The following is a 57,671-nucleotide window of genomic DNA, read 5'->3' as shown; positions in this document are numbered from 1 at the left end:
TTTGAATACCGAGGCTGTTATATTCCATAAGGATAAAGATGCGGTAGAAGATCATGTTAGAAATTTTTGGAAGGTATGTTATGGTTTTAGAAATAGAATGCTTTGGATCCAAAGTAGCTTGAAGGGATTTTCTCTAATAGCAAGCCTCCTAAAAATGACGATGGTCTATTTGAAAATGGTTGCTAAAATTTATCTTCAGAGCAGATGGAAGAATAATCGTTTTTTTGTGTTGAGTTATCTAAACAAAGCTTTTAAGGATGGAATTAGTAACCGTAGTGGAAAATTTATTGATCCCATACACTACCTTAAAAATGTGAAGCAATAGCGTTCATAGGGGTGAAAAATGAAGATTTTAATTATTACTGGTTCATTCCCACCGATAAAGTGCGGGGTTGGGGATTATACAAATTTATTAGCTACGCACCTTGCAGAAAACACGAGTATTGAAGTAACGGTATTAACTTCAAGTAGTTGTAAAACTGACCTAAAGAATGTCAGGGTTTTCCCAATTATCAATACATGGGATATGAGTAGTCTTAGTGAAATTAAACGAGTTGTTGAAGAAATAAGGCCTGATTTGATACATATCCAATATCCTACAACAGGCTATGAGAGATATATGACTCCTTCAATTATCCCACTAGTTTTGAGATTATCGGGAGGCTATCCAATTGTACAGACTTGGCATGAGCCATTAAGTAAAAAGGGCTGGATTAGATATTTGCCGAATGCTCTTGTAAGAAGCACATTAATATTTGTGGAAAATGGCTTTATGGAAAAACTGCCAAGATTTTATCATTGGTTATTAAGAAAAAACGAAAAATTCCATGTCTCAATCTCTTCAAATATCCCAAAAGCAATTCTTTCTGAGAAAGAAGTTAAAGAGATACGAGAAAAATTAGTTGGAATAGACAATGTTAATAAAAATACAATTGCATACTTTGGATTTATAACGCCTAAAAAAGGGATTGAGCAATTAATAGAGGCATCTGATCCAACAAAGGATAACCTTATCTTATTGTGTGAATTTAATGTTGATAATCCGTACCACGTAGAACTAAAGAGATATATAGAAAAATCAAAATGGAAAGAAAATATTATTGTCACAGGTTATTTATCGGACGAGAAGGTAGCTAATTACCTATCAGTTTCAGACTTGGCTGTATTCCCTTTTACAGAAGGATCGACAGAAAGAAATGGATCCATTCTTGCAGCTAGAATGCAAGGCACGTTCGTTATTACTACAAGTAATAATGGAGAAGGATTAACGCATGAAGGTGGAGTTTACCTTGTGCCTCCAAATGATGAGGGGAAATTAAGTGATGCAATCTCTGTTCATAGAAGGAATAGTAATAAAAGTGACAAATCACAAGTGCTCTCTTGGTCTGAGGTAGCGAACAAGCATATTGAAATTTATAAAAAAACAATTCAAAAGCTTACTGGTGGTGCTAATGTTAAAAATGTTTAAAACAATGATTGATCGAAATGTACAGCTGTCTAAAAGCTTTTTCTATTTAGCTATGCTCTTTATTTCTTTTGATATTTTTTTAATAATTGATATCAAAGGCTTCACCGTCCGCTTAGCGCTACTTTTATTACTAGTACCTATGGGCGTTGTTGTATTAAGACAGCTAAAAGAAAAGATCTTTGTACTTCCAGCTGCATTTATACCTCTATTGATATGGACATTCTTTATTGTTTTATTTATACCTAATACAAACTTTATCTTAAGAAATATTGGGTATGCAATTTGGCTAATATTCTATGTATTAGTTGTTGTTACAACTGTAAATTTATTTAAGACCAAGGAAGATTTAAAGAAGCTTTTAAGTATCTATCTTTTCTCCTTTTTATTTGTTAGCTTTTATGGTCTTCTTCAGTTTTTCCTATCATTAGTTGGATTGGAACCCCCTTTTATCACACAGTGGTGGCCTAATGGATTACCACGGATTAATGGATTCTCTTACGAACCTTCCTATTATGCAACTTACTTAATTACAGGTTGGGTGCTTTCCCTATATCTTTTGGAGAAGAAAATTGCGATTCTTGATAGAAGATTTCTAATATTAACAGTTGCATTTACTACCTTAGCATTAATATTATCTTCTTCTCGTATGGGATACATTGTGATGATGCTTTGGATCTTAAGATATCCTTTTTTATATATTAGAAGCAAAAAAGCTGATAAGAAAACTATGCTTAAACTATTCATTGTTAGTATTGGACTATTGTTATTAGGTAGTGTGCTTTTCTTCCTTTTATTCGATTTTAAGGATTTTAAATTTCTATTTGAGGGTTTAGGTTTATTTGGAACTGCTTCACACTCATCAAGTACTAGAATTACCTTTATGATTTATACTTTGCAGACCTTCGTAGAAAGTCCGATATTTGGTTATAGCCTAGGTGGCATACCATCTGCTATCGGTGATCTCCATAATATTGTTGTTACAGATCAAACGGTAGCTGGTCAATTTGAGGGAATGAATGTAACTTCAGAGGTGTTAGCTGCAAGTGGTGCAATTGGTTATATTTTCTTTGGACTGTTTATGGCGTTATTAATCATAAAGCCTCTATTACTAAGTGATCGTCTGTCAAATGAGATCAAAGGAATTCTTAAAGGTTTGGTTTATTCTTTTGTATTCCTTTTAATAATTTTGCAGTTTAACCAAAATATTTTACGTCCGTATCTTTGGTTACATATCTCTTTAATTGTCACTTTTTATTCGGTTTTAAGGAAAGAAGCAGTCATAACAAAGAGAAGATTTGTTATTGATATAAGGATGTGGGAACACTCCGGAATAGGAACTTATATAAAAAATACTGTCCCTAAAATTGTAAAGAAATTTAACAATGTTGATTTCTATCTTATTACTGATCCAAAGAATGATGTTTCTACTGCCTTTAATAAAATGAAGAATGTTTCCTTTATTAAAAGTAATAGCTCGATATATTCGATTAAAGAGCAAATAGATTTTATCTTGAAGATTTATGGTAGATACGACTATTTTTGGTCACCGCATTATAATATTCCATTATTTTTTGATGGAAAACTTATAGTTACAGTTCATGATGTGTTCCATTTGGCAATGCCAGAGTATAATAAGGGCGTAAAACAGCTTTATGCCAAGCTTTTATTTACTTCCTTAAAATATAGGGCACACAAAGTATTTACAGTATCTAGATTTACCAAGAATGAATTAGTTAAATTCATTGGGATTAATGAAAGTAAGGTCATACCCATACTAAACGGTGTTGATAAGGAGTTATATAACTCAAATAATAACCAAAAGGTATCTCAATTACCTTATATACTTTATGTAGGTAATGTTAAACCACATAAGAATTTAGTAACCTTAGTAAAAGCATTCGAATTAATTAAAGATACTATTGACCATAACTTAGTCATTGTGGGGAAAAAGGAAGGTTTTATTACCGGTGATACTGAAGTATCCAAAATGGCAGAAGCTTTAGGTGAAAGAGTTGTTTTTACTGGATTTATTCCGGATGACGTTTTAATTAGCTATTATAAACAAGCTGACTTATTAGTATTTCCTTCGTTATATGAAGGGTTTGGTCTACCACCTTTAGAGGCAATGGCAGTAGGATGCCCTACAGCTGTCTCAAATAAAGCCTCTATTCCAGAGGCTTGTGAGAATGCAACTGTCTATTTTGATCCTCTTGACGAAAGAGATATGTCAGAGAAGATTTTAATGGTATTAACCGATGAGGGATTAAAGGCTAGTCTGATTCAAAAGGGAAGAACTCATGTTAATAAATTTAGCTGGGAGAATACAGCTAGTGAGATCATAAGAGTTCTTAAAGAGGTGTTAAAATGAGAGTAGCAATTGTACATGACTGGCTAGTTACTTATGCAGGCGCTGAAAAAGTACTTGAAGAAATTTTAAACATATATCCGGAAGCTGATTTATTCAGTTTGGTGGAATTCCTGGATGAAAATAAAAAAGGATTTATTAAAAATAAAAATGTTACAACATCTTTTATTCAAAAAATGCCATTTGCAAAGAAGAAATACCGAGGATACCTTCCGCTTATGCCCTTAGCAATTGAGCAACTAGATGTTTCTGAGTTTGATGTGATAATTTCGAGTTCTCATGCTGTGGCAAAGGGGATTATTACTGGTCCGGACCAAGTTCATATCTCTTATGTTCATTCACCCATCCGATATGCATGGGATTTACAGCATCAATATTTAAAAGAGTCTGGCTTGGAGAAGGGGATAAAAGCGTACCTTGCTAGAACCATTTTGCATTTTATTCGTAACTGGGATTATCGGACAGCGAATAACGTAGATTACTTTATCGCCAATTCTAAATTTATTGGAAGACGTATATGGAGAGTTTATAGAAGGGAAGCTTCAGTGGTCTATCCGCCGGTAGATGTTTCTTCTTTTGTTTTAAAAGAAGAGAAGGAAGATTTTTACTTGACAGCCTCTCGGATGGTTCCTTATAAGAAGGTAGATTTAATTGTTAGAGCTTTTGCGAAGATGCCATCTAAAAAGCTTATAGTTATAGGAGAAGGGCCCGACTTTGAAAAGGTTAAGAAACAGGCTACTTCAAATGTGACATTACTAGGATATCAAGAATTCTCTGTGTTAAAAGATCATATGCAAAGAGCAAAGGCATTTGTTTTTGCTGCTGAAGAAGACTTTGGTATTACTCCAGTAGAAGCTCAAGCATGTGGAACCCCCGTTATTGCTTTCGGAAAAGGTGGAGCACTAGAAACTGTAAAGGGTTTGGAACATGAACAACCTACTGGTGTATTTTTTAAAGAACAGACAGAGGACAGTATTATTAAGGCAATTGATACCTTTGAAGAAGTACAACATAAATATAATCCATCTGATATAAGAGAACATGCGGTAAAATTCTCTCCAGAAAGATTTAGGGAAGAGTTTGAAAAGTTTGTAGTTGATGCTTATTCCGCGAAAAAGAAGGAAATGGAGTTGGTATAAATTGAAGTTAGTTTTACTTTCTGGTGGTTCGGGTAAGCGACTTTGGCCACTATCAAATGATGCACGTTCAAAACAATTCTTAAAAATTTTGGAAGGTGCAAATGGTGAATATGAATCAATGGTGCAACGTGTTTATAACCAGCTTAGTACTGTTAAGCTAGAAGATTCTGCTGTAATTGCAACAAGCAAATCACAGGTAGAGATGATTCATTCACAATTAGGAGAAAATGTTCCAATAGTAATTGAACCAGAGAGAAGAGATACTTTTCCTGCCATTGCTTTATCTGCGGTTTATCTACATTCTGAATTGAAAGTTGGGTTGGACGAAGTAATTGCTGTTCTCCCTGTAGATCCGTATGTGGAGAATAGATTTTTTGAGGTAGTATCAAAATTAGAAGAAGTAGTCAAGGAATCTCAGACCGAATTAGCTTTAATGGGAGTGACTCCTACATATCCTTCTTCTAAATATGGATATATTGTTCCGAAACAGAGTGATTTCTCTCAATCGTTCTTTACAGTTAGTCACTTTACTGAAAAGCCATCAGAGGAAGATGCGACAAAACTAATCGAACAGAATGCACTGTGGAACTGTGGTGTGTTTGCTTTTAAACTAGAATACCTAATAAATTTGGTCAAAGAACTTGGATTACCACTAGACTATCAGGAACTTTTAGTTAGGTATAAGGAATTACCTAAGAATAGCTTTGACTATGAAGTAGTTGAAAAGGCAAATAAAATCGTAGCAGTACCATATGATGGGTATTGGAAAGACCTTGGTACTTGGAATACGTTAACTGAGGAAATGGGTTCAACTATTATCGGAAAAGGCAAGATTAGTGATGATAGCTCAAATTCACATCTTATTAATGAATTAGATATTCCTGTAGCTTTATTAGGAGTTTCTGATTTATTAGTGGCTGCTTCACCAGATGGTATTTTAGTTACTGAAAAATCAGCAAGCCCAAAATTAAAAGAGTTAATAACAGAATTTGAACAACGTCCAATGTCGGAAGAGAGAAGATGGGGAGCATATAAAGTTCTTGACCACACTCATTTTGAAGATGGGGCTGAAGTACTAACTAAAAAAATTCAAATTCAGGCTGGGAAAAACCTGAGCTATCAATTTCATGATAAACGCAAAGAAATGTGGACAATACTGAATGGTACAGGGGAAGTAATCCTAGATGACCAAATAAGGAAAATTTCTGCAGGCGATGTAATTGAAATTCCAGTGGGAATGAAACATGCCATAAAAGCTAATACAAATCTTGAGATTATCGAAGTTCAAAGTGGGTCGGAATTGCTTAAAGAGGATATTTACCGCTTGGAATTAGAGTGGGAAAAGATACTTGAAATTACTAAGAATTCAAGTGTGATGAACTAATACAAATATTTACTCCATCTCCTATTTGGGGATGGATATGTTTATTTAGGTAAGAGAATATCGTTTGGTCATTAATATTGTATGAGAGGAAACAGATATGAAAGAAAGAAACATTAGCAATGATTTATTGCGAATTTTAGCAACGTTTATGGTAATCATACTTCATGTCAATGACAGAATTCCTCAAAAAGATTCCTTGGAAACTATTATGTTTTATTTTAGTGAAGTACTATCTTTGATAGCGGTTCCGATTTTTTTTATGCTGAGTGGAAATTTATTGTTAAGTCCTGTGAATTCTAGATATGAAACACCATTTATATTTTATAAAAAAAGATTAACCAAGGTATTTATACCATTTATGTTATGGAGCCTTTTTTATATATACAATACAACTGGAGTAACTGGAGTATTACAAGGTTTAAAATCAATTACTTTATTTCCAGCAGCGGGTCATCTTTGGTATATTTATCCCTTATTAGGCTATTACTTAATTACTCCATGGTTAAGGGATTGTTTTAACAGAGTTGATGAGAAACAAAATAGGATAGTAATTTATCTTTGGGGATTATTTGTTGTGTTAGGAAGCACATTTGATATGATTATTCCGGGATATAATATTAATCATTACAGTGGAGAAAGTACAGTCGTTATTCGGAGTCATATTTTCGGTCCACTGAGCACTGTATTCCCGTTATTTGGGAATATCGGCTTTTTTATGTATGGTGCATACATAGAGAAGGATTCGAAAAAGATTCCGTTTAGTATAATAAGTATTGTTTATTTAATAGGTGCATGTCTGACTTTCCTGTTAGGCTACTATTCGCAAACAATAGATAGTGTATTAGCGTGGTGGAATTATACTACGTTAGGGATAGTATTACAGTCCATAGCTGTGTATATGTTTTTTGCTAAGTCTATGATTACAGTAAAAGGAAAGCTTCAAAAATTGATAGTGAAAATATCCAACTTAACCCTACATGCGTATTTCGTTCACTATTATTTGATAGAACAATTGACAAAATACTTCCCTAATCTTTTTTTGAAAAACTTTTTAACAAGTTTAGTCTTTACTAGTATATTGGTCTTTATATTGTTAATGGCGTTTTATTATGTCCCGAAATTGACGTTACTAATTGTCCCAACACTGACGGATTCACTGTCCAAAATGAAGGGGAAGCACCTTTATGCTTCCCCTAGAATCTTACAAATCAACGTGATACGTTTCATTATTCTTAAGGTAGAACCTAATCTCATTTCTGCCAGTAATGATGTACCAGTCTCTACCCAGTTCCAAACGGCAAGATAGAATCTTTCCATTTCCTAGATGGAGATCAAACCATTCACCGCAACGCATTTTATAACCTGTATTATCTCCCCAAAACACAACCCAACAATCCAACTCAGCGTTGTAGTTCATTTCTTTCCAGCGGCTTTTCATGAAAGTTCCCCCTGGATAACTTGCTTAATCATATGATCATCAATGATTCTTCGACCATTTTGTGAGCCATATAAAAGACTATGTGTACAAAGTTTATTAATGAGCCTTGCGGCACCACCAGAGAACTGATGAATTTCATCAAGCGCCCCATCAGAAAAGATAGGTTGATCAACTCCGGCATAACGAAGATGCCTAGATACATATTCTTCAACTTGAGCACGATCGAGATGGCCTAGCTGGAATTGGATATCGATTCTTTGGCGTATGGCTGCATATGATTGCAGTCGAAGTCGATCCCATAGCTCGCTTTGACCGACGAGAATAAGCGCCATCGGACTTTGCGAATCCATTTTGAAGTTTAATAGAAAACGAACTTCTTCAAGCATTTCCCGGTCCAGAAGGTGAGCTTCATCCACTACTACAACTGGCTGGAGTCCTCGTATACCTTTCATCAATTCTATCTCTCGGTGAAGCTGCCGTTTCGCATCTCCTCGATAAAACTTCGCTTCAGAGCCTAGTTGTTCCAATAGCCCTTTATAAAAATGGCGCGGGGTTAATTTTGAATCTGATAGATAAAGGACATGAAATTTTCCTTTATCTAATCTATTCACAAACTTACGGATTGTCGTAGTCTTTCCTGTACCACTATCTCCACTTAGGACCGCAAAAAGCTGTCTATCGGCTGCATATTTTAGCCTTCCAAGGATTTCTTGCATCATGGAAGAATCATAAAGTTGGTCTGTTGGTAGATCTCTGGTAAAAGGTGTATTGTCCATTTCATAAAAGGTTTCAAACACGAGAATCATCCTCCTTCCAGACAGCACGGAAGGTTACGGCAGGTTTTTGTTCGATTTGACGTTCCTGATTCTTTCGTTCAGCTGCCTTTAATAGTCTTGAAGAGTCAACACTCTGCACCTTCAGGTGCTCAGGTAATTCAGGCCGTTTTCCAGCTCTTTCCCCAATGACAAGCTTTCTAGCTTTCCAAGGAGTATAACCCTCGAACTCAATGGTAAGTTCCTCGATATTCGCAGGATCATAGACAACATCAACCTGTCGTCCAATAAATGTTAAACCCACCTCATATTTGTGATCCATGAAACTGATGCATCCTGACTTATCAACTTTTCTTGTTTCGCAATGAAGAAAGGCATTGCTTAAAGTATCAGGATCGATAAAGCGAATTGCTTTCCTGTCCGAACGAAAAGCTGTTTCCGGACTAATTTTCTCCCCAAGTGCAGAGTGAGGCTTATTCTGATAACACTCTGTCAACCACACCTGAAAAAGTTCATTCAGTCGATCTAGAGTATTGGGCTTTTCGATGACAGCTTCACTAATAAATGAATCTATAACTCTATTAAATCTTTCAATTTTTCCTTTTGATTCGGCAGAATAAGGCCTTGTGTAAGTAAGACGAGTGCCAATTTTGGAACATGTGCGTGACATCCACTTGGTTCTATATTGCTTTCCATTATCAAAATACACTGCTTCCGGAACACCATATTTTTGGATTGCTTGTCGGAATGCATCTTCAATGATTCTTGAATCTAGAGTAGGATAAAAGGCTGCATGAACCACTAACCTTGTGGCATCGTCGATAAAAGCGACAAGATATACTTGTTTCTTGATTCCATTTGGACCAATAGGTAAATATGGGCCATATTTGATATCTGATTGCCAAAGTTGGTTCCGATGCCGTTTCTGAAATCGTCGGGCGGCAACTCCAGTTTGAGAATATAGGCGCATATGTCGCGAACTATATCCTTTTTCAGTCAGCTTTTCCTGCAGTGTGGATCTTTTAATTTGTCCTGGTTCAGCTAATTCTTCCCATTCAAGAATCTGGATAATCTGTGCCACACTACGGCTTGGCACTTCTTTTCGAAGAAGAATAGCCTGTTCCAATATATGAGGAGGGATAGCTTCTGACTTTTGAGAACCTTTTCTTCCTTGTGGCTTCAATCCCCCAAATCCATCCTCACGAAATTGAGCTAAATATCGCCTAATAGTTCTTTCTGAAAGGCCATTGGCTTTCGCAATCTGTTCTTTTAACTCTTTTAATTTTCCAGCATCAAGTCCTTCTGCCAATAAAGGGGATATCAGCTGAAAACGCTGCACTGCCAATTCTTCTGATTTCTTATGATTCCTCATGATACACTCTCCTCTCTGTGTCTATCATGAGTGTAAATCAGGGGTTATTGGACAATGAATGCAGAACGGGTATGTATCCAAAAATTAATATTTACAATGGGCCGGACAATTCTTGTCAGCCATCCATTGGCATCTCCTGCCAAGCGCCCTATCCTTTGAAGTGCAGTCCCTGAACTTTCGGACGAGAAATCCAGAGGGATGTTTCCTTGATTGGTTCTGATCATGATGGATGTTAAACACCCCAACCAATAATCCACAAATTCATGAATCCAGCCATGCCATCTCGAAAGAGTAGAATCATCGGCTGGAACAGTATGGTCGGATGGATTCGAGAGAACGCTTTCAATACATTCAGCTTCATAGCGCTTATAAGGGATTAATATATCCGGCAGTTCATGATGTATCGTACAGCAACAAGTGCACCTTAGTCTTCGGATGTTATAGGTCTTACTCTGCCCTGAATGATCAATAGATTTACGATTCTTAGATCCTATTACCAACATGTCTTTCCCACAACATGGAGAAGGAATCCTCCCCGCACCTCTAACGAAAAACTCCAGTTAGATTGTTTTCAATCAGCTTATAATCTGATACAATAACCATATACTTTTTGGTGGGACGTCTCCCGTATAACTGTTGGCGCAGTTATACATTATGGGAGTCGTCTTTTCCTTTCTCCGGAATATATTCATGGACATTATACTCGACCACTTCCGGACAGGCAATACCGTCAACTTTCGGTAATTTAAGAGTGTCAAAAACATTTATATTTTCAATAATTTTTTCATATATACTAACTCAAATATCACTTTTGTTTAAAACATCATTCGTGCGTTCAAAGAGCAGTCCAAAGAAATACACAAATAAATAGGGCAGAGATATATCTCTGCCCTATTCTTAGGCTCCATTAGTTAATTTCTAAGTGTTGTTTTAAAATGCCTTGTAATCTATCCTTTTCTTCAGTAGGAACATTTAAATAATACACACCATCAATCTTGCCGCCTTGGCCAGCAATGGTCAATTGTTCCATTTCGTTGGCTGCTGAACGGTATTTACTTTGGATGGTAACCATTTCGTCAAACGTTAGATCGGTTTTTACATTTGTTCCGAGAGCTTGGAAAATATTCCCGAAGTTTGTTAAGGTGCTCAAGCTAGCTCCCTCATCAATAATGGCTTTAATAACTTGTCGCTGTCTTAATTGTCTTCCGAAGTCTCCACGAGGATCCTCATAACGCATTCTAGAGTATTTAAGTGCTTTTTCCCCATTAAGTGTTAACTGTCCTTTTGGAAAAGATGTACCTTCATAACTGAAATCTAAGTCGTTATCTACCGTCACTCCACCAACTGCATCTACAATGTCTTTAAAGCCTTCCATATTAATCTGAACGTAATAATCAATCGGAATATCTAAGAAATTTTCAACTGTTGCAATAGACATTTCTACTCCGCCAAATGCAAATGCGTGGTTAATCTTGTCTTGTGTACCTCTTCCAACGATTTCAGTTCTTGTATCACGAGGGATACTTAGCATCTTTACAGAGTTGGTATTTGTATTCACTGTCAATACGATAATAGAGTCTGAACGCCCTCTATCTCCTTCTCTTTCATCAACCCCGAGAAGTAAAACGGAAAATGGTTGTGCTTTTTCGAGTTCAACCTCTTCCACACGCTTCTCTGATTTTTCTCGATCAATAGGTGCATGCATCGTTTCCACTGCATTGGTTAGAGAATTGTATACTGTGAAGGCATAGGCACCAACGGCAATAAATAATAAAAGAAAAGCACCAATTAGTACCTTTACCCAAGTTTTTTTCTTTGTCTTTGTCTTTTTATCTAAACGTGAGCTCATTTTTTTCTCCTCCTAAATAAAATCAGCAATAATAGAATACCACAAAAAATGATAAAATTAGACTAGATTTTACAATTTCTAATAAATGGACGTTGCTCGGACTAAAAAGTTACAATAAAATGAAAAAAAGTGCGAAGTAGGGATGTTGATGAAAGAGATTATCATATTGATCGCTGAAATTGTAAATGGAATACATGATTTATTAATGGATATCACTGACAGTTTTGGTTGGGATTTAACAGATAAGGACCTACATCTTTGGGTCTTTGGAATTATAGGTATTTTATGTTTTTTATTTGTACATGCGGTTTTTAAGGTGATTTCTAAGTATAGTATTACAGCTTTGTCGTTTTTCTACACATTTACGGTTCTCCTTGTTATTGTGTTTGCTATCGAAATCCAGCAAAAGGTAACTGGAAGAGGAGAAATGAGTTTTGATGATGCAATAATTAGTATTTGGGGATTTCTTTTATTCTTTTTTGTTTATCTAATTTTGAAAGGAATAGTTTTATACACTAATAAGTTAGTTAAAAAGAATAATAGTTAGATAGGAGGAATTTAGGTGTATAAAAGTTGGCGAAAAGTTTTTATTATTCCTTCTTTATTTATTGCGGTATTTGCCTTATTAATAAACATACAGACATCTGAAGTGTATGCTAATAGTGAGCATCTTGAGAAATTTTTCATAAAAGATAGAAAAGCAACAAAAACATTAACCAGTGAGCAAGAGATTCATAATCGACAGCTTATTGTAAAAATTAAATCAGACGATATGCTAACTACAGATGAAGGACTTATCTCACAAACTACAACTAAAAGGTTAGAGGGTAGAGGATATATTCTTGTTCAAGTACCTTCAGCTGAGGACCTTGAAAAGAAGATCAAGGAAATTGAACAAGATCCAAATGTTGAATATGTAGTTCCTAACTATTTAGTAGAACAACAAGCGACACCAAATGATACTCTTTTTCCCCAGCAGTCGTATCTTTTATCTACAAATATAGTAAACTCTTGGTCGCTTCTTAAGGGAAACCAACAGGTGAAGGTTGCGGTTATAGATTCGGGAGTAGAAACAACTCATCCCGATTTAGCTAATCAACTTTTAACCGGGTATAACTTTGTGTCTAAAACTAACAATTCGAATGATACGCTTGGACATGGATCTGCAGTGGCTGGAATTATTGCAGGTCAATCGAACAACCAGGCAGGGATTGCCGGGATAAATCAAAATGTAAAAATTCTTCCTTTAAAAGTAAGTGATGGGGCAGAAATTCAATTAATAAATATATTAAATGCTATATATTATGCCATTGATAATGGTGCAAATATTATTAATATGAGCTATGGATCCGTTGAACCGAATGAAGCTGAATATGAGGCACTTTTGTCCGCCTATTCAAAAGGAATTACTCTTGTTGCTGCTTCGGGAAATGAGAATAGATCCGTTAGCTACCCGGCCGCCTACCCGTTTGTTATTAGCGTAGGGAGTATTAATGCACAAGGGAGAAAATCGAGTTTCTCTAACTATGGTGGGGCATTAGATATCGTAGCCCCGGGTGAAGGTATACTAACTACATCAGTTAATCAAACATATAAATCTGTCTCTGGCACTTCATTTTCAGCTCCAATCATAAGTGGTGCTGCGTCTTTACTACTTGGTGAAAGGCCAGGAGTTAGTCCATCGCAAATACAATATTTACTAGAGAAATCAGCAGGATTAGATTGGAATCAGTCAACCGGTTTTGGAAATATTAATATGGTCAATAGTCTCTCAACGAATCTACCAGATTTAAGTGGAGATAGCAGCAATGAATCTAGTACAGGAAAACTAATTAACTTTAACGAAAATTACAGTGAGTCCCTTCAAATAACAGATGATGTAGATTGGTATCAGTTTGATGTTACTGGTAATAATACTCTTCAGTTAAAAGTTCAAGGTCATAGTAGTCATGATTTCGTTATGTGGATTCGTAGAGAATCCAATGGACAAATTCAGTGGGAAGAATTGGTTGATAATAATGATATCGGTTCAGGAGAGAGTTACAAATTTTCTACAACCCCGGGGCATTATTCGGTTGCTATCTTTGATTACCATTTACGTTGGTCAAATGAGCCTTACCAGTTTGTTGTGAATACTTCTACAGCCAAAAGGATATATGGAGAAACTAGAATTCATACTGCCGTAGAAATTTCTAAAGAGGGGTGGCCTAATGGGTTATCTCATTCAGAGCGTGCTGTAATTATAGCGCGTGCGGATAATCCTGCAGATGCACTCTCTGCTGGAGGTCTAGTGGGAGTGAAAGAGGCACCTATACTTTTAACGTATCCAAATCGATTAGATTCTAGTACTTTAAATGAAATCAAAAGATTGAATGCGGCAAAGATCTATGTTTTAGGTGGACCTGCTGCAATATCTACAGCTGTTGAAGAACAGCTGAAAGGGCTGGGTATAACAGTAGAGAGAATCAACGGGAAGGATAGGTTTGAAACAGCTTATAACATTAACCAAAAAGCAGGTTTGCTAAATAGTAATGAAGCTCTAGTGGTTAATGGTCTCACTGTAGCAGATGCACTTTCTGCATCAAGCATTTCGGCCACAAAGAAGTTACCTATCTTTCTTGTACGTACGGATAGTATCCCAATAAGACTTCCTTCATCTGTCAAAAAAGTCACGATACTAGGTGGGGAAAAAGCAGTTAATAACCAAGTTGAGAAATCCATCAAAAGTCTTGGAGTGGCAACAACGAGAATATATGGTGCTACAAGATATGAAACAAATATAAATGCAATAAAAGCTGTGCAACCTAATCAATCAGCTTATCTACTAGTTAGGGGTACTTCGATTTCGCAAACAGCAGAGGATTATCCAGATGCAGTCGCAGCAGCTGGACTAGCACTCAAAAATAATGCACCAATCATCTTAGTAAATCCGAATAAGAAAGAAGAGTCTGTAGCAAACTATCTATCTAGTAGGTCAGTTATATCTCCTACAATTCTTGGAGGGGATGCGGCTATCCCTTCAGATAGGCTCAAAGAACTAGGCGTTTCGATCAACTAAAAGACTTGAAGATAGTATCAGAATGGATACTATCTATTTTTTTTGAAATTTAATAACATTATATGGTTTTACTATGATAAAATAGTAAATTGTTAGTATTATTGGGGGGAAAATAGAAATTGTTAAACAGCATGAATAGTAAAATAAGACTACTAATCTTTATAAGCTTTATATTTGGTATATTACTTACCATTCCAGTACAAGCAGACACATATCGCCTCTCGGGTGAGACAAGATATGAGACAGCAGTAAAGATATCTCAACAGGGCTGGAATACTTCTAACACCGTTTTATTGGCTCAGGGCTTAGATTTTCCAGACGCTTTAGCAAGTGTCCCTTTAGCACATAAATTAAATGCACCAATTCTATTAACAACACCTACAAAGTTACCGATAGAAACTATAAATGAAATAAAACGTCTTCGTGCAACACAGGTAATTATACTTGGTGGACCCAATGCTGTTTCAAGTGAGCTTGAAGTTTATTTAAAACAGAACTTAGGGGTGAGTACTCAAAGAATTGCTGGAGCCACTCGATTTGAAACGTCGGAAGCAATAGCTAGTAGACTAGGTACCTTTGAAAAAGCGTTTATTGTAAATGGTTATAATTACCCAGATGCACTTTCGATTGGGTCTTATGCAGCAGTATCAAATGCACCGATTATACTAACAAGGCAAGAAGGGCTCACACCAAACTCAAAACAAACTGCCATTAGAGCTAAAGAAAGGTATGTAATAGGTGGAGAGGTAGTTGTTAGTCCATCAGTTCAGGGAGAATTGCAAGCCACAAGAATAAGTGGTGCAGACAGATACGAAACTTCTGCAAAGATATTAGAGACCTTCTACAAAGAGATTCCAAACCTATACGTTGCAACTGGGGCGAATTTTGCTGATGCACTTTCAGGTGCTGTATTAGGAGCAAAAACGAACAGCCCTGTTGTGCTTGCACGAACAAATATGGTACCTGAATATACCCTGAAATCATTAAAAAATTATCTCCTCATTGATTCATATATCCTCGGTGGTGAAGTTGCGCTTACAAATGAGGTACAAGCAACTATTAATCAAAAGTTAGCTTATGAAGTAAAAGATACATCAAAGAGTGTGGTTTTTTATATTCCTCATCCAGATGATGAAGTTCTAGCGACAGGAGCTGGAATTCAATCCTATCTAGCAAAGGGATTTAATGTACAAGTTGTCTTACTATCACATGGTCGATCATCTGCGGTACTCCAAAGCTTAATGAATATTTACCCAGAATTAACACCAGAAGAATTCGGAAATGCTAGAGTAAGAGAATTCGAGGACTCTATGACTAGGCTTGGAGTTAATCCAGCAAATATTCATGTATATGATTTGCCTGATGGAGGATTAACTGTTGACTCTGTTGCTTCTGTTATTAGTGAGTTTGAAAGTAAATTCCCTTCAGCAGAGCATAGAACTCTATCTTTTTATGAAACACATAACGATCACAAAAACTCTGGCTTAGCACTTAAAAAGCTACTTGAGGAAGGGAAGATAAGAAGCGGTAGATTTTATATTTCTCCTTATCTTCATAATCAGGTAAATGGATTTATTGTTAGAGCTGCTGACCCAGGTAAGGTAGTAGATGCCTTGTATGCATATAAAGTAAACATTCCAGAGCAAGGCCGTTATTCAATCGGTTATCTCTCCGTTCCTGATTTAATATCAATGGTTGAAAATAACCCGATAAGTAAAGCTCATTTAGTAGATTAATTGAAGGGATATACGGTTTTTTAAAACCTTAATATAACAAAGTAAAAAAGGAGTTCTGTGCATGAATGGAAAGATGGTTAGACTTCTAGGGTTATTGCTCCTAGCAGTTCTATTGTTCCCGGCTTCTACATTTGCCGAGAAGGTGTTAGTTATTGACCCAGGACATGGGGGGAAGTTTACAGGTACCTGTGGAATTACAAAGGAATCTCCAAAGGATCTTTGTGAACGAGATGTCAATTTAGCAGTAAGCTTAAAAATTAGGGACTACTTACGAAACACTGGCATCACTGTGCGTATGACGCGTGAGGCTGATGTTGATTTTGCACCATACCTTAGTGGTGCAGGGGGCGATTTCGAACGTCGTATGCAAATAGCTAATGGTTATGCTAAAAATAATAATGATAATTCGGTTTTTGTTTCTGTACATCATAATGCATCACCAACTAGCCCATTTGTTAAGGGCTATGAGACATATTATTATGATGGAGTTAATCACTTTCAGCCGGATTGGCCGCATGATCCATTACAAATCAAATACTTAAAAGACAATCAACGTTTGGCTCAATCTATTCATAGTCCATTTGTAAGTAATTTAGGTATGATTGATAGAAAGATACACAATGATCAAAGCTTTTATGTGATTCGTAACGCACAAATGCCAGCGGTTTTATTAGAACTTGGCTACATGACAAACAGTTCTGAAGAAGCTAGGATTAAAACAGCAGATTTCCAGAACAGAGCTGCGCAATCCATTGCTAATTCAATTATTGAGTACTTTAAAGCATTTGATGTATATAAAGATGGTCAAAAGGTAGAAACTTTTAAAGTTAAAAATGACGCACTTGCTTATGCATCTAAGCTATCAGGATCTGTTCAGGTATTTGATAAGAATTCACAAACAGTAATATGGGAAAATAGCAAATTTGAAGTTTACCATAAAACAAATGGTCTTCTAAAAAGTTATGCTTCTTACGATCAAGCTGTTGCTTTTGCAAATGGAGCTGGAGAAACTAGGATTGTTGAGAAGGCTACAGGATATACCGTTTGGTCGAACTTCTTTGCCGCAAATTATGTAGTTCAACAATTAGATACTGGATCTCAGAATGAATTCTTTGACTATAATAGTGCCCTAGCTTTTGCTAGCAATAAGTCAAATACAAAAATTGTAAAGAAGAATACAGGTGAGGTATTATGGTCGAATGTTCCTAACGATGGTCCTACCAAAACTGTTATGCAAACACAGGTAAGCGGTGAAACAAGATATACTACTGCTGTTGCTATTTCAAAAGAGTTATATCCAAATGGATTCCCAGCGGATAAGCAACAAAAAATCGTGCTTTTAGCAACTGGGTTAGATGCAGCTGATGCTCTTTCAGCTGGACCATTAACCGCTAAGTATGACAACGCACCAATACTTTTAAATAATGCTCAGTCTCTGCTCCCAGAGGTTGAAAATGAACTTGCGCGTTTAGGTGCGACTAAAGTGGTAATGTTAGGAGGACCTCAAGCAATCTCAATTAATGTAGAACATAGAATTCAGGCAATGGGAATAGTTGTAGATAGAATTCAAGGTGCTACAAGAATTGACACAAATAACCTTATCACTTCAAGACTTGGGGAAGTAAATGGGGTATTTGTTGCCTCAGCTCGTAGCTATCCTGATGCTCTAGCAGCTGCTCCTATTGCAGCAGCGAATAATTGGGGTATTGTTTTAACCGAAAAGGATAAGCTTTCTGATGCTGCGTTAAACTTCTTAAGAGGAAAGAAAATTGTAATTCTCGGTGGGGATGCAGTTGTTCCTGCAAACATAGAAAATCAAATTTTTTCACAAAATAACAGAGAAAATGTTGTACGCCTTGGAGGAGCCACAAGGTTTGAAACACTAGCAAACATTCTTTATTATTTTAAAGACTCCGTAAAGTCTGATACTATAAACGTTTCTACAGGATGGAATTTCCCGGATGCTTTAGCGGCTGCACCACTATCGATTGCCAATAAAGCACCACTTGTACTAGTAGGACCAACTTTAAATAGCAATGTTGAATCCTTCTTGTTTATGTATGCTCAAGAAAATAACGTTAAGCAAATCAAAACCGTTGGTGGACCTATGGCGGTATCTGAGGAAATGAAAAATATATTAAGTAATAAAGTAAAATAATTTACAAGATAGCAAACTCTTAAAAGAGTTTGCTATCTTTGCAAAGGAGAGACTAAATGCGTATGCGTTTTTTTCTAGGAATCCTTATGGTTTCACTACTTATAGGTGCTTGTTCTAAAGAGACAGAAACCAAGCAAGTACAAGATGTAGAAACTGAAGAAACTCAAGTTACAGAAAAAGAGAAAACAAGTGAAAAGGAAACACAAGGGGCAAAAACTTCTGAACCGTCTGGGTTAGCAATATTTAAACCAGAGGTTGGGATGGTAAAGACATTCATAGTTGAGGGTGAGAATCAAACATATACAGAAGAGTATGTTCATGAAAGCGAAGAGTATATCCAAAAGGTTACAAAAATTGGTGAAGCTGCAACTGTTCAGGTTTATAAATGGACAGAAAAAGAAATCTCACTAGTTTTTGAAGATAGAACACCTGACGATCCTTATAAAAATTATATAAGTGAATTAAATAATCCTGGTTCTATTGAAAATTACTCAGAAGAAGAAACATCAGATTGGGAATTAATTGAAACAAATAAAACAATAGAAGTTCCAAGTGGTGAATATACCAACGTTATAGTTTTTAAGAAGGTCACAAATGAAGTTGAGGATGCAGAAACCATCTATGTGAATTATTTTGCTCCTGGAATTGGACTTATTAAAGAAGAGTTTGAGCTTACGGGGGATCAAGGATATTCAGCAGCAGCGGTGCTTCAATCTGTTGAGATCAAATAGGAGTATAGTTATAAATTCCTATTTTTTTAGTAATTCTATGAAACTATTGTGTCTAATTGTCAACTTCTGTATTATTATGTAGAGAAAATAAATTAAATTGGAGGGGATTAGGTGAAAAGACCGCTAATCCTTGTAGTACTTTTGGCCTTCGTTTTACAACTCGGATTTTTGCAAAAAGAGGTCCAAGCTGCAGGGGCTGAAATATCTGTTAAGCTTGTAAACTACTTGGGAAATCAGCAAAGTGTATCTCTTAATGTGTCTTCTAGATACATTATTGATGGGAATGAAAGTCAAAGTTTAGATGCAGGCAATAATTATTATGTACGCTTGCAAAATGGTACATTAAATCTATACCACAACTCTACATTAATTAAAGCTGCAAATACTATTACCATCTCACCGGTTGGTTTTGGCTATTCTGATATTAACGGTAGAAGTTATTTAGGACGGATGCATTTTACAATAGAGAATGGATATATCCGTCCAATTAATAAGCTAGATTTAGAAGACTATCTAAAGGGTGTAGTTCCCTTTGAAATGCCTGCAAGTTGGGGAATGGAATCACTTAAAGCACAAGCAGTAGCTGCAAGAACATATGCACTTAGGAATTATAATAGTCCAAATTTCAATGATACAATTTCTAATCATGTTTATGGTGGCTATATGTGGAATGAACGTTCAAGCAGAGCTGTAGATGAGACTAGGGGACAAGTATTAAAATATGATAATGAATTGATATCAGCTGTATACTCTTCTAGTAACGGTGGTCATACAGAATCTAATTCAAATTACTGGAATTCAGCTCAATTGGCCTACCTTCCAGCAAAGCCGGATCCTTATGATCCAAAGAATCCATGGTCACTTTCTATTAATAAGCAGCAAATAAATACTGCAAATTTAGATTTACTTAACCCTGGATCTTGGTGGAGTTCTGTAAAGGAAAACTCCGGGGATACTAATGTACTCAATAATATAAAAACATATATTAGAAACAACCTTCATGCTAATGCAGACATTAAAATAGTAGGTGTTCCGAAATTAACTGTTTCCGGGCAAAACAGTAGCGGGAAAAGTACAAATGGTTCCCTGCTTGTAGATTATTATGTAAAGAACTCTGACGGATCTTTTGTTAGAGGTGATGGAAGTCAGCTTCCAGATAACTACTCTACCACTTTGTCGGGTGAGACTCGTTATGAGACAAGCGTCGCAATTGCAAATTATGGTTGGAATACATCAGATGCTGTTGTTCTAGGGCGTGGAGACATTCCTTTAGATGCTTTAACGGGATCTGTATTAGCAAAAAATTTAAGTGCACCACTACTATTAACTAAATCAAATGAACTACCTGATTCTGTCTTTAAAAAGATTCAGAGTTTAAATGTTAAAAAGGTTTATATATTGGGTGGATCAATGGCTATTTCTGACTCAGTTTTTGATAAGTTAGCCAACAGTGGATACCTAGTGATAAGGGTTGCTGGTGAAACAAGATATCAGACAGCTACTCAGATTGCGAACCAAATCCCTAATAATTCAGAGGTTATTATTACTAGTGGTAGTGAAAATTCTCCTGACGCCTTATCTGTGGCATCATATGCCGCAAAAAATCAAATACCAATACTATTAACTGAATCTAACAATCTGCCACTGGCAGTAGTTGATTTTATACGCGCTAGAGGAATCTCTAAAGCAACAGTTATTGGTGGAGATGCTGCTATCCCAAATCGAGTAATTGACCAAATTAAAGCAGCGGGAGCAACTAATGTGGTTCGTGTTGCAGGTGCAACAAGATATGAAACAAGTGTTGCAATTGCCAAAGCTTTTAATTATGATTTGAGCAAGGTATTTGTTGCCCGGGGCGATGTGTTTATAGATGCGCTACCTGGTGCTGCTTTAGCTGCACAGTACAATGCTCCAGTAATTTTAACTAGACAAAATGCTTTACCAACAGAACCGGCAACCTGGCTTAAGAGCTTAACATTAAGACCAAGTATTTATTACCTAGGTGGAGATGCAGCTATTAGTCCATCAGCTCGTACACAGATTAAGAATGCCTTACTTGGTGAACTTAAAAAACATACTCTTGTTAGAGAGAATGTTGGTATTGGAACACTCCGTAATATTTTAGGAACCTCACTATTTAAGAGTTACCAGATTTCCGGTGTTGGAGACAACGGTACAACTCTAACTGTCAATGGTTTCGGCTATGGACATGGTGTAGGAATGAGTCAATACGGTGCAAAAGTAATGGGAGATCAAGGTAAAGGTTATGTAGAAATCCTTAATTTCTATTACCCAGGTGCAAACTTAACTCAATAATAGTATTGTAAATACCCTAGGGTTTTATACCTTAGGGTATTTTTATCTTTGATATACTATTAAGAAAACTGTTATATTAGTGGATGACATATATAATAAATCTATTCTGGAACGTAATTTAATCGATAGGAGATTTTGAGGTGGAGAAAATACAGATTTTGATGTCTACCTATAATGGTGAAAAATATATTAATGAACAGCTAGAAAGCTTGTTAAAACAGGAATATCCAAACGTAAGCATTTTAATTCGCGATGATGGATCTAAGGATTCAACTTCATCCATAGTGGGGGAATTTAAAGAGAAGCATTCCCAAATACAATTGATCAAAGGAAAAAATGTTGGGGTGATCTCCAGTTTTTTTGATTTAGTATTACAGGCAGATGAGGATGCAGATTATTTCGCCTTTTGCGATCAGGACGACTATTGGAAGCCTACAAAATTATCTAGAGCTATATCATTATTGGAAAAGGAAAACCCCTCAATTCCACTTCTTTATTTTTCAAAATTAGACTTAGTTGATGATCAACTCAAATTTTTAAAGCATTCGCAAATTCCTCCTAGGGGGGCAGGTTTAGAAAATGCGTTGATTCAAAATATTGCTACTGGTTGTACAATTGTTTTTAATCGAGCTATGCTTGAACTTTTTAAGTCAAAGGTTCCGGATGTAGAGAAGGTGACCATGCATGATGCTTGGTTCTATTTGCTTGCGACTGCTTTTGGAAAAACAGTATACGATGAAGAGTCTCATCTTCTTTATCGTCAGCACTCCTCTAACACATTAGGAATGGCAAATAATAAACTAAAGAGTGCGATGATCCGCTATAAAAACTTTCAGAAGACAGGAAAGGAAAAGCCGTTTACAAAGCAAACAGAAGAGTTTTATCGCTTGTTTAAAGATAAACTTTCTTCCAATCAGCGAAAGATTGTAGAGGATTTTCTTTATAAAAGGGAGTCCTTTGTCAATCGACTGCTTTATACTATGAACACTCCTTTGTATAGACAGAATCAAAGAGATACAATCATTTTTAAACTGTTATATGCTTTAAAGAGTTACTAAATGAAGGAAATAGAATGATGTCCAAATTTCGAATTTCTGTTTTTTTATTTCTTTTCTCCACCATATTATTAAAGTTTTCTAGTATGTTTCGAGACTTAGTGATTTCAGGTTTTTATGGAGCCTCGTATAAAGCTGATGCATACTTTGCTTCCATGACGATACCGAATGCGATTATTTTGTTTATGTTAACAGGTATGAAGGACGCGTTTCTTCCTAGTTACTATTCGTATGATCGTTTGGGACAAGGGTTTTCCCATCTTACTAATATCGTAAAGGGTACATTTGTGTTCTCTATCATTGTTGCTGTGATAGGAGCTGGGATTTCGCCAACCCTTGTGAAATGGTTATACCCTGAATTCAGCCAGTATCCTGATGGATTTAGTATTTCTGTGTGGACGATGGTACTGTATTTTCTATCCATCATATTTATTGGGATAAATGCAGTGTATGAGGGATACTTTGATACACAGAAGAAGTTTTCCTTTTCTACCTTTTCACAAACCATTGTTGTGTTAACCACACTTTTATTTGCGTTAGTCTTTTACCGGACTTTAGATATTTATTCTGTACCAATCGGATATTTGGTAGGGACTGTTCTGTCCTTTGTTCTAAAAGTGATTGTTTTAAAGCCCAATAAAATGATGGCTTGGAACCAGAGCCCACATTGGTCGGAAATCAATCGCTTTTATCTCATCTTTTTACCGGTAGGAGTAACCATAGCAGTAGGGCAAATAAACTTGATGGTGAACATGCTGTATGCTTCGAGGATGGGGGAAGGGATTGTTTCGAATTTAAACTATGCATTTCGACTGGTTACGATTCCTCAAGCTATTTTCGGTGTAACGATTGCAACCATTATTTATCCTTCATTGGCTAAAGCTATATCTAATAATGATATGAATTTATTTAATCGTGGAATTGAAAAAGGTCTTCGAACCATGTTTCTGCTTATTGCACCTTCTGTAGCAGGGATGATGATTCTGATTGAGCCAATCGTGCGGATTGTTTATGAGCGAGGGGCTTTTACTCCTGCTACTACGATGCTTACTAGTGAATACGCCTTGTTTTATATGGGCTCCGTCTTTTTTTATAGTATACAAGCCGTTGTGGCTAAAGGTTTTTATACATTGGGTAAGGGTAGTTCTTTTATGAAGATTGGCTTGTTTTCTATTGTATTAAATATTGGATCTAACTATTTGTTTGCGAAATGGATGGGGCCAGAGGGACTTGCCTTATCTGCTTCTTTTGTGGGGATGGTGTATTCGGTTCTTACCTTTACAACGTTAAACCGTATTTCCGGAGGTTTTCATTTAAATGATCTGACCAGAGAATTTGTAAAGATTGGTTTGGCGACAGGAATGATGCTTGGAATCGTGTCGGTCCTAAAAGAAATCGATTTCTTTATTCAGATGAATGATTGGGCATTGTTGGCCATACTGGTACCACTTGGAGCGCTAGTGTACTTTAGCGTTTTAAAGCTATTGAGATCAAATACTCTAACCGAATTACTTGCCAATAACAAATTTTCTATAAAAATGAAAAAAGGGAGCAGCTGATGCTCCCTTTTTGTATGTCTAATTTACTGCTGGTCTACCGATAGAGTAATACTGTATCCCTTGTTTACCTGCTTCTTCTATTGAATAACAGTTACGTCCATCAAAGATGAGGGGAACAGCCATCGTTTCTTTCACTTTTTCTAAGGATAACTGAACAATTTCGTCCCACTCCGTTACGATGAATGCCGCTTCAGAGTCTGAGAGTGCCTGTAACGCAGAATTCGCGTAAGATATTTTATTGCCATATAGTTTTTCAACTTGTGGCATCGCAATAGGGTCATATACCGTTATCTCCGCATCCTCTAAAAGCAAGTCTTGAATCAATTGCAAAGAAACAGAGTCACGGATATCGTCCGTGTTCGGTTTAAAGGTTAGTCCTAAAACAGTAACCTTTTTACCAGACATGGAGTAAAGATAGGTCTTTGCTTTTTTGAATAGAAGCTCTTTTTGTCTACGGTTCACATCAATAACCGATTGTAGGATTTTAAAGTCATAGTCTAAATCATTAGCTAAATGATTTAAAGCGTTAATATCCTTTGGAAAGCATGAGCCACCAAAACCAATTCCAGCGTGAAGAAATTTATTGCCAATTCGTTTATCAAGTCCAACTCCTCTTGATACATGGTCAATATTCGCACCAATTCTTTCACATAGATTAGCAATTTCGTTAATAAAACTAATCTTCAATGCGAGGAAGGAATTGGAGGCATATTTAATCATTTCAGCACTTCGGATATCTGTATGGACGATTGGTAGTTGGAATGGTTCGTATATTTGTCCAATTTTCTTGGCAGCTTCAGAGGATTGGGAACCAATTACAATTCGGTCACCTTGAAAGGTATCTTTAATAGCGGTACCTTCACGTAAAAATTCTGGGTTCGACACACTCTCTATATTAATAGAAGGAGAAACTCTTTCTTGTATTAAGCGTCCGATCCGTTCATTTGTACCAACCGGGACGGTACTTTTAATTACGATGGTACTACTCTTTTGTAGATGCTCTGCAATTTCAATTGCTGCCTTATCAATATAGGTCAAATTTGCAGATCCATCCTCATTTGATGGAGTTCCTACTGCAATAAAGATACAATCTGTATCTTGGTAGGCTTCCTTTGGGCAAGATGTAAAAGCCAAGTTTTGGCTATTTATATTTTTTTGTAACAGATCATCAAGGCCTGGTTCGTAGATAGGTGAGATTCCTTGTTTTAATATGGAAATTTTTTCTTTGTTAATATCATAACAAGTAATCTGATGACCTACTTCTGCAAGGCAAGCACCAGTCACGAGACCAACATACCCTGTACCAGTAATGGTTATCTTCATGTAATCCCTTCTTTAAACCGTAATATTCCCCATGTATTTTAACAACCATTCTATTATAGCTCAAATTATAAACGATATATAATATTTTTTGATTCTGTAATATTCTAGTAAAGAAGACATAAAGCGACACCAATTTACGTTTTTTGGTTCTTTTCATATGTGAAAATTGTTATAATGGCTTTATGTGTTTTTTTGAAATAGATACTACGAGTAGAGTAAATTAGGTGTGATACCAAAATGGAGAATAAAAATATTCTTGTGATAACAAATATGTATCCTAGTTCTCAGTACAAAAGCTTTGGCATTTTTGTAAAAAATCAAGTAGAGGCGTTAAAGGAGCAACAACTACAGGTAGATGTGGTTTCCATTACAAATCCAAAAAGCGGTAAAGTCAGTGTTTTAACCAAGTATCTATTATGGTTTCTCAAGACTGTTTTCCATTTAATATTTAAAGGATACAAATATGAGGTTGTTCATGCTCATTATGTATTCCCTAGTGGATATTTGGGTCTTGTATTTAAAAAACTATTTAAAACTAGACTCATTGTAACGGCACACGGTGGAGACATTGAGAAGATGGCAAAGAAGAGTCCTCGACTTTTTCGTATGACTCAATCGGTATTGCATGGGGCTGACCATATTATTGCTGTTGGAGAAGATCTTTATGAACAAATAAAAAAAGATTATTCAATTCCTTCAGATAAACTATCCATTATAAATATGGGAGTGAATCGCCAAATCTTCCAACCAGTTAATCAGCAGGAAGCTAGAATTCAGTGCGGGATTGAGAGAGAAGAACAAATAGTTTTATTTGTAGGGAATCTCATTGAGCAAAAAGGGCTATTAGAGCTTATTCAAGCTTTTGAAATTGCTGTGCAAAGTGCTGATGTTCAACTCTATTTAATTGGCGCAGAGAAACAACCATTATTTAAAAAGCAATTAGAGGAAGAGATACACAAGAGACAACTAGAAAGCAGAGTTCATTTCCTAGGAACAAAGGATCAAACTGACATTGCACTTTGGATGAGTGCAGCTGACTGTCTAGTGTTGCCTGCACATATGGAGGGATTTGGACTTGTGGCATTAGAAGCCATGTCATGTGGAACTCCGGTAATTGGAACGAACGTAGGAGGATTGAGACATCTATTATCAGGTAATGCTGGTATCATAACTAGTGTGAAAAATCCTGTTGAATTGGCAAATGCTATGGTAGAGGTTCTTTCATCGAAGGATACGAGAGATACATTAATTAGAAATGGCTTTAAAAAAGCAGAGGAAAACGAACAAAGACAATTACTACAAAAGGTTATCAATGTTTATTTTCCTTCTGGAGGGTAATAAAATGGGAAATGCAAAAATAAAACGAAAAAAAGTGCTTTTTATCTCCTCACTAGGTGGACATTTAACTCAATTGCTACAACTAAAACCCCTTTTTGAGGAATATGATTATCATATTGTGACGGAAAAATCAATCATTACAGAGGATCTAAGTAAGCAATATCGCATGTCTTTTCTTATGTATGGTGCAAGAAATTATCCATTCAAATATATTTTTAAGCTTAGCTATAATTTCCTTACATCTTTGTATTATTTTTTAAGAGAAAGACCAGATGTGATTGTAACAACGGGAGCCCATACAGCCGTTCCGATATGCTATATTGCCAAGGTATTTGGAAAAAAAGTCGTGTTTATTGAAAGTTTTGCTAAAACATCGACACCAACTATATCAGGGAAAATGGTTTATCCAATAGCAGATCTTTTTATCGTCCAATGGCAAAGCATGAAAAAGCATTATCCGAAAGCGGTTTATGGAGGTTCAATCTATTGATAGTTGTAGTGTTAGGAACTCATGAACTTCCCTTTAATCGTCTACTCGAGGAAATAGAAAAAGAAATCATAGCAGGGACGATTAAAGAGGAAGTTCTTGTACAGGCAGGTCATACCAAATATGAATCGGATTTTATGGAAATGTTTGATTTTACAACGTACGAGCATATGGCAGAGTTATATAATAAGGCAAGCTTAATTATCACGCATGGCGGTACGGGCTCTATTACGATGGGAATGAAAATGGGGAAAAAAGTGATTGCTGTTCCCCGGCTAATAAAATATGGAGAACACAATGATGATCACCAGTTAGAGATTGTGAAACAGTTTTATGAAACAGGTCATATTTTATACTGGAATGAGCCACTAAAATTTAGGGATGTTCTTCAACAGGCGGCACATTTTCAACCTACCAAATTTCATAGTGGAAACAAGAAGATATTAAGTCTACTTAAGGACTTTATTAATAAACAAGCATAAAAGTTTTAGACCTCTTTCGTTAGTACAAATCCTTCTGAAGGTACTGAACAAAGAGGCGCTTTTGTTTAAGATTAGCCTAGTTACACAGGAAGGAAACGCGTATGAATACATTTGAAAAAATGTTACTGACCATATTTTTTGTGGAATTGTTTATAGGTGGTGGAGGGAGACTCATTGATTTCGGATTTCTTTCCATTAGACAGGTATTGTTTATCTTACTTTTTGTTACATTCCTTTTACGGATTGTAAAAGAAAAGGCATATTTCAACAGAGATGTGAATACTTTTATTCGGTTTAACCCTGTTTCAATTGGAGTGTATTTACTCATAGCTTGGTTTTTCGTTAGTGCTTTGATTGGATTTTTTAATGGAAATCCTCGATCAGTAATAGCTATGGACTTTTTTAGAGTTTCATTTTTTGCTGCATATTTTCCGCTAGCATACTATATTTCGGAGAGTAGATTTACAAAGAGGAAAATTATCAGCCTTTTAAAATATGGAGCACTTGCTGTAGCTATATACACGATTGTGATTGCTTTATTAGGTAAGACCATCTTTAGCTCGAATTTCGAGTCTTATATGGCCTTTTGGAAAAGCTTTATGAATGATGATCTACTATTTAGACGGAGTCATAGTGTGTTTTATAAGAGTCATTTCTATGTACTAATAGGTTTAGTGCTATCTTTAAATGATATAATGTCAAAAAAATACTCTACGCTAAATACTCTTAATGTGATCTTAGGATCTATATCTATTTTTTGGTCAGATACAAGAGGTTTTTCTATTGCTTTATTAGTAGGTCTATTTGTGATTGTATTTTTCGATATGAAGATCTTTACGGACTCAATTAAAGAATGGTCACAAAAGGGCAGGACCATCTTAAAAAACAGACAAATCATGACAAAAGTCGTTGTGCTTGTGTTGCTAGCAGTTCTTGTTCCATATCTGTACCAATATACAACATTGGAAAGATTTAAGGATCAAACAAACGAAGAACCAAGCGATGTAAAGGATACGAGTGTTGGTGCAAGAATAGATTTTTTATTAGATTCAAAAGAGATATTACTGGAGAGTCCGATCACCTTTATTTTTGGTGAAGGATATGGAACCAGCATTGCAGGTCGAGTAGAAGGAATTGAAATGAGTTTCCTAGATATTTGGGTTGAACAAGGGGCGATAGGATTATCCATATGGCTATACCTTTGCTTACTTGTGTTATTCCATTATCATATTGCTTACAAGAATGGAAATGAAATAACGACAGTAGATCGTTCCTTAATAGGTGCTTTTGTTGGAATGGTTCTTTTAACGAATATCAATCCATTTATTAATAACCCAATAGGAATTGTCTTTTTCTTACTCGTGCTCATTTTCGCTCAAAATAAGAATAGAGAGAAAGAGCCTTTGGGATAACAAGGCTATTAGGCATAGTCAAAACGATGTTTGAACTTATTTATTACATTTTGTATAATAGTGTGCGAAACTTAGGTGTATCGTACATAGTTGTGATAACTATTCTTTACTAAAGGAAGTAGGAACTTTTATGATAAAAAATATATTAATCACTGGTGGAGCAGGATTCATCGGTAGTAATTTAGCTTTAAAACTATTAGATAAAGGTTACCAAGTAACGGTTCTGGATAATCTATCTCCACAAATTCATGGAGAAGATGGAACAAAGTCTGATCTCTTCTTAAACATTAAAGACAAAGTGAATTTTATACAAGGTGACGTAGTTAACAGTGAGGATTGGAAAAGGGCATTAAAAGGTCAAGATGTGGTTGTTCATTTAGCAGCTGAAACGGGTACTGGTCAATCCATGTATGAAATCAATAAATACATTGATGTAAATGTAAAGGGAACATCGAATCTATTAGACATTCTAACGAATGAAGAGCACCAAGTGAAGAAAATAGTGATTGCTGCTTCAAGGGCTATCTATGGTGAGGGAATGTACCATTGTACAGAGCACGGAACGGTATACCCTGTAGCGAGAACAGAAGCAGATATGAGTAAGGGGGATTTCGAAGTAAAATGCCCAATCTGTAACCGTGATGTGGAGGTTATGGCTACTACAGAGGAAACGAAAATTCATCCAACATCTATCTACGGAATTACGAAACAAATGCAGGAAGATATGTGTATGGTGGTAGGTAAGTCGTTAAATATTCCAGTCGTCGGTTATCGCTATCAGAATGTGTATGGTCCTGGACAATCATTAAAGAATCCATACACAGGAATTCTGTCCATCTTTTCAACGATTATTAAAAATGGAAACAATATTAATATCTTTGAGGACGGAAAAGAATCAAGGGATTTTGTATTTATTGATGATATCGTTGACGCAACAATTCTAGGAATTGAAAAAGAAGAAGCAAATTATGAAAGCTTTAATGTAGGGACAGGTGTTTGTACAAACGTATTGGAAGTGGCAACTCTTCTTAAGGAAAAATACCAGTCTGAAACGGATATTGTTATTAGTGGCAATTATCGTTTAGGTGATATTCGTCATAACTTCGCTGACTTGACTAAAATTCATGAGAAGCTTGGGTTCACACCTAAGGTTAGCTTCGAAGAAGGAATTAGCAAATTTGTTGATTGGGTAAACCAGCAAGAAGTCGTTGAAGACAACTATCAGAAATCAATTGAAGAAATGAAGAAAAAAGGGTTATATAAGTAATGGTCTCTTCATTGCAAAATAAAAAAATTTTATTTTTATGTCCCTTGTTTTTTAATTATCATAAAAAAATAATGAGGGCAATGGAGTCTATGGGGGCAGAAGTTGATTTTTTCGATGAACGCCCCTCGAATACTGTATTTTCAAAAGCCCTATTACGAATTAACCGAAATTTTGTCACAGGACAAGTAAATAGGTATTATGAAGAAATCACTTCTAAGATAACGAATAAAAAGTACGATTATATCTTTATCTGTCAGGCAGAGGCGACTCCCCAGTTTTTCCTAAAGAAGGTAAGAGAATTAAATCCACAAGCAAGAATGGTACTGATGCTTTGGGATTCAGTCGCTAATAAGGTAAATACCCTAGAAAAGTTAGAGTATTTTGATGAAGTTTTCTCGTTTGATAAACAAGATTGTGAGAAGTTCGGTTTAACTTTTAGACCTTTATTCTTTGATATTGAATATGCACAAATTGCTAAAGAAAAGACAGAATTATACTATGACCTCTTCTTCGTTGGAACAGTCCATAGTGATCGCTATCGCATTTTAAGAGAAGTTAGGGAGCAATTCGAGAAAAATCATCTTAAGGTGTTTTATTATTTATTTCTACCTAGTAAGTTAATGTATTATCAAAGAAAATGGTTTACTAGTGATGTGAAGGGTAGTAAGATATCTGAATTTTCCTTTGTTGGATTACCGAGTGAACAACTAACATCTAAGTTAAAACAATCAAGAGCTGTAGTTGATATTCAACATCCAAAACAAACGGGTTTAACGATGAGAACCATTGAAATGCTCGGTGCAAATAAGAAAATGATTACTACTAATGAAGAAATTAAGAAATATGATTTCTATCATCCTAATAATATTTGTGTTGTTGACAGAAATCATGTGGTTGTACCGAAAGAATTTATGACTACTCCCTATGTTCCAGTGGACGAGAAAGTGAAGGAACGATACTCAATTCAGTATTTTGTGAAAGACATACTTGGTATAACCGGAGAAGAAGGATGCAATTTCTTTTCGAAAGCTAGTGGAGGGCAACAATGAATGTTTCTGTAGCGATGGCCACTTATAATGGAGAAAAATATATTAGACAGCAGATTGATAGCATTCTTTCTCAACTTGGCGATGAAGATGAATTGGTTATTTCTGATAATCATTCAAAGGACAATACTGTTTCAATAATAAATGAATATGTTAGTGGTGATCCACGAGTAAAGTTATTTTTGCAGGATGAAAAAGGAGTTACCCCTAATTTTGAAAATGCGATTAAACATACGAAAAATGAAATCATCTTTTTAAGCGATCAAGATGACATTTGGAAACCTGAAAAGGTTGAAACAGTAAAGACCTATTATAAAAAACATCCTGCTGTTCTTATGATTATGTCTGATATCACAGTTGTAGATAATAATCTCCAGCCAACGATTGATTCGTTTTATGACTATCGAGGTAGTCGAGCAGGTGTGATGAAAAACATTATTAAAAATAGCTATATTGGTTGCGCTATGTCTTTTAGGAAGGAACTAAAGGACAAAATTCTACCTATTCCAAGGAATGCCCCTATGCATGATATGTGGATTGGACTAGTGGCGGATATGAATAAAGGTGCTTTACTCATACCTGAAAAGCTTATTTATTATCGAAGACATGAGTCTACAGTAACGACTGTTGAGAATACTTCTTCATTTAGGGAGAAGATTATGTGGAGATTTCAAATCTCAGGTTTACTATTACAGTCGTATATTAAACACAAATAAAAAAAGCCCATATTGGGCTTTTTTTAGTAATCAACATCTATTTCAGCAACAGCATCTGTCGGAAGACCAAGATGCGTTCGTAATTCATCAGATAAAGCTTGTCGAGTTTCATCTGTTACAAAGAAATACCAGCCATCACCACTGATAGTTTTTCCTTCACCTTCTACTTGAAGCTTTTCGATATTTTTCGCTGCACCTTTGTACGTTGCTTGGATACCAATCATATCATCAAGCGTTAAGTTTGTTAGTACATTATCTTGTAGTGCTTCTAAAATATCATCATAATTTGCTAATGAAGTTAAGCTTGCCCCTTTTTTAACAACTTTTGAAATGACTTCTTTCTGCCTTTCTTGACGGCCAAAATCACCAAGTGGATCTTCTTTTCTCATCCTTGCATACTGAAGAGCTTCTTCCCCGTCGAGGTGTTGCGGGCCTTCATATAAGGTTGTACCATCTAGTTCAAACTCATATTGATTATTAACATCAATTCCACCAACTGCATCGACAATGTCTTTAAAGCCTTCCATATTGACCTCTACATAGTAATCAATGGGAACATTTAAGAAATTTTCAACAGTATCAATTGTCATTTCAATTCCGCCATAAGCGTACGCTGCATTCATCTTAGTTGTTCTGTTTTTATCAGGATCACTATTACTAATGATCTCTGTTTTTGTATCGCGCGGGATACTTAGTAATTTCGTACTACTTGTATCAGGGTTAATCGTTGCAACAATCATCGAGTCTGTTCGACCACTATCTCCTTCACGCTTATCTACTCCGACAAGAAGAATAGATAAAGGATCCTCTCGATCAAACTCAACTTGTTGCTCACGCTTTTCTGATCCTTCTCGATCTATAGGATTATGCATTTTATCGACAGCATTCGCCACATCTGAGTATACGTTATAGAAATAAACGCCGGCACCGACAAACAATATAAAAAGACTTAAGAAGAATACTCGAAAAAAACGAAGCTTTTTTTTTCTTTTCTTCTCTACTCTGTTTGCTCTATTAATCACTTAGAAAATCCCTTCTTTAATAGAATTTTTAAAGGTCTTACAAATTTATTGCATAACCAAAATTATAATCTTGATGCTGTTGAATATCAACAATTATTAAGTAATTGGAAAATAAAGTGATACAAAATCCGACATGTTAATGCTATAATTTCTTTTGGTATTGCACGTTGTCCATAGATAAAAAAGTTAGTTTCAGAGAAACATTTCATTTCTATATATTAAAAATTGAAAAGGTGGATGCTGAATGTTTCTTAAGGGGAAATATATAAATGAGTGTATTGATACACGGAAAAACAACTTAGATATTATTCGTTTTATTGCAGCTAGTTTGGTCTTATTTTCGCATGCTTATCCGTTAACTACCGGTAACAATGCTTCAGAGCCATTTGCTGTGTTTTCAAAAGGGCAAATGACGTTTGGTGAGTTCGCCGTTAGTATTTTCTTTGTAATAAGTGGTTTTCTTATCACCCAAAGTTTTGATCGATCGAAGGATCCTATTTATTACTTTAAAGCTAGGGTATTAAGGATCTTCCCTGGTCTTATCCTGTGTGTTATGCTGTCTATCTTCTTATTAGGTCCAATATTTACAGATCTTGGTTTCCTTGAGTATTTTAAAAACCGAGAAACATATGATTATCTAAAAACCGTTACGTTATATTGGCTTCAATTTGACTTGCCGGGTGTATTTTCCACAAATATTTGGCCTGGAGCAGTTAATGGCTCACTATGGACACTATGGTTTGAATTTTTCTTCTATATTGTTGTAGCTGCTTTAGGGATCATGAAAGTTCTAAACAAAAAAGTGGTTGTGTTTTTATTTCTAGCTTGTACAACTCTATATTTTTTAGATAGAGGTGGATTTTATACAGATTTATTCCGCTATTTCAGTGCAGGAATGATATTCTACTTATTTAGAAACCAAATTAAGTTGAATGGGTGGGTTACCCTTTTATCCTTGGTTGTTTTACTAGTTACAGCTAAAGTAGGTTATTTTGAATATACATTTACGATCTTTGGTGCATATTTAATCTTTTCTTTAGCGTTTGAGACAAGATTGCGCTTGCATAACTTTGGGAAATTCGGTGATTTTTCTTATGGAATATATATTTACGCGTTTCCATTCCAACAGATTATGACCCATCTTTTTCATAATCAGTTAACTCCATGGGAAAACTTCTTACTCTCATTTCCACCTACTTTGGTATTTGCCGTTATGTCATGGTACGTAATTGAGAAGAGAGCGATGAAATATAAAAACTTTACCCTAAAAGAGACCGTTCAAAATATCACTAGAAGCGCATCTTAAGGGAAAGAGGAGATCCGTTCTCCTTGAGCTTTGTAAGAATGGAGAGGTATCTTAATGAACAATTTTGAAAAAGTCTTACTAACAGTATTATTTGTTGAGCTATTCGTGGGCGGTGGTGGAAGGCTAATTGATTTTGGCTTTCTTTCCATCCGCCAAGTCTTATTTTTAGTCCTTCTACTAACGTTTATTTACCGAATCATTAAACAGAAGGCTATTTTTGATAAAAAGATAAATACGTTTTTACGATTTAACCCTGTTACAATAGGGATTTATGGACTCCTTGGTTGGTTTGTTATTAGTGCTGTTATCGGAGTAGTTAATGGTCACCCACTTTCTATTGTAGTAATGGACTTCTTTCGAGTTTCTTACTTTATGGCCTACTTTCCATTAGCCTATTATATCTCTGAGATAAGAATATCTAAGGAGTATATTATTAAGCTTCTTAAGAATAGTGCTGTGGTTGTTTCGATCTTTACAATTGTTGTTTCCTTATTAGGAAAAACAGTGTTTAGTGCAAACTTTGGCCCTTTCTACCTTTTTATGAATGAGATTATGAATGACGATCTTTTCTTTAGACCAAGTAATAGCGTGTTTTATAAGAGTCACCTGTTTGTCCTTATTGCTCTAATCATTGCTTTAAATGATGTATTAAATAAGCAATTCTCCAAAATAAATATTGCTCTTGTCACATTAGGAACGGTGTCTGTTTTATGGTCAGAGACAAGAGGTTTTTTACTTGCTTTAATGGTCAGTTTGCTGATGATTATCCTGTTAGATAGTAAGGTTGTTTCAGATTCATTTAATAAGCTAACAGAAAAGGTAAAAGGATTATTACAAACGAAATGGTTTGTTAAAAAGGCAGGTATCTTATTGGTTCTTGTTATGTTACTTCCTTTCCTATACAAATACATGACGTTAGAAAGATTCCAACAGGATGTGGTTGTTGAAGATCCTGCTAATAGTGAGATAGAAGAGTTAAATGAAGTAGATGACTTGAGTGTAAATACACGCCTGGAATTCATCGTCGACTCAAAAAGGATCCTTTTTGAAAACCCAGCTAATCTTATTATTGGGACTGGATACGGTACAGAAATTGCTGAGCGTTTAGAAGGAATTGAAATGAGTTTCTTAGATATTCTAGTCGAGCAGGGACTAGTGGGGCTTGCAGCGTGGTTTTTCTTATTCTTCCTTGTCTATTATAATTATTATGTAGGATATAAAAAGAGTGGAAAACTGAACGCGCAAGAAATTTCCTTGATGGCTGCGTTTATGGGAGTTTTACTAGTAACCAATATCAATCCTTTTATTAATAACCCAATTGGAATTAGCTTCTTCCTTGTGGTATTAATCTTGTCACAAAGGTGGAAAGAATCTTCACTTCATGGGGCAAAGACATGAAAAAAACCATTGTTATAGTCTTTTATAACCAAAGTATTGAGGCCAGCAAAACCTTTCGAACATTGATTAACGATTGTAAGGAAATCCTGTCAGAAGAGATATCGATCATCCTTTATGATAATAGTCCAAATTCTCAAAAGTTTGACCAGAAAAAGTATGTAAATATAAACATCACGTATAAACACGATTCGAGAAATTTAGGCATAGCTACTGCATACAACTACGCGTGGTCGATTGCGAAAACAAACGGAAGTGAATGGCTTGTCCTTTTTGACCATGATACGGAAGTAACAAAGCAGTATGTTCAACAAATGGGAGAAGTAAAAGAAGTGGACAGCGGTATTGCTGCTGTAGTACCAATCATTTCATGCGAAGGAACGGTTATTTCTCCAGTTTTTAGTGACACCTTACGTCCGCTTCAACAAGAGCGGCCGAAAGCTGGTGTGCAGAAAAAGCCTATCATGGCCATAAATTCTGGTTCATTGATAAAGGTATCTTTCTTGAATCAAATAAATGGATTTAATGAGAGCTTTGCCCTTGATTATTTAGATCATTGGATTTTTTATGAGATCTATTCTAATGGTTTTAAGGTACAAGTTCTCGATGTTAATCTTGAACATGAACTTTCTGTTATGGATTATAGTAGAGTGTCCTTAAATCGATATATAAGTATCATTGATTCTGAAAGTTATTTTTATCAACACTACCATAAGGAATTGCTTCCAGCTTACCGATCACAACTGCTTAAACGATTGATTAAGCAACTTTTAATCGTAAAGAATAAACGTATAGCCATTCAAACGTTGAAAAAGTTCTTATCGTTGAAGTAAGCTTGTTAATTACCATCCTTCAAGAAATGATAAGGAAGGTCTTCCTAATAAAGGGGAGATCTCCTTTTGGATAAAGACGGTTAAGTATATCGAAGAATGATTTGACGATATTGTTTGAAACATTACTTTTTTGTTAAAAAATCGATAGTTTCTGTCTTTTTATAGCATCCTTATTTATAATGGGGAAGGTGCTTGACGTTTTATGTATTTATATTTCTATACTAAAAAGAGGAGTTGGTATGAATGAAAGGAATTATTCTTGCAGGTGGAAGTGGGACAAGATTATATCCATTAACAAAGGTCGTTTCAAAGCAGCTATTGCCTGTTTATGATAAACCGATGATTTACTATCCACTATCAGTATTAATGCTAGCTGGAATCAAAGATATTTTAATTATATCTACACCAGAAGATACTGCGCGATTTGAGCAAATTCTAGGTGACGGATCTGATTTAGGAATGAACTTTACATACAAGATTCAGCCACATCCAGGTGGATTGGCACAAGCATTTATTTTAGGAGATGAGTTTATCGGTGACGATAGTGTCGCTCTTGTGCTTGGAGATAATATATTCTATGGACACGGCTTAACAGAGCAATTACGAAGAGCAGCTGCGAGAGAAACCGGGGCTACCGTGTTTGGATACTATGTGAATGACCCAGAGAGATTTGGGGTTGTCGAGTTCGATGAAGATGGAAAAGCTGTTTCGATTGAAGAAAAACCAGAGGTTCCAAAATCAAACTATGCTGTGACAGGACTATATTTCTATGATAACCGAGTAGTAGATATCGCTAAGAATATCAAACCTTCGCCTCGTGGAGAGTTAGAAATCACGGACGTTAATAAAGCGTATTTAGAACTCGGTGAATTGAACGTGGAATTACTAGGTCGTGGATATGCATGGTTAGATACAGGAACACATGCATCATTGTTAGAAGCCTCTCAGTTCATAGAAACAGTAGAAAAGAGACAATCATTAAAAATAGCATGTCTTGAAGAAATTGCTTATAAGATGGGTTATATTACAAAAGAGAAGCTTCTCGAGCTTGCTGAGCCATTAAAGAAGAACCAGTATGGACAGTATTTAGTTAAGATCGCTGGCCAAGGAAAGTAATCCATTAAGTGAGGGAATAAATAATGAATGTAATTGAAACAAAACTATCAGGCGTAAAAATACTAGAACCAAAAGTATTTGGTGATCACCGTGGATATTTTATGGAGAGCTATAATAAAAGTCTTTACGATGAGTTGGGACTAAAATTTGATTTTATTCAGGACAACCAATCATTGTCTGCACCTGTTCATACGCTACGTGGATTACACTTTCAGTTAAATCCTAAGGCACAAACGAAATTGGTTCGCTGTGTAACTGGGGCTATTTATGACGTGGCTGTTGATATTCGTAAAGGTTCTCCTACATATGGACAGTGGGTAGGAGTGGTTCTTTCTGAGCATAATAAGCGTCAATTACTTGTACCGAAGGGCTTTGCACATGGATTCTGTACATTAGTTCCAGACTCTACAGTAGCGTATAAGGTTGATGAGTATTATTCTCCAGAGCATGATGGTGGAATTGCATGGGATGACCCAGCACTTGCGATTGATTGGCCAACGACTAATCCAATCTTGTCTGAAAAAGATACGAAGCATCCAAGATTAGCTGAAGCAACAACTTTGAACTTTGTTTTTGAGGAATAGGAGGAAGATCTTAATATGAAATTATTAGTAACTGGCGGTGCGGGCTTTATTGGTAGCAATTTTGTTCGCTACATGGTTAATAAATACCCAGAGTATACTATTGTAAACCTGGACTTGCTTACGTATGCAGGTAATTTAGAAAATCTAAAGGACATTGAAAATGCTCCAAATTACAAGTTTGTTCGTGGAGATATTGCTGATCGTGACTTTGTTGATGGTCTTTTTAATGAAGAAAAGTTTGATTATGTATTAAACTTTGCAGCTGAATCTCACGTGGACCGCAGTATTACAGATCCGGGGATTTTCGTTCAAACGAATATTCAAGGAACTTTAGCTCTTTTAGATGCTGCTAAGACGTATAAAGTAACAAAATATCTTCAAGTATCGACTGATGAAGTATACGGAACCTTAGGAGAAACAGGTTACTTCACAGAGGAAACACCACTTGCAGCTAACAGCCCATACAGTGCTAGTAAAGCGGGAGCTGACTTACTGGTTCGTGCGTACAATGAAACATTTGGACTTCCTGTGAACATCACTCGTTGTTCAAATAACTATGGGCCATTCCACTTCCCTGAGAAGTTGATTCCATTAATGATCATTAATGCTTTAAACGATAAAGAGCTTCCGATTTATGGAGATGGTTTAAACATTCGTGATTGGCTACATGTAGAAGATCATTGCCAAGCCATCGATCTTGTTCTTCACAAAGGTCGTGACGGAGAAGTGTACAATGTGGGTGGAAACAATGAACGCACTAACATTGAAATCGTAAAAACCATTCTTAAGCATTTAGGCAAGTCTGAGTCATTAATGAAGTTTGTTAAAGATCGTCCTGGTCATGACCGTCGTTATGCCATCGATGCTACAAAACTTCGTACGGAATTAGGTTGGTCTCCAAAATATAATTTTGATACAGGTATTGAACAAACGATCAAGTGGTATCTTGAAAACCAAGAGTGGTGGGAAAATATCATCTCTGGTGACTACCAAGACTACTTCAAGGCTCAATATGCTGATCGTTTAGAGGTTGAGTGATGTTAGTATTAGTAACTGGCGTCAATGGACAACTTGGATACGATGTAGTGAAAGAACTTACAGCTAAGGGGCACGAGGCTGTTGGAGTTGGTCGATCTGAGCTAGATATTACAGATGAATCAGCTATTTCATCTTATGTACAGAACCTAAGCCCAGAGGCTATTATCCATTGTGCAGCTTATACAAATGTGGACGCTGCTGAAACAGATCAAGAGGGAGCCTATAAGGTAAATGCGCTTGGAACAAAATACCTTGCTGAGGCAGCCAAGTTTGTCGGCGCGAAAATGGTCTATGTCAGCACAGATTATGTTTTTGACGGTGCTGGAACGGAGCCTTACGAGGTAAATCACCCTACAAAACCTCTTGGGGTTTATGGAGAGACAAAGCTTGTGGGAGAGAAGTTTCTTCAGGAAACGTTGGAAAAGCACTTTATCGTTAGAACTGCTTGGGTATATGGAATCAACGGTAACAACTTTGTAAAGACGATGCTTAAGCTTGGTCAAGATCGTAAGGAATTGGGAGTTGTATACGATCAAGTTGGTTCTCCTACCTATACAGTCGATTTAGCCAAATTTTTGGTGGAATTAATTGATTCCGAAAAATACGGAGTGTATCATGCCTCTAATGAGGGCGTATGTTCCTGGCATGAATTTGCTGTTGAAATTTTTAAGCAGGCTGGAATGGAAATTCAAGTTAACCCATTAACTTCTGACCAGTTTCCTAGACCTGCAGCTAGACCGAAATATTCAGTCTTAAGCAAAAAGAAGATAGAAGAAGAAGGCTTTACTCCATTACGTGATTGGAAGGAAGCGCTAAGAGAATATTTAAAAGAATTGGCATAAAAGCAAGCCTGTAGAGTATATTTGTCTCTGCAGGCTTTTTATATTATCTGAAAAGTTAAACTTTTATTTATAGAGAAACTTTTTTCGCGGGCTACCGTCAAATATGTTGTATTAAATTTATTACGGTTTTATTAAAATTGTATCGGGTAATAAAATATCATTCCAATTAGATTGGGCTTTATGATATAATTCACAAGGAATTATTCTTTCCAAGAATTACTCTGAATATTAGACAATAAAGAAAAAAAATCTACATTTTTTTTCACTAAATAGATAATGATAAAAACATGGAGGGGCATATTGTGTATCTTACGTTAATCATTTGTTTCTTAGCAGCAATACTCCTGACACCGATCATAAAAAAACTTGCTTTCTTAATTGGAGCTACTGATAAACCTAACCAACGAAAAGTCCATCAAAAAATCATGCCTCGCCTTGGTGGTCTTGCTATCTATATAAGCTTTCTAATTGGAGTATTAATTATTCAGCCAAATGATAATTATTTAATACATGTGCTGAATCTTGATGGTGGAATTCATCTACCCATCCTACTTGGTAGCTTGATCATTATTTTAACGGGTGCCTTTGATGATGTGAAAGAGATTTCACCTAGAGTAAAGTTATTAGGGCAAGTCGCAGCAGCTTTAGTAGTGGTAGTAGTTGGTGATATAAGAGTCGAATTCATTAACTTGCCTTTTGGTGGGGAATTGGACTTTGGTTATCTTAGTATCCCCATTACAATGTTTTGGATTATTGGGATTACGAATGCAATCAACTTAATTGATGGATTAGATGGGTTAGCAGCAGGGGTATCTACCATTGCATTATTTTCTATCGCTGCAATGGCATATACGTTTGGAAATCCGTATGTAATGATTATGGCTTTACTATTAGCTGTTTCTAGCTTAGGATTCCTTGTTTATAATTTTCACCCAGCGAAAATCTTTATGGGAGATACAGGGGCATTATTTTTAGGATTTATGATCTCTGTTCTATCTCTACTAGGATTTAAAGGAGTTACCTTCGTATCGTTAATCATCCCTGTTATTATCTTAGGGGTACCAATTTCGGACACGCTCTTTGCGATTGTTAGACGTTTAGTGAACAAGCAGCCATTGTCTGCACCAGATAAATCTCATTTACACCACTGTTTGTTGAAGCTTGGATATACACATAGACAAACGGTATTGCTCATTTATGCAATGAGTGCAGTGTTTGGTTTAGCGGCCTTTATATTTTCACAGGCAACGCTTTGGGGTTCAACTGTTATTCTTTTAGCGATACTTGTAGCTATTGAATTATTCGTTGAAAAAATTGGTCTGGTAGGAGAAGGGTATCGACCTCTCTTGAATTTCCTAAATGGTTTTAGACCAGTTAATGAAAAGAATAAAGCATAAAATAAAGGCCTCAGGAGCATGATTTCCTGAGGTCTTCTTAATTTTATATAAGTGTCTCTTGATAAAGTGTTTCCCCTGTAGATAGTTTCCCCTGCCCGTTAGTCATTTCTACCATCCAATCGTTGAAACTTTCAACCAATCCGTCTTCAACATATACTTCAAATTCTACTGCATCAAGATAGTGAATCTCTTTTATTTCATATACAGAGGCACGTAATTCATTTTCGAGTTTTCCAAGCCAAGTGTAATCCACTTTTAGATGAACAACCTTCATAAGCTTACGTTCAACAATTCCAGTGGCATTTAAGCCCTCTGAAGTTGATTTACCATATGCACGGATTAGCCCGCCAGCTCCTAATTTTATTCCACCAAAGTAGCGGGTAATCACTACAACCGTATCCTTTAGTTTTCTTTTCTTTAAAACCTCGAGAATCGGTACACCAGCTGTTCCGGATGGCTCACCATCATCATTTGCTTTCTGAATAAGGTCATGTTCTCCGATTAGATAAGCTGAGCAGTTGTGCGTCGCATTCCAGTGCTTCTTTTTTATGCTTTGAATAAATTCTATTGCTTCTTCTTCTGTTTCTGCACGAGATATATGAGCGATAAATCGAGATTTTTCAATAACAATTTCATGTTCACCGTAGTCTTTTACGGTTAGATATGAGGGGAGCATGGGATAAGCTCCTTTCTAGTAAAGATTTCTATGAATAATTTCTTAGTAATAGTATAAAACTTTGTGACATATTTCATCAAACTTCAAACAGTTTGTAAACAAACTTTAATCTATGTAATTTTTTCACGTGTTATAATGGGACAGTGAGTAAAAATCCACAATCTCTACTATATCAGCATAATAACTTTAGTTCTTAGGTATTAAAATAGTAATGATGTTAATTAAGTTTATATAGGATAAATTACATATAACGTCGAAAAAATCTCGTTCTTTTTAACGATTTTCTTACGTTTCGACAGTTTTTTCTCCATCAAGAGATAGTATATTTATCTAAATCAAGCTAAAATAATATCAAAGCCGAAAGGGAAAATGGGACCCTTGGAGGAATTATTATGTTGAAGAAAAAATTTGATATAAAGACGCTTGATTTTATCCTAGAGAAAATGATAGAGACGGTTGGTACGAGCAAGGACGAGATTTTCCGTATAGGAGAGCAGTGCCGGAAGGACTATGAATCACTCGCAGATGAACTAAAAGATGTGAAGCGAATGGTCATTGAAGTGATTGATGATGGCGATAAGCTTGAAACGCAATCGCGTTTTGCTCGTAAAAGATTGTCTGAAGTAAGCATGCACTTCAAGGACTATACCGAGGCAGAGGTTCGCGATGCTTATGAAAAAGCTCATCAGCTCCAAATGGAACTGACGATGAAGCGACAAATGGAGAAGCAGCTTCGTGACCGACGAGATGATATTGAACGCCGTTTACATGGTTTGACGGAAACGATTGACCGAGCGGAACATCTAGTTTCTCAAATTTCCGTCGTGATGAACTATCTGATGAGTGATCTCAAGCAAGTCGGTGAAGTATTAGAGGACGCAAAGCAGAAGCAGGAGTTTGGCTTGCGTATTATAGAGGCTCAGGAAGAAGAGAGAAAACGAGTGTCTCGTGAAATCCATGATGGCCCTGCTCAAATGATGGCAAATGTGATGATGCGCTCGGATTTAATTGAACGTGTTTTCCGTGAGCATGGGGAACAAGCAGGCATGGGTGAGATAAAAAATTTAAAAAAGATGGTGCGAAATGCGTTGTATGAGGTGCGTAGAATTATCTATGACCTTCGTCCGATGGCACTTGATGACCTAGGCTTAGTGCCTACCCTCAAAAAATACCTACAAACGATCGAAGAGTATCATAGTGATACAAAAATTAGTTTTGTTAATTTGGGGAATGAAAAAAGGTTACCAGCCAAGTTTGAAGTGGCATTATTTCGATTGGTTCAAGAATCTGTTCAAAATGCCATCAAACACGCAGAAGCACATGAAATAAAAGTAAAACTCGAGCTGACACGAAATAGTATTTCAGTAGTAGTAAAAGATGACGGCAAGGGCTTTGATATGAATTTGGACAAGCCAGAGTCGTTTGGAATATTAGGAATGAAAGAGAGAGTGGAGCTTCTACAAGGACAGCTTTCCATCGACTCAAAAGTCGGTCGAGGAACAATTGTCATTATTCAAGTTCCATTAGAGAGTTAATTTATTGAATAGGCTTAGGGAGGCTGAGAGAAATGACTACAAAGATTGCCATTATTGATGACCACCAATTATTTAGAGAAGGTGTCAAAAGAATATTAGATTTTGAAAAAACGTTTGAGGTTGTCGCTGAAGGGGAAGATGGTAACCAAGCTGTTACGATTGCAGAAGAGTATCAACCAGACGTAATTATTATGGATATTAATATGCCTGATGTGAATGGTGTGGAAGCCACTCGTCAACTGATTGAGAAATTTCCTGAATCAAAAGTAATCATTCTTTCCATTCATGATGACGAAAACTACGTAACACATGCGCTTCAAACAGGGGCTAGTGGCTATCTGTTAAAGGAAATGGATGCAGATGCATTGGTAGAAGCGGTAAAGGTAGTGGCTGATGGAGGTTCTTATTTACATCCGAAAGTAACACATAATCTAGTAAGAGAATACCGTCGATTAGCAGGTGAAGGCGGTGGAGGTTATGTGGGAGCGGCAGAAATTCGTCGTCCACTTCATTTATTAACGCGCCGTGAGTGTGAAGTTCTTCAGTTGTTAACAGACGGAAAGAGTAACCGTGGAATCGGTGAAGCTTTATTTATTAGTGAAAAAACGGTTAAAAACCATGTGAGTAATATTCTTCAAAAAATGAATGTAAACGATCGTACTCAAGCGGTAGTCGAAGCTATTAAAAAGGGCTGGGTTGAGGTACGATAAAATATAAGTGGTGGGGCATCTGTCTGAAAATAAAGACGGATGCCTCTTTTTTTTAATTGGAAGCATTTCCAATTTTGACAAAGTAGTGAAAAATATTTTACAAATAGGTGTTTTTGCTTATAATACTACTTAAACTAGTATAAATGGAGGTGTTTTCCATTAATACATCTTTGGGTATTTTATCAGATGAGGATTTAGTTAACGTATATAGCAAGGCATTAAACTATAACCTGGATACGAGATTTGTTGATCTCATTTTGGAAGAAATACTTCGTAGGGGCTTAAAGGATGCGAGTTAAGATTTACCCTATAAGGGTGTAGGTAATGCAATTTGTATAGTTTTCATATAAAATATGTGTGAGACATATAGTAGAGAAAAACAAAGGTGGTTACTTTTATATGAAAACGGCAGTTGTAACGGATAGTACCGCGTACATCCCGAAAGACCTGCGTGACAAGCTTGATATTCATATGATTCCTTTAAGTGTGATATTTGGTACTGAGACGTATCGTGAAGAAATAGAGATCACTGCCTCAGATTTTTTTGAAGAGGTAAAGAATCGCGAGCTTCCAACCACGTCACAGCCACCCGTTGGTGAGTTTGTTCAGCTATTCGAACAACTATCGAAAGACTACGATTCAGTGGTCAGCATCCACCTATCAAGCGGGATCAGCGGCACCTTCCAAGGGGCCGTATCAGCTGGAGAAATGGTAGAGAATATTGATGTGTTTGCATTCGATTCAGAAATTAGCTGCATGGTTCAAGGATTTTACGTACTAGAGGCAGCTCAAATGGCTCAAGAAGGTAAGGGTCCAGAGGAAATAATGTCACGACTCGAAGAAATGAAGAAAACGTTATACGCTTATTTTATGGTGGATGATTTATCTCATCTCCAACGTGGAGGTAGACTATCAAGTGCTCAAGCCTTGATCGGAAGTTTGTTGCAGGTGAAGCCACTTCTTCATTTTCAGGACAAGAAAATTGTTCCTTTTGAAAAAATTCGTACACGTAAAAAGGCGATGCGTCGAATGGTTGATCTGTTGGCAGAAGCTTCAGCTGGTGAGCAATATCGTGCAGTGATTATTCACGCCAATCGTGAGCAGGAAGCCAATGAATGGAAGAAAGAGCTTGAAGCTGAGCTTCCAAACGTTGAATTTGTGATTAGTTACTTCGGACCGGTGATCGGTACGCATTTAGGTGAGGGCTCAATGGGCCTTGGTTGGGTAAAGAAATAATTTTTGGTTTACTGAACTTATATCTTTTATTATTTGGCACCATTTCAGCGATTGCTGGAATGGTGTTTCTAGTTTTCGGGCGTTTTTTGAAAATTTGATAATGAGGTGATAATTTGAATTTGGTTGATTCCCTTCGAAATGTCCTCGCTGGTAAGCAGCTTCTTCGAGAAGAAATCCCCTTTGAGATGGTTGATTCTCCTTTAATTTCTATAAGACCAGGAATTTTGTTTGATAAGAAAGGTCGGGCGCAGTGTAACCGGTGTGGCAATGGTGATAAGGAGTTACTTGCTGAGTTTCCTTGTGCACGGTGTTGGAAGAAGTGTGTGTATTGTCGTGCATGTATTATGATGGGGCGTGTGAGTGAGTGCACGTCTTTATATGGATGGAGTGGGGAGATGCCAGAGTTAGTTGCTACTCCTCTTGAGTGGAATGGGTCGCTGTCGGATGGTCAACAAGTTGCTTCGGATCGTGTGGTGGGGGCTATTTCTCATAATGAGGAGTTGCTCGTTTGGGCTGTGTGTGGTGCTGGGAAGACTGAGCTTCTTTTTAAAGGAATTGAAGTGGCTTTTGCTAGTGGTAAGCGAGTGTGTATTGCTACTCCACGTACAGATGTTGTGTTAGAACTAACTCCACGATTACAATCCGTGTTCCCCTCTTTACAAGTTGCCTCTTTATACGGTGGTTCAGATGACCACCATCAGTGTTCACCATTAACGATTACTACTACCCACCAGTTATTACGATTTTATCAAGCATTTGATGTGATGATTGTGGATGAAGTGGATGCTTTTCCTTATTCTGTGGATCCGAAGCTTCAGTTTGCTGTGATGAATTCTCGAAAGGTTGATTCATGTTTGATTTATTTAACGGCTACTCCTAGTCAGAAGTGGCAGAGGGAATGTCTGAGCGGGAAGAGAAACTTTGTTACGATTCCTGCTCGTTTTCATCGGCATGAATTGCCTGTTCCTGAGTTTGGTTGGTGTGGCAATTGGGGGAAGGTGGTAAATAAAGGTCGTTTACCTTCGAAATTGCAAAAGTGGATTGAACAGCGGTTGCTAGCTGGTACGCCAATGCTAGTATTTGTCCCAACTGTTGCATGGGTGGCTAAATTGTTGCCATTGATGCAAATGATCGATGACAGGATTGAGTCGGTGCATGCGGAGGATCATGCTAGAAAAGAGAAGGTACTAAGAATGAGAAAGAAGAAGATTCCGTTACTTGTAACGACAACCATTCTTGAAAGGGGAGTGACATTTCCAGGTCTGGATGTTGCTGTTCTTGGTTCTGAAGATCGGATTTTTTCAGAGTCGGCACTAGTTCAGATTGCGGGAAGGGTCGGACGGAGTGCGGATAAACCATTTGGCAATGTGACATTTTTTCATAATGGAAGGACACAGGCAATGGAAAAGGCAAAAGCTCAAGTCGTTATGATGAATAAAGAAGCTAAAGCGAAGGGGCTGGTTGATAAGTGAGGTGTCTTTATTGTGGAGAAGGAATCATTCCGGCAATCGGTTGGGGGAATTTGTTTTCTAGGGAAGAAGCGGTTTTGTTATGTGATAAATGTACAAAACAGCTTGTACCTATAGAGGGAGATTGCTGTGTTCGATGTAGTCGACCGTTTGAAGGCTTAGCGGAAGAATTTCGTAAAGGTGAGTATTGTTACGATTGTGTTCGTTGGGAGGAAGACATAGAGTGGATGGGTATTCTAGAACGTAATGTCTCTCTTTATGAATACAATGACTTTCTAAAAGGGGTTATTAGTCGATATAAATTTCGTGGAGACTATGTGCTTTCGGAATTTCTTTGTAAAGGTCTAAAAAAAGTGATTAATGAGTACGATTTATTTGTCCCAATACCATTGAGTAATGAGCGCTTATATGAACGGGGTTTTAATCAGGCGGAAGCATTAATTATGGAAGCTGGATTTACACCAACACTTGTACTAAAACGTGCTCATACAGAAAAACAATCGAAAAAATCTCGGGAAGAAAGGATCCACCTCTCAAATATTTTCAAACTTGATAGTGTGAAAGAAATTGTGGGTAAGAAAGTGTTGTTAATTGACGATATATATACTACAGGATCAACGCTGATGCATGCGGGGAAACTTTTGAAACAGCATGGAGCATTATCTGTTTCATCTTTTACGGTAGCGAGAGGTTAGTGACAAGATTCAACAAAATGCAGTAATTATAAAATTCAATCAAACGTTTGATTGAATTTACCCCAATCATAGAGCGCCAATGGATAAACGCACTTCAATCAAACGACCGATTGAATACATTTACTTCCAAATAATTTTCATACCCTTACACAATTCGACAAGCTATAATGAGTCTATCGACATATTTAATAAAGGGGATAAAGTAATGGCTCAAATAGAAACATGCCCGAGTTGTGGCGATATATATGTAAAAAATCAATTTCGAGATGTATGTCAAAAGTGCTGGAAGGAAGAGGAGCAAGTATACGATAAGGTTTCTCAGTTTATGAGGAAACGTGAAAATAGAGCGGCAACTATGCTGCAAGTAGTAGAAGCACTTGGAGTAGAGGAAGAACTTTTACTCAAGTTTATACGAACGGGACGCCTGAAAGTGACTCAATTTCCAAACCTAGGTTATCCGTGTGATAAGTGTGGGACTATTATCCGTACCGGTAAACTGTGTGAACCATGTGCCACAGAAATTAAAAGAGATTTAGAACAACTTGAGAAGGAAAATGCACTTAAAGCAGAAATAAGTAATCGAGAGAAACAGGCCACATACTTTACAACAAATAAGTCTAAATGGTAAATAGGAACAAGTACCTATATATTAGTTATTTTGGTACATTTTTTAAATAAATGCTAAAATAACCTTCAAAATGTCCGATAATACTAGTAGAAGTTGGACCGGACTTTGAAGGAGATGGATATATATGAAAATCAACAACATTGGAACAACAGGAATTAATCCATATAAAAAGGCAATCAACAAACTCGATAAAGTCAATAACACAACGACTACTAAAGCGGATAAGGTTGAGATTTCTTCCGCTGCAAAAGAAATGCAGCAGATTTCTCAAGTGGATTCTACTCGTCAGAAAAAGGTTGAAGAGCTAAAGCAAAGTGTTCAAAACGGAACATACAAGCCAAACTCTACTGCAACTGCATCTAGTATCATTAACTACTTTAAAATATAGAGAGGAGGGGCTATGATGTCCGCTGATCAATTAGTAACCGTCATGGAAAGGCTTCTGGACCTGTATAATAGCTTGCTTGAAAAAGCCTATCAGAAGACGAAAGTTATTGAAAAAGGGGATATTGACGCCCTGAACACTCTTATCAAGGAAGAACAAAAGCTTTTAGCAGCCATTAATAAATTTGAACAAGTAAGACAACAGGTTGTGAGAAATTTTCTCACTCCTTTTCATGTAGAGGAAGAAAACCTTACGATTTCTACTTGTTTAACATATATCGATTATTCTAAAAAGGACAAGCTTGCTGATTTGCGTGAGGAGCTACTAGAAGTTGCGCAGAAACTTCAAAAGCAAAATGAGTTAAACTCAGAGCTCGTAAAACAATCACTACAATTTGTCCACATGTCATTAGACATGTTTTATCCAAAAACACCTGAATTCAATTATGGACCACCTAAACAGTCCGGACCGTCCACATCGAATTCACTATTTAACCGAAAAGCCTAAAAAACGGAGGCGCGAACATGAGATCAACATTTATGGGGTTAGAAACAGCCCGTAGAGGTATGTTTACACAACAAAGTGCTCTTAACACGACAGGTCATAATATCGCAAATGCAAGTACACCAGGTTATACAAGACAACGTGTAAACTTCGCACAAACAGAACCTTATCCGAATGTGGGCCTAAATAAGCCTCAGCTTCCAGGTCAAATGGGAACAGGTGTAGAGGCTGGTTCGGTTCAGCGAGTGAGAGAAAGCTTCCTAGATGTACAATACCGTGCGGAGAATAACAAGTTAGGATATTGGGAAGCCCGTGCAGAATCGTATACGAAGATGGAAGAAATCATGAACGAACCGTCTGATAGCGGACTTTCTACAACAATGGATCAGTTTTGGCAATCGCTTCAGGACTTAGCGGTGAACCCAAGTAACCCTGGAGCACGTTCAGTAGTGAGACAACGTGCAGTGGCAGTAACGGAAACATTTAATTATCTAGCAAGCTCATTAAACAGTATTCGAGCTGACTTAAAAAATGAAATTACAGTTACTGAGAAAGAGATTAACTCTCTATCTGAGCAAATTAATAATATTAATAACCAGATTGCTAGTGTAGAGCCACATGGTTTGTTACCAAATGATTTATACGATGAGCGTGATCGTTTGGTTGATCAGTTATCGTCACTTGTGAATATTAAAGTGGATTACACGTCAAGTGGTGGAAATGCATCTACACTTGCTGAAGGGAAAGTGAACATTACTTTACTAGATGCAAATGGTGCTAGTTTGGGTCAGCTAGTAAATGGGACAGGCTTTAATAAGCTCACGGTTAATTTTAACGGTACCGATGAATCGGTAAAGACGGTACAACTCGGATCCACACAGGTGGATTTTCAGGCATTCAGTTCAACTGGAAAACTAAAAGCGATTGTTGAGTCCTATGGTTATCAAAACTCTTCAGGTGAAGTAACAGGAGTTTATCCGGATATGCTTGCTGAGTTAGATAATATGGCTTATATGTTTGCCTATCAGTTTAATCTTCAGCATGAGGATGGTGCTACACCAAACCAGATTAACGGATCAACGGATGAAACACCGTCTTTCTTTTCTGACACGAAAAATGGAGAAGTTGATATTACGAATAAAAAGGGCATGGCTTCTCGTTTACAAGTCTCAGATGAGATCATGGCGAGTTTAGACAATATTGCAACGGCAAGTAAAGACAACCCAACAATGGGTGATGCTACAAATATATCAGCGTTAGCTGAAATCATTAATAAACCGTTTAAATATGGTAATAATACCGAATCAAGTTTCCGTAATTATTATGAAGTTTTAGTTGGTGGAATGGCAGTGGATTCTCAGGAAGCGGCGAGACTATCTACAAACAGTGGTACACTTCGTCAAGCGGTCGAAGAAAGAAGACTGTCTGTAAGCTCTGTTTCACTGGATGAAGAAATGACAAATATGATTCAATTCCAGCATGCGTACAATGCATCAGCTAGAATGATTACTTTACAAGATGAAATGCTTGATAAAATTATTAATGGTATGGGAACTGTCGGAAGGTAGGTGTTTAGATAATGCGTGTAACACAAGGGATGTTAGCATCTAATTCTCTAAGGAACTTAAGTAATAGCTATACGCAAATGGGGAAATATCAGGATCAGCTTTCTACAGGTAAGAAGATTACAAAACCTTCTGATGATCCAGTTATCGCTATGAAGGGGATGTATTACCGTTCTAACCTGTCTGAAGTTGAGCAATATAAAAGAAACCTTTCTGAGTCTTACCTATGGATGGAGAATTCAGAAGCTGGGGTAGAGCACGTGAACGAAGCGTTACAACGGGTGCGTGAACTTACGGTCCAGGGTGCAAATGGAACACTATCTGACGCTGATAAAGAAGCAGTTGCTAGAGAGATTGAGCAAATTAAAAAAGATATTATGAAGGTTGCTAATACACAAATAGCTGGACGTTACATTTTTAACGGAACAAACACTTCAAACCCACCTGTTGTTGATGGTGGTGCTGGAGCTCCACAAGCCAACTTAAATACAAATGATTATATGGTTGAAGTGTCACGTGGAGTGTCATTAAAGGCAAACATTAATCCTGATACTGTGTTTAGTCAAGAGTTATTCAATACATTACAAGGTATACAGGAGACTCTTGAAGGAAAAGGAACAGGGGATCTAAATACACTTTTAGGTGATTTAGACAAAAGAATGGATATCCTTTCTGCTGAACGCTCTGAACTTGGAGCTCGGTATAATCGTCTTGAAATGGTGGAATCCCGTATTGACCAACAGGAAATTATCGCTACTCGTATTCTTTCGGACAATGAGGATGCAGACATTGAACGTGTTATTATGGATTTAACGACACAAGAGAGTGTTCATCGTGCGGCACTAAGTGTAGGAGCTAGAATTATCCAACCAACACTAATGGACTTTTTAAGATAGTGGTCAGTTTTACGACCAAAATCTAAGGCTGGCCTGCTAAAAGTAGGTAGCCTTTTTTTAATAGGGGGAAGATGGAGATGAAGATCCCGCAGATACGCATGCAGACAACACCGGCACATATTGGTATTTCAACTAAAAAAGGAGAAATGTCAATTGAACAGCCACTTGGAGACCTGCAAATAGAACAACCCAAAGCTTTTTTGAATATTACCAAGATTCCGGGGAAACTAACGATAGATCAGACACAAGCAAGGGCAGACATTGACCTGAAATCTGTAAAACTTCGTATTGAGGATGCGGCTAGATTAGGAAAACAGGATTTACTTTCAGGGATAGCAAGAAGGATTCAAGAAGGTGCAGACTTAATGCAAATAGAAAATGGATTTAATGCAATTTCTAGCATCTCTAAACGAAATATTGAAGGTGAAAAGAAGGAGTTCAATATTGGCTGGGTACCTAGTATAGGGTCTGTTAAAATCTCGTATGAACCTGGCAAAGTAGATGTGGAAGCTACACCTAATAAGCCCAAAATTGAGTACAATTTAAACAAACCGATTATTAATTATAATCCAAGTGAAGTAACTATAAATTTAAAACAACATGCTTCACTTAAAATAGACTTTGAATAAAGGGATGATTAAATGAAATTACGTACGAAATACCATGGAACGATAGAAATAGAAGAAAGTAATTATATACATTTTTTCACTAGTGTTGCACTAATTTAATTTCAATATTAAAAAGACTCAAAATCTTCACTAATTTTATTTTGTGCAAAGAAAAAGTCCTTTATAATGGATAAGTCAGGTGGTAACCCGTCCAAATCCACTAAAAAGGACACACGCATGGACAAGATTACACGAAAAACTTCATTTGGGCAATGGTTTTCAGCCATGAATCTTCAATTAATTGAAGATCAGGTGAAAATCAAGAAATTAGACTATTATACAAAAAAGTTAAGGACAGAGTCCTTCCTGAAACTGCTGCTCTTTGCGCAGCTAGTTGAAGTCGAGAGCCTGCACGCTCTTGGTGATTGTCTTTTTGACGAACAGCTTCAAAAGGGAATTGAACTAGATTCGATCAGTATTTCTCAGTTATCTCGACGGTTAAACAGCTTAAATCCAGATCTGTTTCAACTTCTTTTCCTCGATTTAGTGGGGCGGATTCACGCCAAAACCCACTATACAAAACTGGTTATGCCTTTGAAAATCATTGATTCGAGTACATTGCCACTTAATTTGACGAATCATCGGTGGGCAAAATTTCGGAAAACTAAAGCAGGCGTAAAGTTACATCTTCGTCTTGTCTTCATGGAAAAGGGATCTTCCTATCCGGAAAAAGCCGTCATCACCAAAGCCAGTGAACATGACCGAGGTCAGTTGGAGGTTCTGGTCGATGACAAAGAATGCATGTATGTGTTTGACAGAGGATATCTGGACTACGAGCGCTTTGACCGTATGACGGATGATGGATACTTTTTTCTCTCTAGACTACGCAAAAACGCTGTGATCCGAGAAGTCAGTGATTTTCCATTACCTGATGATTCATCTGTTTTGTCTGATCAAATGGTGTTGCTCGGAAGCACACAAAACCGTACAGAGAATTACTTCCGTCTTCTAAAAGTGGCTGATTCAAAAGGGAATCTGCTTCACCTCATCACAAACCGTTTTGATTTGAGCGCAGAAGAAATTTCAGAGATGTACAAGGCCCGCTGGGCCATTGAACTTTTTTTCAAATGGATCAAGCAGCACTTAAACATCAAAAAGTTCTACGGCCAAAGCGAGTGGGCGATACAGAATCAGGTGTTCATCGCGTTAATCGTCTATTGTCTCAATGTTCTCGCGCAGATCGAGACGGACAGCAAGAGGAAAATTCTGCAGATTAGCCGATATTTAAAGGCAGCATTGTGGAAGCCGGCTACGATCTGGATTCGAAAAATAGAAGGAAAGGCTGTTCCTTAATCAGCCAAACTGTCGGTGTCACCTCAGTCTAATTGTAAAATAATTTCCAAATGGATAGAGCCACCTTTGTATGGGTATTTCCTTTTTTGGCTCCAAATAAGGAAAATAATTAAACTGAAAATTTAAATATTATTCATGCAACACTAGTGACATTTTTTAAATGGATTACCAGGTTTCCTTGAAGAGAATCAATTTGTTATTCTACCATTGGAAGAAGACGAAACCATATATATCATGCAATCTGTGAATACCTCTACTTTAGCTTTTGTTATGGTAAATCCATTTTCTTATTACCCTAACTATGACTTTAATTTAGATGATTCAGTAGTTGAGAGTTTAAAAATAGAAACGCCTGAAGATGTGTTGGTTTATAGTATTTTAACGGTTCAAGATCCATTTGAAAATACGACAGTCAACCTACAAGCTCCAGTAATAATTAATTCTAAAAAAAATATGGGTAAGCAAATAATCCTTAATAATGGAGAGTATTTGACTAGGCACAAATTAGTGGAGAAGAGGTGAAGTAGATGCTTGTACTTACACGAAAGTTAGGAGAATCAATTAAAATCGGTGATGATATAGAAATCACTATTCTTTTAACTAAGAATGACCAAGTTAAAGTTGGCATCAACGCACCAAAGAACTTAGAGATTTTTAGAAAAGAACTTTTAATTGAAATCACTGATGAAAATAAACAAGCTGCAAGCATTCAAGGGGACCTTCTAAATATTCTAAAAAAGAAATGAAAAAGTATAACTCCTATTTTTGGGGGTTATATTTTTTTTGAAAAAAATATAAAAAAACTATTAAACTTTTAAACCAACCTCCGATAATAATAGTGTAAGGCAGGGAAAGAAAAAAAGGGCGGCCGACCTGGAAACTTTCTCTTCATATAAAAACAAAAAATTATTCGGGTCACAAGGAAGTGAACCCATAACATTCAGGGAGGAAATTTAAAATGAGAATTAATCACAATATCGCAGCATTAAACACTTATAATAAGTTAAACTCTGCTTCAGGTGCTCAGTCTAAATCGATGGAAAAATTATCTTCAGGTCTTCGTATTAACCGTGCTGGAGATGACGCAGCTGGTCTAGCTATTTCTGAAAAAATGCGTGGGCAAATTCGTGGATTAGACCAAGCTTCTAAAAACTCTCAAGATGCAATTTCTATGATTCAAACGGCTGAAGGTGCGTTAAATGAAACACATGATATCCTTCAACGTATGCGTGAACTAGCTACTCAAGCAGCAAACGACACAAATGTCGGTGATGACCGTTCGGAGATTCAAAAGGAAATTAACCAATTGACATCTGAAGTTAATCGTATTGGTAATACTACAGAATTTAATACTCGTAAATTACTTGATGGTAATGCTTCAGGTGCAACAGTAAATGGTACTGCTGGAAAGCACACAGTAACATTTAGCCAAAATATTGCTGCTGGGACTACTGTGAAAGTTGATGGTGTAGAATTTACTGCAAAGGCATCAGGAGCTGACATTACAAAGAATGAATTTAACATTGGTGCTAACGTTGATGAAATGACTCGTAGCTTAGCAGATGCAATTCAAAATACATCTTTAAAAGATAAATATTCTGCAACAACTACAACAGGCGGAATAATGACTCTTACACAAAAGGAAGGGCAATATTCTGCAACAGCACCAACAGTTACTGAAGATGATACAACTGCAACAGTAGCGGTTGCCCAAGTTACTGCTGGTGCAGCTGGTAAAGATGGCAAATTAACAATGCAAATTGGTGCAAACGGTGGACAAACATTTAAAATAGAAATGCTTGATATGCGTGCTGATGCACAAGCAAATGGTATGAAACTTTCTGGTTCAGGTACAGTTGCAACTGATTCTGGAAAAACAGCAGTATTTATTAATAATGCTGTAACTAATGGAACTGATGATAATGCTATATATGGCGCATTAGACGTATCAACTGCTGCTAATGCATCAGCTGCAATTGATGCAATTGATGACTCTATTAAAGCAGTTTCTGGTGAACGTTCAAAATTAGGTGCTTACCAAAACCGCTTAGAACACACTATCAATAACCTAAACACATCTTCTGAGAATCTAACAGCTGCAGAATCTCGTATCCGTGATGTTGACATGGCGAAAGAAATGATGAACCAAACAAAAAATTCAATTCTTTCTCAAGCAGCACAAGCAATGTTGGCTCAATCTAATCAAATGCCTCAAGGAGTTTTACAACTTTTGAGATAATGATTAAAGGGCGTCTAGTTTGGTAACGAACTAGAGTATAACTGGGTGAATTGCTGGAACTTCCTAAAGCTTTATTAACCACAGCGGCACTGGAAACAGTATACGTAAAGGTCTGAAAATAATGAAGATGAACAATGGATAATCAGCAGCCGAGCTCCTGTCTCGAAAGAGTGGAGAAGGTTCAACGACTAGAGAACACGGTCTAAGGTGAAAACTATGACTATGAATCTCGTAGGGCAGCACATAGCTGTTCGAAGTGCCCAGCCCCTAGGAAATTAGGGTGAAGATATAGTCTATTCTGTCATCGAAAGATACAGTCGCAAAGCAAGCGAACCAACAACCACAAGGTGTTCTTCAATTACTTCGTTAATTTTAGAAAAAAGGTACCGGGATCTCGGTACCTTTTATTATTATGTGCTGGAATATATTATAAAAAGTAATTAGAAGATTCTATTTTTGCTCACATAAGGTTATTTTTTCTTAGATCCGATATTTTATATACCACTGACCAATAAGAGCGATTTAGTATTTATGAAATGTCATTAATTGTACGTCCGCGCTTTTTCATTGAAATAATTGTTTCAATTTCCTTAATTCTATAGTTCTTATGCCTTTCTTCACTTGTTGTAAGTACTTCATATTCTGGATACTTTGTCCTAATTACTGCAGATTCCTTCTCCAACCTATACCCCCAGTCTGTTTTGTAATTCATAGAAGAACAAGTTGAGTAAATCTATCTATTTTATTTAAAAAGTCAAACGTTTCACTTATGGAAGTTGTTTTTAAGATACATCCACTACCATCTTTTCGATTAGATGTATGTAAGATAATGTTGAATCTTTCTTTTATGAATTTCTGAAGTAGTAGAAGAGAAAATTTAGGGTATGCCTGTAGATATAAATAAATGTGGGGAGTAAGGTAAATAAGTTTTTTTCTATCATTAATTTTTTGTGATACATAAAGAGCCATCATCCATGTATAAAACTGCAAGGAATAGTTCTGATTCACAAGATTTTAAAAGATCAAAAGCGATGTCTTTCACTCCGACTGGATTATAGAAATAAGGATAAACCTCGGTGAATAATGATGTGATTTAGAGACTAACAGATCACCCTTATTAGTAAAGTACAGCCAATCTTTTAACCAATTTGCTTCCACTGTCTGTAT

53 protein-coding genes and 1 pseudogene (1 of these 54 only partly in view) are annotated in these 57,671 nt (G+C 36.6%); 45 read left to right on the top strand and 9 right to left on the bottom strand.

What is annotated here, in order from left to right; all coding sequences use genetic code 11:
• The 6 genes from MKX65_RS22100 to MKX65_RS22075 form a co-directional block, all read left to right on the top strand.
• Positions 1 to 325, top strand: partial view of a glycosyltransferase family 2 protein gene (locus tag MKX65_RS22100; RefSeq protein ID WP_340905632.1) — the 3' end only. The gene continues 623 nt to the left of window position 1, outside the view; the window shows 325 of its 948 coding nt (coding positions 624–948); its start codon lies beyond the left edge, outside the window; it ends in the stop codon at positions 323 to 325.
• 18 nt (positions 326 to 343) lie between these two features.
• Positions 344 to 1,468 (top strand): glycosyltransferase, encoded by a 1,125-nt coding sequence (locus MKX65_RS22095; protein WP_340905631.1) that lies wholly within the window; start codon positions 344 to 346, stop codon positions 1,466 to 1,468.
• Positions 1,452 to 3,836 carry a glycosyltransferase gene (locus tag MKX65_RS22090; protein WP_340905630.1) on the top strand — a complete coding sequence of 795 codons (2,385 nt, stop codon included), beginning with the start codon at positions 1,452 to 1,454 and terminating at the stop codon, positions 3,834 to 3,836. The genes MKX65_RS22095 and MKX65_RS22090 overlap by 17 nt, the downstream gene beginning before the upstream one ends.
• Positions 3,833 to 4,972: a glycosyltransferase family 4 protein gene (locus tag MKX65_RS22085; RefSeq protein ID WP_340905629.1), complete on the top strand. Its 1,140-nt coding sequence runs from the start codon at positions 3,833 to 3,835 to the stop codon at positions 4,970 to 4,972. Before MKX65_RS22090 ends, MKX65_RS22085 begins: the two co-directional genes overlap by 4 nt.
• A gap of 1 nt (position 4,973) precedes the next feature.
• Entirely contained in the window at positions 4,974 to 6,356 is a 1,383-nt protein-coding gene (locus MKX65_RS22080; RefSeq protein ID WP_340905628.1) for a sugar phosphate nucleotidyltransferase, read from the top strand.
• Between the two features lie 97 nt (positions 6,357 to 6,453).
• Positions 6,454 to 7,662: an acyltransferase gene (locus MKX65_RS22075; RefSeq protein WP_340905627.1), complete on the top strand. Its 1,209-nt coding sequence runs from the start codon at positions 6,454 to 6,456 to the stop codon at positions 7,660 to 7,662.
• On the opposite strand, the gene MKX65_RS22070 is transcribed toward MKX65_RS22075, so the two are convergent.
• The 5 genes from MKX65_RS22070 to tagU all read right to left on the bottom strand — a co-directional run bounded on the left by MKX65_RS22070 (position 7,558) and on the right by tagU (position 11,788).
• Entirely contained in the window at positions 7,558 to 7,773 is a 216-nt protein-coding gene (locus MKX65_RS22070) for a DUF5348 domain-containing protein (protein ID WP_340906362.1), read from the bottom strand. The genes MKX65_RS22075 and MKX65_RS22070 overlap by 105 nt on opposite strands.
• 17 nt (positions 7,774 to 7,790) lie before the next feature.
• Positions 7,791 to 8,591, bottom strand: coding sequence for an ExeA family protein (locus tag MKX65_RS22065; protein WP_340902837.1), 801 nt, complete (start codon positions 8,589 to 8,591; stop codon positions 7,791 to 7,793).
• Positions 8,584 to 9,939, bottom strand: a complete 1,356-nt coding sequence (locus MKX65_RS22060; protein ID WP_160549919.1) for a DDE-type integrase/transposase/recombinase — start codon at positions 9,937 to 9,939, stop codon at positions 8,584 to 8,586. The genes MKX65_RS22065 and MKX65_RS22060 overlap by 8 nt, the downstream gene beginning before the upstream one ends.
• A gap of 44 nt (positions 9,940 to 9,983) precedes the next feature.
• Positions 9,984 to 10,469 (bottom strand): DUF6431 domain-containing protein, encoded by a 486-nt coding sequence (locus MKX65_RS22055; RefSeq protein WP_340906172.1) that lies wholly within the window; start codon positions 10,467 to 10,469, stop codon positions 9,984 to 9,986.
• A gap of 377 nt (positions 10,470 to 10,846) precedes the next feature.
• Positions 10,847 to 11,788, bottom strand: coding sequence for a polyisoprenyl-teichoic acid--peptidoglycan teichoic acid transferase TagU (gene tagU / locus MKX65_RS22050; protein WP_340905626.1), 942 nt, complete (start codon positions 11,786 to 11,788; stop codon positions 10,847 to 10,849).
• 148 nt (positions 11,789 to 11,936) lie between these two features.
• Here tagU and MKX65_RS22045 point away from each other — a divergent pair, with 148 nt between their 5' ends.
• The 8 genes from MKX65_RS22045 (at position 11,937) to murJ (ending at position 24,401) form a co-directional block, all read left to right on the top strand.
• Positions 11,937 to 12,335, top strand: coding sequence for a hypothetical protein (locus MKX65_RS22045; protein WP_340905623.1), 399 nt, complete (start codon positions 11,937 to 11,939; stop codon positions 12,333 to 12,335).
• Positions 12,336 to 12,350: 15 nt separating this feature from the next.
• Entirely contained in the window at positions 12,351 to 14,846 is a 2,496-nt protein-coding gene (locus MKX65_RS22040) for a S8 family serine peptidase (RefSeq protein ID WP_340905621.1), read from the top strand.
• 119 nt (positions 14,847 to 14,965) lie between these two features.
• Positions 14,966 to 16,582 carry a cell wall-binding repeat-containing protein gene (locus MKX65_RS22035; protein WP_340905619.1) on the top strand — a complete coding sequence of 539 codons (1,617 nt, stop codon included), beginning with the start codon at positions 14,966 to 14,968 and terminating at the stop codon, positions 16,580 to 16,582.
• A gap of 61 nt (positions 16,583 to 16,643) precedes the next feature.
• A complete protein-coding gene (locus tag MKX65_RS22030; protein WP_340905617.1) occupies positions 16,644 to 18,740 on the top strand; it encodes a cell wall-binding repeat-containing protein in 2,097 nt (698 codons plus the stop codon).
• A 56-nt stretch (positions 18,741 to 18,796) separates the two neighbouring features.
• Positions 18,797 to 19,471, top strand: coding sequence for a hypothetical protein (locus MKX65_RS22025; RefSeq protein ID WP_340905615.1), 675 nt, complete (start codon positions 18,797 to 18,799; stop codon positions 19,469 to 19,471).
• A 111-nt stretch (positions 19,472 to 19,582) separates the two neighbouring features.
• Positions 19,583 to 21,787 carry a SpoIID/LytB domain-containing protein gene (locus tag MKX65_RS22020; RefSeq protein WP_340905614.1) on the top strand — a complete coding sequence of 735 codons (2,205 nt, stop codon included), beginning with the start codon at positions 19,583 to 19,585 and terminating at the stop codon, positions 21,785 to 21,787.
• A 140-nt stretch (positions 21,788 to 21,927) separates the two neighbouring features.
• Positions 21,928 to 22,845, top strand: coding sequence for a glycosyltransferase family 2 protein (locus MKX65_RS22015; RefSeq protein WP_340905613.1), 918 nt, complete (start codon positions 21,928 to 21,930; stop codon positions 22,843 to 22,845).
• 14 nt (positions 22,846 to 22,859) lie between these two features.
• Positions 22,860 to 24,401 carry a murein biosynthesis integral membrane protein MurJ gene (murJ, locus tag MKX65_RS22010; RefSeq protein ID WP_340905612.1) on the top strand — a complete coding sequence of 514 codons (1,542 nt, stop codon included), beginning with the start codon at positions 22,860 to 22,862 and terminating at the stop codon, positions 24,399 to 24,401.
• Between the two features lie 18 nt (positions 24,402 to 24,419).
• Here the strand turns inward: murJ and MKX65_RS22005 are convergent, their stop codons facing one another.
• Positions 24,420 to 25,724, bottom strand: a complete 1,305-nt coding sequence (locus tag MKX65_RS22005) for a UDP-glucose dehydrogenase family protein (RefSeq protein ID WP_340905611.1) — start codon at positions 25,722 to 25,724, stop codon at positions 24,420 to 24,422.
• 237 nt (positions 25,725 to 25,961) lie between these two features.
• Here MKX65_RS22005 and MKX65_RS22000 point away from each other — a divergent pair, with 237 nt between their 5' ends.
• From MKX65_RS22000 to MKX65_RS21970, 7 genes are all read left to right on the top strand, one after another.
• A complete protein-coding gene (locus tag MKX65_RS22000) occupies positions 25,962 to 27,062 on the top strand; it encodes a glycosyltransferase (RefSeq protein WP_340905609.1) in 1,101 nt (366 codons plus the stop codon).
• A 4-nt stretch (positions 27,063 to 27,066) separates the two neighbouring features.
• A complete protein-coding gene (gene pssD, locus MKX65_RS21995; protein WP_340905608.1) occupies positions 27,067 to 27,552 on the top strand; it encodes a PssD/Cps14F family polysaccharide biosynthesis glycosyltransferase in 486 nt (161 codons plus the stop codon).
• Positions 27,549 to 28,031, top strand: a complete 483-nt coding sequence (gene pssE, locus MKX65_RS21990) for a PssE/Cps14G family polysaccharide biosynthesis glycosyltransferase (RefSeq protein WP_340905607.1) — start codon at positions 27,549 to 27,551, stop codon at positions 28,029 to 28,031. Before pssD ends, pssE begins: the two co-directional genes overlap by 4 nt.
• Positions 28,032 to 28,132: 101 nt before the next feature.
• Positions 28,133 to 29,443 carry an O-antigen ligase family protein gene (locus tag MKX65_RS21985; protein WP_340905605.1) on the top strand — a complete coding sequence of 437 codons (1,311 nt, stop codon included), beginning with the start codon at positions 28,133 to 28,135 and terminating at the stop codon, positions 29,441 to 29,443.
• 130 nt (positions 29,444 to 29,573) lie between these two features.
• Entirely contained in the window at positions 29,574 to 30,710 is a 1,137-nt protein-coding gene (locus MKX65_RS21980) for an SDR family NAD(P)-dependent oxidoreductase (RefSeq protein ID WP_340905604.1), read from the top strand.
• Positions 30,711 to 30,799: 89 nt separating this feature from the next.
• On the top strand, positions 30,800 to 31,759 hold the full coding sequence (locus tag MKX65_RS21975; protein WP_340905603.1) for a lipopolysaccharide biosynthesis protein: 960 nt from the start codon (positions 30,800 to 30,802) through the stop codon (positions 31,757 to 31,759).
• A complete protein-coding gene (locus tag MKX65_RS21970) occupies positions 31,756 to 32,472 on the top strand; it encodes a glycosyltransferase family 2 protein (protein ID WP_340905602.1) in 717 nt (238 codons plus the stop codon). Before MKX65_RS21975 ends, MKX65_RS21970 begins: the two co-directional genes overlap by 4 nt.
• Before the next feature lie 23 nt (positions 32,473 to 32,495).
• On the opposite strand, the gene MKX65_RS21965 is transcribed toward MKX65_RS21970, so the two are convergent.
• Positions 32,496 to 33,494, bottom strand: a complete 999-nt coding sequence (locus MKX65_RS21965; RefSeq protein WP_340905600.1) for an LCP family glycopolymer transferase — start codon at positions 33,492 to 33,494, stop codon at positions 32,496 to 32,498.
• A gap of 244 nt (positions 33,495 to 33,738) precedes the next feature.
• Here MKX65_RS21965 and MKX65_RS21960 point away from each other — a divergent pair, with 244 nt between their 5' ends.
• The 8 genes from MKX65_RS21960 to MKX65_RS21925 all read left to right on the top strand — a co-directional run bounded on the left by MKX65_RS21960 (position 33,739) and on the right by MKX65_RS21925 (position 42,005).
• Positions 33,739 to 34,800 carry an acyltransferase family protein gene (locus MKX65_RS21960; RefSeq protein ID WP_340905599.1) on the top strand — a complete coding sequence of 354 codons (1,062 nt, stop codon included), beginning with the start codon at positions 33,739 to 33,741 and terminating at the stop codon, positions 34,798 to 34,800.
• A 54-nt stretch (positions 34,801 to 34,854) separates the two neighbouring features.
• Positions 34,855 to 36,198 (top strand): O-antigen ligase family protein, encoded by a 1,344-nt coding sequence (locus MKX65_RS21955; RefSeq protein WP_340905597.1) that lies wholly within the window; start codon positions 34,855 to 34,857, stop codon positions 36,196 to 36,198.
• Positions 36,195 to 37,028 carry a glycosyltransferase gene (locus MKX65_RS21950; protein ID WP_340905596.1) on the top strand — a complete coding sequence of 278 codons (834 nt, stop codon included), beginning with the start codon at positions 36,195 to 36,197 and terminating at the stop codon, positions 37,026 to 37,028. Before MKX65_RS21955 ends, MKX65_RS21950 begins: the two co-directional genes overlap by 4 nt.
• Before the next feature lie 243 nt (positions 37,029 to 37,271).
• Complete coding sequence (gene rfbA, locus MKX65_RS21945) at positions 37,272 to 38,144, top strand: glucose-1-phosphate thymidylyltransferase RfbA (protein WP_340905595.1); 873 nt, start codon at positions 37,272 to 37,274, stop codon at positions 38,142 to 38,144.
• A gap of 23 nt (positions 38,145 to 38,167) precedes the next feature.
• On the top strand, positions 38,168 to 38,728 hold the full coding sequence (rfbC, locus tag MKX65_RS21940) for a dTDP-4-dehydrorhamnose 3,5-epimerase (protein WP_340905594.1): 561 nt from the start codon (positions 38,168 to 38,170) through the stop codon (positions 38,726 to 38,728).
• Positions 38,729 to 38,743: 15 nt separating this feature from the next.
• Positions 38,744 to 39,766, top strand: a complete 1,023-nt coding sequence (rfbB, locus tag MKX65_RS21935) for a dTDP-glucose 4,6-dehydratase (RefSeq protein WP_340905591.1) — start codon at positions 38,744 to 38,746, stop codon at positions 39,764 to 39,766.
• Positions 39,766 to 40,608 (top strand): dTDP-4-dehydrorhamnose reductase, encoded by an 843-nt coding sequence (gene rfbD, locus MKX65_RS21930; RefSeq protein ID WP_340905590.1) that lies wholly within the window; start codon positions 39,766 to 39,768, stop codon positions 40,606 to 40,608. Before rfbB ends, rfbD begins: the two co-directional genes overlap by 1 nt.
• A gap of 299 nt (positions 40,609 to 40,907) precedes the next feature.
• Positions 40,908 to 42,005, top strand: coding sequence for a glycosyltransferase family 4 protein (locus MKX65_RS21925; protein ID WP_340906360.1), 1,098 nt, complete (start codon positions 40,908 to 40,910; stop codon positions 42,003 to 42,005).
• 43 nt (positions 42,006 to 42,048) lie between these two features.
• Here MKX65_RS21925 and MKX65_RS21920 read toward each other — a convergent pair whose 3' ends face one another.
• Positions 42,049 to 42,681: a YigZ family protein gene (locus MKX65_RS21920; RefSeq protein WP_340905588.1), complete on the bottom strand. Its 633-nt coding sequence runs from the start codon at positions 42,679 to 42,681 to the stop codon at positions 42,049 to 42,051.
• Positions 42,682 to 43,073: 392 nt separating this feature from the next.
• On the opposite strand from MKX65_RS21920, the gene MKX65_RS21915 reads away from it, so the two are divergent.
• The 16 genes and pseudogenes from MKX65_RS21915 to MKX65_RS21845 all read left to right on the top strand — a co-directional run bounded on the left by MKX65_RS21915 (position 43,074) and on the right by MKX65_RS21845 (position 56,504).
• Positions 43,074 to 44,216 (top strand): sensor histidine kinase, encoded by a 1,143-nt coding sequence (locus tag MKX65_RS21915; protein WP_340905587.1) that lies wholly within the window; start codon positions 43,074 to 43,076, stop codon positions 44,214 to 44,216.
• 32 nt (positions 44,217 to 44,248) lie between these two features.
• Positions 44,249 to 44,926 (top strand): response regulator transcription factor, encoded by a 678-nt coding sequence (locus MKX65_RS21910; RefSeq protein WP_340905586.1) that lies wholly within the window; start codon positions 44,249 to 44,251, stop codon positions 44,924 to 44,926.
• 143 nt (positions 44,927 to 45,069) lie between these two features.
• Positions 45,070 to 45,225: a sporulation histidine kinase inhibitor Sda gene (gene sda, locus MKX65_RS27175; protein ID WP_445677930.1), complete on the top strand. Its 156-nt coding sequence runs from the start codon at positions 45,070 to 45,072 to the stop codon at positions 45,223 to 45,225.
• A 100-nt stretch (positions 45,226 to 45,325) separates the two neighbouring features.
• The gene (locus MKX65_RS21905; RefSeq protein ID WP_340905585.1) at positions 45,326 to 46,162 is read left to right on the top strand and encodes a DegV family protein; all 837 of its coding nucleotides are present in this window, start codon (positions 45,326 to 45,328) and stop codon (positions 46,160 to 46,162) included.
• Positions 46,163 to 46,275: 113 nt separating this feature from the next.
• Positions 46,276 to 47,634 carry a DEAD/DEAH box helicase gene (locus MKX65_RS21900; protein WP_340905584.1) on the top strand — a complete coding sequence of 453 codons (1,359 nt, stop codon included), beginning with the start codon at positions 46,276 to 46,278 and terminating at the stop codon, positions 47,632 to 47,634.
• Positions 47,631 to 48,326 carry a ComF family protein gene (locus MKX65_RS21895; protein WP_340905583.1) on the top strand — a complete coding sequence of 232 codons (696 nt, stop codon included), beginning with the start codon at positions 47,631 to 47,633 and terminating at the stop codon, positions 48,324 to 48,326. The genes MKX65_RS21900 and MKX65_RS21895 overlap by 4 nt, the downstream gene beginning before the upstream one ends.
• Before the next feature lie 205 nt (positions 48,327 to 48,531).
• Positions 48,532 to 48,954: a TIGR03826 family flagellar region protein gene (locus tag MKX65_RS21890; protein ID WP_340905582.1), complete on the top strand. Its 423-nt coding sequence runs from the start codon at positions 48,532 to 48,534 to the stop codon at positions 48,952 to 48,954.
• 124 nt (positions 48,955 to 49,078) lie between these two features.
• A complete protein-coding gene (flgM, locus tag MKX65_RS21885; protein WP_340905580.1) occupies positions 49,079 to 49,342 on the top strand; it encodes a flagellar biosynthesis anti-sigma factor FlgM in 264 nt (87 codons plus the stop codon).
• Positions 49,343 to 49,357: 15 nt separating this feature from the next.
• Positions 49,358 to 49,846 carry a flagellar protein FlgN gene (locus MKX65_RS21880; RefSeq protein ID WP_340905577.1) on the top strand — a complete coding sequence of 163 codons (489 nt, stop codon included), beginning with the start codon at positions 49,358 to 49,360 and terminating at the stop codon, positions 49,844 to 49,846.
• Between the two features lie 17 nt (positions 49,847 to 49,863).
• Positions 49,864 to 51,411: a flagellar hook-associated protein FlgK gene (gene flgK, locus MKX65_RS21875; RefSeq protein ID WP_340905576.1), complete on the top strand. Its 1,548-nt coding sequence runs from the start codon at positions 49,864 to 49,866 to the stop codon at positions 51,409 to 51,411.
• An 11-nt stretch (positions 51,412 to 51,422) separates the two neighbouring features.
• Positions 51,423 to 52,304, top strand: coding sequence for a flagellar hook-associated protein FlgL (gene flgL / locus MKX65_RS21870; protein WP_340905574.1), 882 nt, complete (start codon positions 51,423 to 51,425; stop codon positions 52,302 to 52,304).
• 77 nt (positions 52,305 to 52,381) lie between these two features.
• Positions 52,382 to 52,933, top strand: a complete 552-nt coding sequence (locus MKX65_RS21865) for a DUF6470 family protein (RefSeq protein WP_340905572.1) — start codon at positions 52,382 to 52,384, stop codon at positions 52,931 to 52,933.
• Between the two features lie 216 nt (positions 52,934 to 53,149).
• Entirely contained in the window at positions 53,150 to 54,265 is a 1,116-nt protein-coding gene (locus MKX65_RS21860) for an IS4 family transposase (RefSeq protein WP_160549960.1), read from the top strand.
• Positions 54,266 to 54,418: 153 nt separating this feature from the next.
• Positions 54,419 to 54,787, top strand: a pseudogene (gene fliW / locus MKX65_RS21855) (flagellar assembly protein FliW); the annotation flags it as partial.
• Positions 54,788 to 54,792: 5 nt separating this feature from the next.
• Positions 54,793 to 55,011: a carbon storage regulator CsrA gene (csrA, locus tag MKX65_RS21850; RefSeq protein ID WP_340905571.1), complete on the top strand. Its 219-nt coding sequence runs from the start codon at positions 54,793 to 54,795 to the stop codon at positions 55,009 to 55,011.
• 212 nt (positions 55,012 to 55,223) lie between these two features.
• On the top strand, positions 55,224 to 56,504 hold the full coding sequence (locus MKX65_RS21845; protein ID WP_340905570.1) for a flagellin N-terminal helical domain-containing protein: 1,281 nt from the start codon (positions 55,224 to 55,226) through the stop codon (positions 56,502 to 56,504).
• Positions 56,505 to 57,033: 529 nt separating this feature from the next.
• On the opposite strand, the gene MKX65_RS21840 is transcribed toward MKX65_RS21845, so the two are convergent.
• Positions 57,034 to 57,186, bottom strand: a complete 153-nt coding sequence (locus MKX65_RS21840; RefSeq protein WP_340905569.1) for a hypothetical protein — start codon at positions 57,184 to 57,186, stop codon at positions 57,034 to 57,036.
• Positions 57,187 to 57,671 lie beyond the last annotated feature (485 nt).

It is taken from the genome of Robertmurraya sp. FSL R5-0851, from assembly GCF_038002965.1.
Taxonomy (GTDB): Bacteria; Bacillota; Bacilli; order Bacillales; family Cytobacillaceae; genus Robertmurraya_A; species Robertmurraya_A beringensis.
This window is presented reverse-complemented; position numbering and strand designations above follow the sequence as displayed.

Coding starts and splice junctions, on each gene's coding strand:
- MKX65_RS22095 (WP_340905631.1), top strand. CDS start 344: ATGAAGATTTTAATTATTACTGGTTCATTCCCACCGATAAAGTGCGGG.
- MKX65_RS22090 (WP_340905630.1), top strand. CDS start 1,452: ATGTTAAAAATGTTTAAAACAATGATTGATCGAAATGTACAGCTGTCT.
- MKX65_RS22085 (WP_340905629.1), top strand. CDS start 3,833: ATGAGAGTAGCAATTGTACATGACTGGCTAGTTACTTATGCAGGCGCT.
- MKX65_RS22075 (WP_340905627.1), top strand. CDS start 6,454: ATGAAAGAAAGAAACATTAGCAATGATTTATTGCGAATTTTAGCAACG.
- MKX65_RS22070 (WP_340906362.1), bottom strand. CDS start 7,773: ATGAACTACAACGCTGAGTTGGATTGTTGGGTTGTGTTTTGGGGAGAT.
- MKX65_RS22060 (WP_160549919.1), bottom strand. CDS start 9,939: ATGAGGAATCATAAGAAATCAGAAGAATTGGCAGTGCAGCGTTTTCAG.
- tagU (WP_340905626.1), bottom strand. CDS start 11,788: ATGAGCTCACGTTTAGATAAAAAGACAAAGACAAAGAAAAAAACTTGG.
- MKX65_RS22045 (WP_340905623.1), top strand. CDS start 11,937: ATGAAAGAGATTATCATATTGATCGCTGAAATTGTAAATGGAATACAT.
- MKX65_RS22030 (WP_340905617.1), top strand. CDS start 16,644: ATGAATGGAAAGATGGTTAGACTTCTAGGGTTATTGCTCCTAGCAGTT.
- MKX65_RS22025 (WP_340905615.1), top strand. CDS start 18,797: ATGCGTATGCGTTTTTTTCTAGGAATCCTTATGGTTTCACTACTTATA.
- murJ (WP_340905612.1), top strand. CDS start 22,860: ATGATGTCCAAATTTCGAATTTCTGTTTTTTTATTTCTTTTCTCCACC.
- MKX65_RS22005 (WP_340905611.1), bottom strand. CDS start 25,724: ATGAAGATAACCATTACTGGTACAGGGTATGTTGGTCTCGTGACTGGT.
- MKX65_RS22000 (WP_340905609.1), top strand. CDS start 25,962: ATGGAGAATAAAAATATTCTTGTGATAACAAATATGTATCCTAGTTCT.
- pssD (WP_340905608.1), top strand. CDS start 27,067: ATGGGAAATGCAAAAATAAAACGAAAAAAAGTGCTTTTTATCTCCTCA.
- MKX65_RS21985 (WP_340905605.1), top strand. CDS start 28,133: ATGAATACATTTGAAAAAATGTTACTGACCATATTTTTTGTGGAATTG.
- MKX65_RS21980 (WP_340905604.1), top strand. CDS start 29,574: ATGATAAAAAATATATTAATCACTGGTGGAGCAGGATTCATCGGTAGT.
- MKX65_RS21975 (WP_340905603.1), top strand. CDS start 30,800: ATGGGGGCAGAAGTTGATTTTTTCGATGAACGCCCCTCGAATACTGTA.
- MKX65_RS21970 (WP_340905602.1), top strand. CDS start 31,756: ATGAATGTTTCTGTAGCGATGGCCACTTATAATGGAGAAAAATATATT.
- MKX65_RS21960 (WP_340905599.1), top strand. CDS start 33,739: ATGTTTCTTAAGGGGAAATATATAAATGAGTGTATTGATACACGGAAA.
- MKX65_RS21955 (WP_340905597.1), top strand. CDS start 34,855: ATGAACAATTTTGAAAAAGTCTTACTAACAGTATTATTTGTTGAGCTA.
- MKX65_RS21950 (WP_340905596.1), top strand. CDS start 36,195: ATGAAAAAAACCATTGTTATAGTCTTTTATAACCAAAGTATTGAGGCC.
- rfbA (WP_340905595.1), top strand. CDS start 37,272: ATGAAAGGAATTATTCTTGCAGGTGGAAGTGGGACAAGATTATATCCA.
- rfbC (WP_340905594.1), top strand. CDS start 38,168: ATGAATGTAATTGAAACAAAACTATCAGGCGTAAAAATACTAGAACCA.
- rfbB (WP_340905591.1), top strand. CDS start 38,744: ATGAAATTATTAGTAACTGGCGGTGCGGGCTTTATTGGTAGCAATTTT.
- rfbD (WP_340905590.1), top strand. CDS start 39,766: ATGTTAGTATTAGTAACTGGCGTCAATGGACAACTTGGATACGATGTA.
- MKX65_RS21920 (WP_340905588.1), bottom strand. CDS start 42,681: ATGCTCCCCTCATATCTAACCGTAAAAGACTACGGTGAACATGAAATT.
- MKX65_RS21915 (WP_340905587.1), top strand. CDS start 43,074: ATGTTGAAGAAAAAATTTGATATAAAGACGCTTGATTTTATCCTAGAG.
- MKX65_RS21910 (WP_340905586.1), top strand. CDS start 44,249: ATGACTACAAAGATTGCCATTATTGATGACCACCAATTATTTAGAGAA.
- sda (WP_445677930.1), top strand. CDS start 45,070: ATGGAGGTGTTTTCCATTAATACATCTTTGGGTATTTTATCAGATGAG.
- MKX65_RS21905 (WP_340905585.1), top strand. CDS start 45,326: ATGAAAACGGCAGTTGTAACGGATAGTACCGCGTACATCCCGAAAGAC.
- MKX65_RS21890 (WP_340905582.1), top strand. CDS start 48,532: ATGGCTCAAATAGAAACATGCCCGAGTTGTGGCGATATATATGTAAAA.
- flgM (WP_340905580.1), top strand. CDS start 49,079: ATGAAAATCAACAACATTGGAACAACAGGAATTAATCCATATAAAAAG.
- MKX65_RS21880 (WP_340905577.1), top strand. CDS start 49,358: ATGTCCGCTGATCAATTAGTAACCGTCATGGAAAGGCTTCTGGACCTG.
- flgK (WP_340905576.1), top strand. CDS start 49,864: ATGAGATCAACATTTATGGGGTTAGAAACAGCCCGTAGAGGTATGTTT.
- flgL (WP_340905574.1), top strand. CDS start 51,423: ATGCGTGTAACACAAGGGATGTTAGCATCTAATTCTCTAAGGAACTTA.
- MKX65_RS21865 (WP_340905572.1), top strand. CDS start 52,382: ATGAAGATCCCGCAGATACGCATGCAGACAACACCGGCACATATTGGT.
- MKX65_RS21860 (WP_160549960.1), top strand. CDS start 53,150: ATGGACAAGATTACACGAAAAACTTCATTTGGGCAATGGTTTTCAGCC.
- csrA (WP_340905571.1), top strand. CDS start 54,793: ATGCTTGTACTTACACGAAAGTTAGGAGAATCAATTAAAATCGGTGAT.
- MKX65_RS21845 (WP_340905570.1), top strand. CDS start 55,224: ATGAGAATTAATCACAATATCGCAGCATTAAACACTTATAATAAGTTA.